The organism is Mesorhizobium sp. 2RAF21 (assembly GCF_052115345.1).
Classification (GTDB): domain Bacteria; phylum Pseudomonadota; class Alphaproteobacteria; order Rhizobiales; family Rhizobiaceae; genus Mesorhizobium; species Mesorhizobium terrae.
The window spans coordinates 53,088-102,156 of record NZ_JBFRGM010000019.1 but is presented as its reverse complement, the minus strand read 5'-3'; the positions used below and the strand labels follow the sequence as shown (position 1 = coordinate 102,156).

Below are 49,069 nucleotides of genomic sequence, written 5' to 3'. Positions count from 1 at the left end.
CGACCACTTTTGATCATGAAAGTTCGCTTCCGCGTTGCGCCCGCCGCCGCCAGCCGGCGGCTCATCCGAGCTATTCGGCTCGATGCTCTTCGTCGACGCCCAGGCCTCGATTAGTGTGCCGTCGACCGAGAAGTGATCGCAGGATAGAAGCTGGACGCTTCGATCAACATTTTGATTTAAGCGTTACGAGGCACTTCGGCATCCGAGCGCTGTTATGGCGCGCCGCACCGGGTGATGATGAGAACTACTTCTACGCAATAACCCTCTAACCCCCTCCTAAATGTAGTAACCGCTGGCTCCGGGCATAAAGACGTCGTGCGGATCGGTGCCCTAGCTCGGCGCAACTATGATTGCGCCTAGCCTCACTCTTGCGCATAATCTTGATTCTTGGGCCCATCCACGTCATTCTTGCGTCTAGATTCTACGCGCAGGAAGGGCCGCTTTGGCAAACCATGTCCCAGAGATAGCTCCGGCAGCAATCGAAGACGCCATGCGGCGCAGCCCCAATGGTCTGTTGGCGCCGGAGATTCTGCGCGCTCTGGAAACCCCCGTCCCGCCGCGCACTCTCCAATATCGCCTCAAACACCTCGTCACCCGGAATCGCCTAATCATGGACGGCGAAGGCCGGTGGGTGCGACACCGGATCCCCGATACGGCGATCGACGCGCCGTCGCGGGAAGACGCCGACGAACCTTTCATTCCGCTCTCTGAAGCAGGGACAGCGATCCGCGACTACGTCCGTCAGGCATTGGAGGCTCGCAAGCCGGTCAGCTACGATCGCAAATTCCCCGACCGCTCTCAGCGACGCCAAAAGAGGTTAAACCATCAAGTCAATAGGAGTTTCGCACACCGTGGGACAGGCCCGTGATTCGATGTCGGGCGCGAGTTAATGCGCTTGAGGTGTCCCGGCGGTTCTCGCGTCATGCTTTGGTAATCTTCGCATTCCTCCATTCGGCGGAGGTAGGGGTTAGGTAATGGAGGATGAGTTTGCCGCCGCGCTTGAGGCGTGCGCGACGATCGATGCGGTCAAAGCCTTGTTTAAGCGGCGCATCGCAGCCCACGGCTATACCGCCAGCGCATGCGGCGCTTTCCTCCCGGCCGACAAGGGCCCGGAGCCGCATTTCTTCTTCCAGGACTGGCCGCCGGACTGGCTCGAACTCTATGTCAACCGCAATTTCGTCGCCGCCGACTATGGGGTCGCCGAGGCGCGACGGCGCATCGCGCCATTCACCTGGCGGGAAGCGAAAGCCGAGCGCACCCTGTCGCGCGCCGAACAGGACATTTGGGATACGGTCGTCGAATGGGGCTGGACGGACGGGCTGTCGGTGCCGATCCACGGCCCGGGCGGTTATTTCGCGATCGTCACCATGGCTGGCAAGGAGCAACCCATGCCGCCCGCGCTGCGCGGCAAACTGCAACAGCTTGCTTTCCTGACGCATGAACGCTGCCGCGCTTTGACTGGTCTTGCGCCAGTGACCGATCCGCAGGCGACGCTCACCCATCGGGAGCTGGAATGCCTGCGCTGGGTGGCGGCCGGCAAAACGGATTTGCAGATCGCCCGCCTGCTCGGCGTATCGCAGACCACAGCGAGGACTCATATCGATCAGGCCCGCCGCAAGCTGGGCGCTAGGACGCGCTCGCAGGCGGTCGCGCGCCTGGTGCTAAGCGGACTGTCGTAATCCGCGAGGGAACGGGCGGGGATGTTTTTTGTCACTCCTCCTCGTGTTCGAGGAGAGACGCGGCGCTGAAAACCCGCGACTTTGAGCCGAGATTGTTTGCGAGTTTGATTTTTGGGAGCGTGCGTTGCGAAACATCGAGGAGGGCGAAGACTGTCCGGATCTAGTGGGAAAGCAGAGACGCTCGGGCCATGCGGGCGCCCGACGCCGTCCTGCTGGCAGCGTCGGCGCTCTGTTCGATGGCGGCGCTCGCTGACCCGCTGGCGGCTTCGGTCGCGAGAGCATGCCGCGCTCGCTTTGGCGCCTCGACGAGCCACGCCGGACAAGTCGGGCTCAGGATCGCTTTTTGAGGAGGGAGCACATTATGCGCATCGTTCTGAGGCAGGCGGAGAAGCCTGACTGGTCTCAGGATGCTAGCGGCTTTTCCTCGGCTTTCGAGGTCGGCGCATCGCTTGAACTCGCGGGCGTTGCGGACAAGTTCACCGTCGCCAAGTGGACGATCGTCGTCGACGCCGACGGTGATGCGCGACTCGAAGTAACCCTGAAGAGCACCCGCCGCTGGTTCACGTGGCTCGACGAGCGCGCCAGGACCAAGGATATTCTGTATCCGCTGGCGGGCTTCGCGATGTTCGCCGTCTTGATTTTGCCTTGCGCCGCACCGTTCTGGTTTTTCTCGCTAAACGCTGAATTGCGTATCGCATGGGGCGGCTATCTGATCGCCCATGCACTTTGGCCCATCATCATCGGCGTTATTCTGGCGGTGCAGATCGTCGCCGGCAGGGCCGAACGCCATGTCGGAAAAGCCCTTGGTTTTGGCATTAGCATGGCCGGCGTGCCGCTCGGCGTTGCCATCGCCCTTCTCTGGCGCTGGCTTTTCCTACCCGACACCGAGCCGGAATGGCCCGCCGGCTATGCGCGCCTGGCGCGTTCGTTCTGGGAGAGCACCGGCGCGATGTCCGCCGTCGCGCTGGCCTATGCGCCGCTTGCGACGGCCTTGATCAAATGGGATTGGGTGGCGGTGCTGACGTCCCTCTTGACCCGGAAGAAAGCCGCCTGATCCGTTCGCCTGTATGGCTGAGGCGCGCAGGCGACGCGCGAGGGGGCGAAACGTCGATCAACGCACGGATTTTTGCGCTCGCCTCCTCGTTTTCGAGGAGAGACATCCCTCTCGAAAATCGCGATTTTGATCCTCGTTTTATGGATTTGATTCCAGGGGGTGTAAATGTCGGCAAGGAGGGGGCGGGTAAACGGCCGTAAATGCCGATTGCTGAAGAACCGCCGACGACCGCGACCACATCATCATCCCTTAGTTACCGTAGTCGACTGCGCGTCTGTCGCCTTGGGTGACGTGCGTTGTTTCATGATCAAAGGGCGAGGCGATGGCTACCTGTTATTATTGTAATGGCTCCGCGCGCTGCGCCGGGTGCAGCGGATCCGGGGTTCAAGCCGACGGGCGTGTGTGCAACCTATGCGGCGGCAATGGCCGATGCCAGCATTGCACGAACGGCGTGATGCGCGCTGGAGAACGCGCGGTCGCCCCCAAGGGCGCAACCTGTGATCCTGCGCGGGCGGGCGCCATGCTGGCAGGCGCATCCTTGCTAGCGCTGAGCGCGCCACCATCCTCGGCGGATTGCTCTGGATGGCCGACAAGCTCCAAAGCGATGTGGGCAAACGGTCGCGGGCGCTCCGGCCCGCGAAGGGGAAGCAGGCGTTCTGGAATGATTGAGAGCGCGCCGCCTTTAAGTAGAGGTGATAATATTTTCAGGAGTATCGCCGCGCGCTTGGTGCATCGTCTAGAAAACGTACGGTTGTCTACGAGTTGGCGGAAACAGCCAAACTTCCAAAGCTCGATCCGGTATCTAGCGAGAACAACTGGTTGCACGATCACACGGGTAAGCCAAGGCTCATGTCACGTATCAAGTGTCGGTAGTGTCCCCCGAATTTTCCGCTCTTGGCAGTGGGGATCGCTTGCATTTGCCGAGAGCGAATCGCAGCTTTGGACGCTGAGGAAGCGCTCTGCCTCATATTTCAATACCAGGACGAATATGAAGGTTCCAGCAGATATTTCTTTCGAGACAATCCGACGGTTATTGGTCGCGACCATTGAGCGCGGGCGGCTGCTCTCGATCACCCTTCTGAACGGCATTTTTCGCTGTGCGCCGAGCACTTTGTTCCGTCGAGGCTTTTTGATCAGTACCGCACTATGCGGCGCGGCTTTGGGCGCGGACCCTGCGCGAGCAGCGAATTTTACGATCACGAACACAMACGACTCTGGCGCCGGATCGCTGCGTCAGGCGATCATCGACAGCAATGCAACGCCCGGCAGCAATACCATTGTGCTTCAGGCGGGTCTGATCGGGAATATTGCGCTCGCAAGCCCCCTGCCTGCGATCGTCGTTCCAGTCTCCATCAATCTGAAGAACAGCGCTCTCGACGGGATTGCGATTGGCGGAAATTTCGGTCTCAGTGTCGCAACGACAGGCGCCGTCACGCTCAGCAACGTTACAGGAGACTATCTCGGCAATACGACCGTTACGTCAGGGACAGTGAATTTCGGCGGGCTCGTTTCGGGCGATCCCTTGGTTGCGCCAAGGTCGTTGCTAGTGACCAATCCTGGCACCACCGTCAACATTGCGGCTGGAGGCGCGAGCGTCGCGAATCTGTCGGGTGCGGGTACTATCGTGAACCATGCTAATCCGTCCACGTCTTTTACTCTCTTTGGCGGCGATAGCGCGCCGCGAACGTTCGCCGGCACGATCTCAGGGTCGGGCAACTTTGTAATGCTCGGTGGAGGCCAAAATCTAACACTCAGCGGGGCGACGACGTATACGGGGGGTACCTTCTTATATGGGGCATCAGGGGGGCCCTCATTCACGCTCATGCTGCAGACGGGCGCCGCCAACGTGCTGTCGCCTAATTCGCGCTTTACACTGAATGGAGACACCACGTTGAAGCTCAACGGCTTCAACCAGACGATCGCCTCGCTCGACAGTTTCACGTCCTTCGCATTCCTCCCTGGGGCGCTTCCGACCATAGATCTCGGCGCAGGTACGCTCACGATCGGCGGCGATAACCAGAATGGCACTTATTTCGGTTCGATCATCGGGACCGGCGGACTGACCAAGACCGGGAGCGGGACTCTGACGCTACAAACCTCAGGGAGTGGTTTCAGTTCCACGATCAACTATAGTGGCGCGACGCTGGTTTCCGCCGGCGTGTTGCAGGCCGCGAATGCGAACGCCTTCTCGGCTAATTCTGCCCATACGGTGAATGGCGCTGCAACGCTCGATCTCAATAATTTCAACCAGGCCATCGGTTCGCTCGCTGGCGCCGGCAATGTCACGTTAGGCGCCGGCACTCTGACGACAGGAGCCGATAACACCTCGACCACGTTATCGGGTACCATCGGCGGCTCCGGCAGCATGACCAAGGTGGGGACGGGCGTTTTCCGTCTGACCGGGACCAATCTTTACACTGGCGCTACGACGATCAACGCTGGCACTCTCGTGGTCGATGGCTCCATCGCCACTTCGGCGCTGACCACGGTCAGTTCGGGCGGCATACTTGCCGGTAGCGGCACCGTCGGCTCGACCACGGTGAACGCCGGCGGTACGATCGCGCCGGGCAACTCGATTGGCACACTCAACGTCACCGGGAATGTCACATTCGCGCCTGGCTCGATTTACGAGGTTGAAGCCAACGCAGCAGGTCAAGCGGACAAGATCCTCGCCACGGGCACAGCAATGATCCAGGGCGGGACAGTCAAGGTGCTGGCCAGCGCCGGAAACTATGCGCCGGCGACCACCTACACCATCCTCACCGCCACTGGTGGGCGCAATGGCAACTTTGCCGGCGCCACCTCGAACTTCGCCTTCCTGACGCCGGTCCTCACTTACGATCCGAGCAATGTTTATCTGACGTTGAACCGCAACAGCACCGACTTCGCCACGATCGGCGGCACGCGCAATCAGCGTGCCGCGGGCGGTGGGGTAGAATCGCTGGGTTGGGGCCATCCGATCTATGCGGCCGTCCTGCAACTCGACGCGCCTACCGCCCGCCGCGCCTTCGATGCGGTTTCGGGCGAGATCTATGCCAGCGCCAAGACGGCGCTGATCGAGGACAGCCGCTTCGTGCGTGATGCCGCGACCGACCGCATCCGCTCGGCCTTCGCGGATGTTGCCGCATCCTCTCTACCGGTGATGGCCTATGGTCCCGGCGGCCCACAGGCTGTCGCCCCCACCGGCGACCGCCTGGCCGTCTGGGGCAAGGGCTTTGGCTCCTGGGGCCACACCAGCAGCGACGGCAATGCCGCACGCCTCGAGCGCTCGACCGGCGGTTTCCTGATCGGCGCCGACACACCGGTGTTCGAGACCTGGCGGCTCGGCCTCATCGCCGGCTATAGCCGCACCAGCTTCAATGTTCGGGACCGCCAGTCTTCCGGATCGAGCGACAACTATCACCTTGGCCTTTATGGCGGCACGCAATGGGGGGCTCTTGGTTTGCGCACCGGCCTTACCTACACATGGCACGATATCTCGACCAGCCGCTCCGCCATCTTCCCCGGCTTCGCGGATAGCCTGAAGGGCAAATACGATGCCGGCACCTTCCAGGCCTTCGGCGATCTCGGCTACCGCATCGACACGCCTGTCGCTTCGTTCGAACCCTTCGCTAATCTGGCTTATGTAAACCTCAACAACGGCGGCTTTGCCGAACAGGGCGGCGTGGCGGGGCTCCGCGCCAACGGCCAGACCATGGATACGACGTTCACCACGCTTGGCCTCAGGGCCTCGACTGGCTTTGCTCTCGCCGACATCAACCTGACCGCGCGCGGCTCGCTCGGCTGGCGGCACGCCTTCGGCGACACCACGCCTCTGTCAATGCAAGCCTTCTCCGCTGGCAACCCCTTCACGGTCGCCGGTGTGCCGATCGCAAGAGATGCCGCAATCATCGAGACTGGGCTTGATCTCAACCTTACACCCGCCGCGACCCTCGGCATATCCTACAGCGGCCAGTTCGCCCCCAGCGCCAGTGATCAATCGGTTCGCGCCAATCTCAGCGTGAGGTTCTGACCGATCATACAGCGAGGACGATTGCGGCCTTGAGGAACACAATCGATTGCGTCAAGAAACAGCGAAGTCGCCAGTTCACCAGCGCATCGTCCAATCCCGCCGCGATAGGTCGGGCTCAGGATCGCATTTTGAAGCGCGGCGACGCCATCCGCATCGTTCGCAGCGGGTGAGCATCGAGCGGCGCAGCATTTGTGAAGGCGCCTGCGCGCGATGCTTCGGCAGCGATCGCAACGTTCCGGTTCAAAGGAATAGGTTCAGCGATGGACGATGAATTCGCCGGCGCGCTTGCGGCCTGCGCGACGATCGATGCGGTCAAGGCGTTGTTCAAGCAGCGGATCGCTGTCCATGGCTATACTGCCAGCGCTTGCGGCGCCTTCCTGCCGACTGATATGGGACCGGAGACGCATTTCTTCTTCCAGGACTGGCCGCCTGACTGGATCGAGCTCTATGTTAGGCGCAATTTCCTCGCCGCCGATTACACCGTAGCCGAAGCCAGACGGCGCATCGCGCCCTTTACCTGGCTAGAGGCGAAGGCCGTGCGCACCTTGTCGCGCGCCGAACAGGATATTTGGGACACCGCTGGCGAATGGGGCTGGACGGACGGGCTGTCGGTTCCGATCCACGGACCGGGCGGCTATTTCGGGCTCGTCGCCATGGCGGGCAAGGAGCGACCCATGCCGCCCGCCCTGCGCGGCGAATTGCACCAGCTTGCCTTCCTCACGCATGAGCGATGCCGCGCCTTGACCAGACTAGCGCCGGTCATCAATCCGCGGGCTGCGCTCACCCATCGCGAATTGGAATGCATCCGATGGGTGGCGGCTGGAAAGACCGATTGGGAGATCGCCGATCTGCTCGGCGTGTCCCAGACCACGGTGAGGACCCATATCGATCAGGCCCGCCGTAAGTTCGGCGCCAGGACGCGCGCGCAGACCGTCGCTCGTCTGGTGCTGGAGGGACTTTCGTAACTTGTGACTGGAACAGCAACCGTCGCGGTGCTTCTTGCTGCATCTGGAAATGCGGTGATCAGGACATCCGTGTTCACGACTTTCAGGCTTTGCACTTCCTGCTCGATGTCTCTCGCCCGGCTCCCGCTGGCGCTCACGCCGGGCAGCGGGCTTAGGGCCAGCCCTCGGCGCACTTCGGAGTGGGCTTCCGCCCAGCTTCGGTCGCTGCGCTCCCTGCAGCCGGTTCCCCGCGAAGCCACCCCTCCGTTTGCACACCCGGTCTCGGCGACGGCCAGGGTTGCAGCGCAGCGCTGCGCTCCAACCCAAGCCCATAGGAGAAAGACCATGACCACCAACGCAAACACCGCTCCCGTCATCGACAATGGCGCGACGGTTTTCATCCCACTCAACAAGCTCAAGAAGCACCCGAAGAACGCCCGCAAGACCCCGCATAGCGAAGCGTCCATCGAGGCGAAGGCCGCGAGCATCGCCGCCAAGGGCATCCTGCAAAATCTGGTGGTGGAGCCCGAGCGTGACGCAGAGGGCGAGCCGACCGGCTTCTATCTCGTCACCATCGGTGAAGGCCGCAGGCTGGCGCAGTTGCTGCGCGTGAAGCGCAAGGAGATCAAGAAGACCGAACCAATCCGCTGCGTGATCGACACAGTAAACGATCCGGCCGAGATCAGCCTTGACGAAAACGTGTCGCGTGAAGACCTCTCGCCTGCGGATCAGTTCGAACGATTCCGCGAGCTTGCGGACAATCGCGGATGGGGCGCGGAGGAAATCGCCGCGCGCTTCGGCGTCACGGCGCATGTGGTGAAGCAGCGGCTTCGTCTCGGCGCGGTCAGCCCCAAGCTGATGCAGGTCTATCGCGACGGCGATTTGACCTTGGACCAGTTGATGGCCTTCGCGATTACCGAGGATCACGCACGGCAGGAGCAGGTTTACGAGAACCTGTCCCATAACCGCGAGCCGTGGATCATCCGCCGCGACCTCACCAAGACCAACGTCGCGGCAACGGATCGGCGCGCGATTTTTGTCGGTGCGCAAGCCTATGCCGAGGCAGGCGGCAACATCATCCGCGACCTGTTCACCGAGGATCGCGGCGGCTTCTACGAAGACGCCGCGCTGCTGGACCGGCTTGTCATCGACAAGCTGGAGCGGATCGCATCGCAGGTGCAGGAGGCGGAAGGCTGGAAGTGGGTTTCGGTCCATATCGATTATCCCCACGCTCACGGCCTGCGCCGCACCTATCCGCAGCCGGTGCAGCTTTCCGAGGATGACGCTGCCGCCTACGACGGCGCACAGAAGGAATATGATCGGCTGTCGTCGGAATATGAGAGCGCCGAAGAACTTCCTGACGATGTCGATCAGAAGTTCGGAGAGCTTGAGGCCGAGATCGAGCGCATCGACGCCCTGCGCCATGTCTATGACGCGCAAGAGATCGCGCGCAGCGGCGTCTTCGTCGTGCTCTCCCATGACGGAGAAACCCGCATCGAACGCGGCTTCATCCGTGCCGAGGACGAGAAGCCGGAGGAAGTCGACACCAGCGAAACCGTCAATGACGGCGTTCGCGTCAGCGGCGATGGCGAGATCATCGAGGACAGCGGACACGACGAGGGCGGGAACCTTGGTTCCGACCTTGAGCCGGAAGACGAGGAAGCGGAGGAAGACGGCAAGCCGCTCTCCGATCTGCTCATCCGCGACCTCACCGCTCACCGGACGCTTGGCCTTCGCCTCGCGCTTGGCGAGCAGCCGGACATGGCCCTGCTCGCCGTCACCCATGCGCTCGCCGCGCAGACCTTCTATCGCGGCGTGGACGCCACCTGCCTCGAAATCCGCCCGACCTCCGCGCATCTTGGCGGACACGCGGACGGCATCGAGGATACGGCAGCGGGCAAGGCGCTGGCGGATCGTCATGCGGCATGGGCGGCGGATATGCCGCGCGACGTGGCGGAGTTGTGGGGCTTCATTGCCTCGCTCGACCATGCCAGCGTCATGGCGCTGTTCGCGCATTGCGCCGCACTCACCGTCAACGCGGTGAAGCAGCCATGGGAGCGCAAGCCATGCGCCCATGAGACGGCGGACAGTCTGGCGACGGCGGTAGCCCTCGACATGACGGCGCATTGGACGCCCACGGTGCGGACCTATCTCGGTCGCGTCACCAAGGCGCATATCCTCGCCGCCGTGCGCGAAGCGGTCAGCAACGAGGCGGCGGACCGCATCGCCGCCATGAAGAAGCAGCCGATGGCGGAAGCTGCCGAGCAGCTCCTTGCCGCAACGGGCTGGCTTCCGCCGCTGATGCGGACCGTGCAGCCCGCATGGTTGACGGACGAGCAGCCGGACGCGCCGCGCGCTGACGCCGAGGACGCTCACGAAGCCAGCGAGCCCGAAGCCTTCGCCGTTGCGGCGGAGTGACGACCGGCCGGGATCGCGTCAGCGGTTCCGGCCTTCCTGCCTCTCGACTTCCAAAAAAAATGTGGTCGCGCGGGGATTGCCCCGCGCGACCGACCGATGACCGCCCGGCCATCGGCATCAGGAGGATGTTGCGATGATCACGCTTATGGTGATGGCGGTCGTGCTGATCGTCGGCCTCTGTGTTCTGGCCTACACGCTCGCCGTCTATGCGTTGCCCTTCCTGCTCACGGTGGAAGCGGCGCGTCTGGCCTACGCCTCCGGCTCCGGCCTGATCGGCGCGGGACTGGTCGGACTTGTGGCCGCTGTCGCCGCCTATGGGCTGCTGGTCGTGCTGTTCATCACGGTGCGCCCGCGGATCCTGCGCCTTGCGGTGGCGCTCGTCGTCGCCGCGCCTGTTGTAGCCCCCAAAAGCCCGGACATTTCTCACGGTGCTGCTTGGGCCGCGATGAACTCGCGGGGTGAACGATATCCGAGCGCCCGATGCGGGTGAAGCTCGTTGTAGTGGTCGAACCATTCCGGCAGGGCGAGCATGACGGTTTTGGCATCCGGGATGGGATTCACCGCGACGTAATCGCGCTTGAAGGTGCGCACGAAGGCTTCGGCCATGCCGTTGCTCTGCGGGCTCTGGACCGGGGTGGTGAGCGGTTCCAGACCGATCTCGCGGGCAAAGCGCCGGGTCGGACCTGCGATGAAGCAGGAGCCGTTATCGGTCAGCCATTCGATGGTCTGCGGCAAGCGGTTGACCTTGCCGAAGCGGTGCTCGACGGCGGTGACCATGAGGTCGCACACATCCTCGCCTTTGATGCCCTCGGTGGTGGCGATATGGCCCATGGCTTCCCGGTCGCAGCAATCGAGCGCGAAGGCGACGCGAACCTTTTCGCCGTTGTCGCAGCCGATCTCGAAGCCGTCGGAGCACCAGCGCAAATTGGAGCGCGCGACAGCGATGCGGCCGTCGTGACGGCGTTCGACCCCGCCAGCATGGCGTTCGAGCAGAAGGCCGTTGACCTTCATCACCCGGTAGACCCGCTTGCGGTTGGCGGGCGCACGGCCCTCGGCCAGGGCCTTGCGGCGCAACCTGGCCCAGATGCGGGCATAGCCGTAGCTCGGCATGTCGTCGATGACTGCCTCGATTTCGGCCAGCAGCGCCTCTTCCGGCAGGGGCGGACGGCCTCTGCGCTGGGGAGAGCGCCCGGCCGTCCGCTGCGCCAGCCGCGCGGCGAGATGCGAACGGGCCACGTCCAGCGTCGCGGCGACGGCGTTCATGGCAAACCGTCCTTGGGCAGCGACAGCGACCGCAATCTCCGTTTTTTTATATCCTCCGCCAGGTCCAGAGCGTCTTTTAGGATTTCCACCTCAAGGGTCTTCTTGCCCAGGAGCCGCTGTAATTCTCGGATTTGCTCCTGCTGCGCCCGGAAGGCGGAGGCCGGGACCACTTCCTCCTCGGCCGCCGTCGCGGTCAGCGCCCCTTGCTCGGCAAGCCGCCGCCACGTGAAAAGCTGGTTCGGCGACACGCCGCACCGGCGGGCGACAAGGCTGACCGTGACGCCCGCCTCGCGCGTCTGCGCGACGATCTCCAACTTCTCCGCAACCGACCACCGGCGGCGGCGCTCAGGCCCGGTCAGGACCTCAATCTTCGGATAAGAACCAGTCATAGCCACGACATTACTCCCAACCCTTATTTTAAGGGTGAGACCTGTCCGGGGAATTCGGGGGCCGTTTCAGCGCCCGCCGCCGTCGCTGGCTATGCGCTGGTCCACGGCATCACGCGCGAGGCCGTGCCGTCCGAGGTCTGGCGGCAAATCTTCTGCATCCTTGGCGGCGGCTTCGTTGGCGTGTCGGCGCTGGTGCGGCTTCTCGGAACTGTGCAATCGATCGATCAAAGCGCGTGAACTGCATGGCAACTGGCTCTATTGTCTTCGCGCTCCAACTATTTTCGAAATCCATAGAGAGATGCCGTGTTCAAGAGTGCGCTCAACCTGACTGATCCCGATCCCTATTTTGCCGGAACCGCAGGATTTGTAGGGAGCACGCTTCTGGACCTGCACAAGGACATGTGCGCGTTCGAGCTTCCGGAGGCCGTGCCCGAAAGCGTGCGACGGGCGCACAATGCGGTTCGACACGTCTATGTCTACGCCTATTTCTCCTATGATCTTCTGACCTTGGCAGCCAGCCAGACATTTCCCTGTTTGGAATTGGCCCTGCGAGAGCGCATCGGGCATCAATTTGCCGGCAGGGTCGATAAGAGCGGAAAGCCGCGTCCGGCGATGCTCGACGAACTGCTGCGGGTGGCCAAGGAACAGAACCTGATCCTTTCGAAGATCGAGCATCTGAGCCGAATGCGCAATATGTTTGCCCATGGCAGCGACACCGTTCTCAATCCACCGTTGTTTCTGATCCCGTTTGAGATCGTCACGAATATCATTCGAGAACTCTACACCCCTTGATAGCCGAGAACCTTCGACAGTCCCTTTGTCTCGGATGACGTCGCCCTTCGGGCCGCGTTCTTGGCTGCGCCGGAACCACGCCCATGGCGCGTTTCCGCCATTCGGCTTCGACCGCTAACGCAAAGAGGCGCTACGCCATTTCTCCGAAGCCCCGCAGGGGCGGCGCATCTCGCGTTTCGCCTTTGCATCACCGTGCAACGGGCTCATGCGTTGGGCCGTTTCCTCATCGTACTCGACAATGCGGGTTGAGCCGCATGGGAATGTCGGATCATTCAGCAGACAGCAGAAGCGCTCGGCATCAGGCGGGTGGCTCCCTTCCAGATTCGCCAATCATGGCGCCGCCGGCGGCGAGCGAAGATCGGAAGGGCGCGCGCGGTCTCGCCTCGGCAGAGATCGTCTCCTTGCATTGGCATCGAGGATCAGGGTGACGATGACGCGTCTCGATTCAGCCGCGCCGTGTCTGGGGCATGCACCGGCGTCGCCGTTGCCGTGTTCTTCCCGATTTTCCTGTCAGCCGCCCCTAAAGGCGTCCTCGATTGGTTTGGGTCTGACCGAGGACCGGCGACGCTGAAGCATCGCCTCGATCGTCTTCCCGCAACGGCCGTCACCAGCTTTTTTCCGCCGCGCGTGAGCGCGCTTTGCATCGCCAGGCAAAAAAGCCGTCTCCGGCCGTCTTCCACTTCGTTCCGCCCTCCGGGTGCAGGGCCGATCGTCCCCGGTCGCACGACCCGCATCGAGGACGCGATAGGCGCGGCCCGATCGAAAAAGGAACACGACAATGGCGACCATCGGCACCTTCACGAAGAACGACAACGGCACAGCCGGCTTCACCGGTTCGGTCAAGACCCTGACCCTCAACGTCAAGGCCAAGTTCGTCCCCACCGAGGGCGAGAGCGAGCGCGGCCCCGACTTCCGCATCATCGCCGGCAACAGCGTCGAGTTCGGCGCAGCCTGGAAGAAGACTGCCCGCGAGACGCAGCGCGAATATCTCTCGGTCAAGCTGGACGATCCGAGCTTCCCGGCGCCGATCTACGCCAGCCTGGTCGAGACCGAGGACGGCGAAGGCCACAGCCTCATCTGGTCCCGCCGCAGCGGCGACTGAGGCCGGAACCCCAAGAAGCCCCGCTCACCCGAGCGGGGCTTCGTCATGCTCATGGCCGCACGCCTTTCAGGAAATACCGTGATCAGGATGTCCGTGTTCACGGCTTTCAGGCTTGCACATCCTGATCGATGTCTCTCGCCCGGCTCCCGCTGGCGCTCACGCCAGGCCGCGTGCTTAGGGCCAGCCCTCGGCGCACTTCGGAGTGAGCTTCCGCCCAGCTTCGGTCGCTGCGCTCCAACCCAAGCCCATAGGAGAAAGACCATGTATCACCAGCTTGCAACCCGTTTCGGCCGCAACGCGCACCAGATCAGCGGGCGCGAGCCGCTCGATAACGAGGCGCTTTACCGCCACGTCCCATCGATCTTCGCGCGCGAGGCGCATGACAGCCGTTCGGAACGCTATATCTATGTTCCCACCATCGACATCGTGGAGGGATTGCGCCGCGAAGGATGGTTTCCGTTCTTCGCCGTCCAGTCCGTGCCACGCGACGGGAGCCGGCACGGCCACGCCAAGCACATGCTGCGCCTGCGCCGCGATGACGGCATCGGCAAGCCAGAAGCCGCCGAAGTCATCATCGTCAACAGCCATGACGGGACCAGCGCCTATCAGATGTTCGCGGGCATACTAAGATTCGTCTGCGCCAACAGCATGATTGCGGGCGAGCGGTTCGAGGAAGTCCGCGTGCCGCACAAGGGCAATATCCAGCATGACATCATCGAAGGCGTTTACACCGTCGCCGAGGATTTCCCGCGCCTGATCGACGCCAGCGAGACGATGAAGGAAACGCGCCTGTCGCAGGACGAGCAACGCGTCTTTGCTGAGGCGAGCCTTGTTGCCCGTTATGGCGAGGATGAAAGCCCCGTCCGTCCAGACCAGATCATCGCGCCGCGCCGCCGCGAGGATGTCGGGCAAAGCCTCTGGACCACCTTCAACGTCATTCAGGAAAACGTCATTCGTGGTGGATTGCATGGCCGCAAGCGCAACGCCGAGGGGCGCATCCGCCGCAGTCAGACCCGCGCCATCAATGGCATCGACCAGAATGTCAGCCTCAACCGCGCGCTGTGGACGCTGGCTGAGGGAATGCAGCGCTTGAAGACAGCATGAATGCAAAGCCGTAGAGCCGGGTCTCCGGCTCTACGGTTCCGCGTCTTTCAGGATGTCCGTGTCCGGCATTTTTGTGCCGATCCGGCTTTGCGGATCGGCGCGCGGCCGTGCCCGGAACACGGCCGCCGCTCGCCGGGCTTCGCCCGGCTCGCAAAAACATGCAGACAATGTTAAGAAGAAAATAACCAATATTGATCGCCACGCACGATCAACATATCCGCCTATGGCGGCTACAAACACGCTCCCTTGTCGATGAAACTCTCTGTCCGGGTGTTGGCTTGCATGACCCGGTGAATGAGAGGTTACGCTATGCTCAGCATCGATTGGCGCTCGCCGGCAGCGTATCAGCATGCCGAAGGCATTCCCGCCGCCGGCTTCGCCTGGGAATATCTCCGCCGCGATGATGATTATCATCGCGACTTCCAGAAGATTGAGCGTCTCAGGAAACCGGCCGCGCGTTCGCTGGCGGCATTTTCGAAACGCTGGGGGTTACGATTTCCCGTGTGATCCCGACACGCCGTCAGATCAGCAGTCACTGTTCTGGATACCAAGCCTGCAGCCACAAGCCGTTAGTCTCACTATAGTGCCGCAGGCGATCGACGCGGACGCCGTCACGCCGATCGCTCTGACGCAGCTCGACGGCCTTGATCTGCGCCAGTCCGATGACGGCTGGCACGGCGTCTGGCAGGCCGATGGTGTCACGCATCAGTTCTGGCTCGTCCATGCGCCTTCCGAGGTGGCGACGTTCTACGCCGTCATCTTGCCGTTGGACGCGCTTCTCGAACTGCGCGTGCATGCTGCACGACGGTTCTGGCGCGCGCTCAATGGCCGTGCGCCAGGCCCGGACTTCCGGGCGATGCCGGCGCAGCTTCGGCGGTTCCATATCCTCTCGCTGCGGGCGCTCGACGCGCGGCAGCGCGGCGAGAGCTACCGCACCATTGCCAAAGTTCTCCTCGGCTTTCGCGGCACGAAGGAGGATTGGGAAAACGACCCGCGCAAGAACCAGGCCCGCCGCCTTGTGGCCCACGGACTGAGCATGATGAAGGGCGGCTATCGCCTGCTGTTGCACTATCCGATCAAGCTGCGTCGCCGGTAGGCAAACGCCGCCAAATAGCGCGCGCCGCAAGGGGTGCCGCCAGCACCTTGGTGCAAATGCGGCACGCTCCGCGCCGCCGATCCTTCGCCATGGTTCGCCATCGCGCGCTGTCGCCACCGACAGCCGCACGCATGACGAACCAGAGGTGATCTTATGGCCGACCAGAAGGCGGACCTGCCGCCGCGCCTGTTGCGCACGCCCGATGCCGCGCGCTTTCTTGGAATCTCGCTCCGCACGCTGGAGAAGCATCGCACATACGGGACCGGTCCGGTCTATCGCAAGATCGGCGGCCGCGTCGTCTATGCGATCGAAGACCTGCAAGCCTGGTCCGCGATCGGCGCTCGCAAATCGACGCGCGACACGGATGTCGGCCGCGTGTTTCCGGCGCGTCGCCTGACGCCGACCGAGCGGGGCGAACGCTGAATGCCGCGCGACGATGACCATCGCCGCGAGCGTCAGCGCAAAGCCAGCGAGCGGACCAACCTCGATCCTTTCGTGGTGATCGGCGGCGACGCATCGCCCCGCGACCAGCGCGACCTGATGGAGCGGCCGTTCTTTTCGCTGGCGAAGACGCCGCGCACCCGACCGATCTTCTACCAGGCCGCCGATGTCGAGGTGCGGGTGTTCGGCATGCCCGAGCATGGCATGGCCACCATCTGGGACGCCGACGTTCTGATCTGGGCCGCTTCGCAGCTCGTCGAGGCCGCGAACCGCGGGCTCGCGACCTCGCGCTTCTTTCGCTTCACACCCTACCAGCTCCTGCGCGGTATCGGCCGCCCGACCGGCAACCGGCAATATCTGTTGCTGAAGGCCGCGCTGGCGCGCCTGCAATCGACCGTCATCGCCACAACCATCCGCAACGGCGCGCATTGGCGCCGCCGGCAATTCTCCTGGATCAACGAATGGGAGGAGATGACGACGCAGGCCGGCCGCGTTGAGGGCATGGAATTCGTGCTGCCCGAATGGTTCTACAATGGCGTCGTCGACCGCTCGCTGGTGCTTGCCATCGACCCGGCCTATTTCCGGCTGACCGGCGGCATCGAACGCTGGCTGTATCGCGTCGCGCGCAAGCATGCCGGCCGCCAGCACGACGGCTGGCTGTTCGAGATTGCGCATCTTCACGCCAAGTCCGGCAGTCTCGCGCGTGTCTCCGATTTCGCGCTCGACCTGCGCCGCATCGCGGCGCGTCAGCCATTGCCCGGCTACCGGCTTCAGATCGAACGGGATGACCACCGCGAACTGCTGCGCATCTGGCCCGACAAACAATCCACAGTGCCTGTTGAAAACCATGTGAATGGTATCGGTACATCAGGCGCACGCACTATCGGTACATCAGGCGCAAATCGCGCGGCGCACTCTATAGAAGAATCTAACAGAGAATTTAACTCTTCTTCTTTGACGCACGCGCACGCGATCCATGGTGCCGGTGCCACCCGCCGAGGTGCGCCATGATCGTCGCGCTCCTCAACCAAAAAGGCGGTGTCGGCAAGACGACGCTCGCGCTGCATCTCGCCGGTGCATGGGCCAGCAGAGGACACCGTGTCACCCTGATCGACGCCGATCCGCAAGGCTCGGCGCTCGACTGGTCGCAGCAGCGGAGCCGCGAGGGCCTGCCGCGCCTGTTCGGCGTCGTCGCCCTGGCGCGCGACACGCTGCATCGCGAAGCCCCCGAGCTGGCGCGTGACGCCGATCATGTCGTCATCGACGGTCCGCCGCGCATCGCCGGCCTCATGCGCTCGGCGCTGCTCGCCGTCGACCTGGTGCTGATCCCAGTGCAGCCGTCGCCGCTCGACGGCTGGGCCTCGGCCGAGATGCTGGCGCTTCTCAGCGAAGCGCGCATCTACCGGCCGCAGCTCGCAGCCCGTTTCGTGCTCAACCGCTGCGGCGCGCGCACCATCATCGCCCGCGAGACGGCCGAGACGCTGGCCGATCACGATCCCCCCGTGCTCGCCAGCACCATCGGCCAGCGTGTCGTCTTCGCCGACGCTGCGCAGTCCGGCCGGCTCGCTTCCGAGATCGATGATGACAGTCCGGCCGCACGCGAGATCGCCGCGCTTGCCGCCGAGATCGATCGGCTCCGAATCGCGAGGACCGCGCCATGACCGGGCGCGCCGGCAAGCGCGGCTTCGCCTCCCGCCCGGGCGACGCCGAGAGCTGGATCAAGGCTCCCGACGCGCAGTCCCTGCGCGCGGACGCCACTGCCACCTTCACCGCGCGGCTGACGATCGACATCACGCCGGAGCTGCGCGGCCGCATCAAGGTCGCGGCCTTCCGGCGCGGTGAGACCGTCACCGACATGCTGCGCGCGCTGCTCGCGCGCGAATTCCCACCCACCGAGGGAGAGACCTCATGACCGGCAATGCGGCCCGCCGCATGCGCGGCCGTCCGCTGCCGGACGGTTCCGCGCCCTCCACCACCTTGGTCGAGCTGACCTGGAGCCAAAAGAAAATCGAGAACTGGATCAGGTTCGGCCGCAAGAGCTACGAACAGATTCTCGACCGTCGCCGCATCATCGTCGGCTTCGCGCCCGACAGCATCTTCGCCTTCGTCCGCTGGGCCTCCAACGATTTCGGCACGATCATCTCGCGCATCGACATCGTGCGCGCGGTCGGCCGCGGCGAGCCGTTCCAGACGCTGCCTTTCGTGCGGCCCGGCGGCGACATCCTGCTGCGCCTTGATGGCTGGCCCAGGGTTGAGCGCGTGCTGCAGGCGATCGACGCGGTGGAGGCGCTCGGCCTCGATCCGGCGGACGTTGCGCCGGAGCATTGGCGGCATGTCCACAACCGGCTGAGCGTCGGAGAGGCGCCGCGCACCTACACGCCCGGGCAGCATGCGGCCTGGCTTCGCCGCCGCAGGATCGTGCCATGACGCGCGCCGGCCTCATCATCGCGACGGCTCTCGCGACCATGGGCGTCGGTTATCCCGGCCTCACGCCGATGCCGATCAAACTGATCTGGAACGCGTCGGCGAGCGCGCCGATCGGCTTCTACACGATCGACTTCGACGGCCCGTTCGAGGTGACCGATCTCGTTGCCGTCGACGCTCCCGAACCGCTCGCGACCTTCCTCGCCGATCGCGGCTATCTGCCGAAAGGCGTGCCGCTGATGAAGCGCGTGCTGGCGGTGTCCGGACAAACGGTTTGCCGGACCAACCTCACCATCACCGTCGATCGCGTCGAGGTCGGAACGGCGCTCGAACGCGATCGCGCCGGCCGCGATCTGCCGGTCTGGCAGGGCTGCCGTCGCATCCCGACCGGCGAGATCTTCCTCATGAACTGGCAGGTCCGCGACAGCCTCGACGGTCGCTATTTCGGCCCGACCTCCACGGACCATATCATCGGTCGCGCGGTCCCGCTGTGGACCGACGAGGACGGCGACGGCCACTTCATGTGGCGCGCGCCGACACACTGACTTCGCTTTCCCACCCCCAACCGCAGGAGGCTTACCATGCCGCAGATTGGTCAATTCACCGCCGAAAAATCGGGCTTCGTCGGGCGCGTCCATACGCTCACGCTCTACCGCGACCTCACCATCGTTCCGGCCGAACCTTCGGAGGCCGAGAACGCGCCCGACTACCGCGTCCATCACGGCGCAGAAGACGGACCGGAGATCGGCGCGGGCTGGAAACGCACCGGCGAGAAGGCAGGCAGCTATGTCTCGCTGCTCATCGACGATCCCACTTTGCCGCAGCCGATCCGCGCCAATCTGTTCCGCAATGGCGACGATGAATCCTCATGGTCGCTGCACTGGAACCGCCCGGCTAAGCGCGCCGAGCGGGACTGAAGACGATGCGCCATCCCGTCAGGATCGCATTCAAAGCCGCCATCCCTTGGTTCGCGGAAAAGCCCTCTCATCCCTTCGTCCCGCTCGACGATCAGACGGCCGGCGCGCGCAGCGAAGGTCAAGGGCGGCCAACGGCCGGCGCTTGTCGCGCACCCTTGACCGCAGCGAGCACGCTGGCAGGCTGGGCTCGAAGCGGAGACAGCGCGGTCTCGCGCTATGCCGTTCTCCTGCTCGCCGGCGTTCTGGCCGTCGGCGCCTTGCCGGGCGCTGCGCCGGCCCAGGCGCGGCCGATCGAGCGTCCGGCGACGGCCGATGCCTATGCCGCTCCGATCGCGGAAGCGGCGCAGCGCTTCCGCATTCCGGCGGCCTGGATCAGGGCTGTCCTGCGCGCCGAGAGCGCGGGCGATGTGCGCGCGATCTCCTCGGCCGGCGCGATGGGCTTGATGCAGATCATGCCCGACACCTGGGCGAGGCTGCGCCTCCGTTATCGCCTCGGCAATGACCCCTATGACCCGCGCGACAACATTCTCGCGGGCGCCGCCTATCTGCGCGAGATGTTCGACCGCTACGGCGATGTCAGCGCGATGCTCGCCGCCTACAATGCCGGTCCCGGCCGCTACGACGGCCATCGCACGACCGGCCGGCCATTGCCTGCCGAGACCCGCGCCTATGTCGCCCAGCTTGCGCCGCTGATCGGCGGCGGCGAAGTCACCGCTCCGGTGGTCGTCGCTGCTGCCGACCCGCAGTCCTGGAGCCGTGCGCCGCTGTTCGTGGCGCGACCGGAGCGCACGCCGAGCGCTGATCCTGTGCCGCCCGGCGAGCACGTCGCCAAGATCTCGGCTGCACCATCGGTGCGCGACGTCTCTGCGATCACGCCGCAACCCGGCGGCCTTTTCGTTTCCCGCGTCAGCCCCGGAGAACCGCGATGAGGACCAAGGTCCAGTGGCTGAACGTGGTCGTTCCATTGTGCAGGTCGGCAGTGTGGGGTCAGGACCGAAGATCGGCAGGAGGGGCAGAACGGGCAGAGAGGCGGGAGGGCAAGATTAAAGCGGACGGCACCCCATGGGGCCGATCTGCCGGGCAAGCCCTTGTCTGCACACTGTTGGGGGTGGCACCCTCGAATGGAGGGCATGGTGCCGCCATCCGGCGGAACGCCAGCCTTTGCAAGGCTCTCGGCGGCACTCTAGCCGGAAATCCCACTCATCGGCAGGATCCGCGCCGATGAGCGACGACGAGAACCACTTCCGCCCACGGCCAGGCCGCATTCGATCGGATGCGCGCGGCGGCGCCAAGACCAAGAGCTTCTTCACCAAGGTCAAGAAGATCGCCCGCCAGCATGGCGGATCGCCATCGCGCGGGGCGCGTGCCGCTGCCACGGGCCGCGCCGCCAAGGATGGATCACGATCGGCATTGGCGAGCGGCCGGGGCGTGAAGCGCGGCCGCGGCGCGGCCTTCGTGCGCGCCCGCAACCTCTCGGATGGCTGGAGCCATCGCCAGCCCGGCAGCCGCCGCGTCATCGTCAAATCGCGCTCCGTCCGCGCCGCCGGCAAGAACGGCCGCGCGGCCGCCCATCTGCGCTACATTCAGCGCGACGGAACCTCGCGCGACGGCGAGCGCGGCCAGCTCTACTCGGCGACCGCGGATCGCGCCGACGGCGATGCCTTCCTCGATCGCGGCAAGGATGACCGCCACCAGTTCCGCTTGATCGTCTCGCCCGAGGATGCGGCCGACCTTGCGGACCTGACCGGCTACACGCGCGACCTGATGAGCCAGGTCGAAGCCGACCTCGGCACGAAGCTCGATTGGATCGCGGTCAATCACCTCAACACCGGCCATCCCCATGTCCATGTTATCGTCAACGGCCGCGACGAGCTGGGCGAGGATCTGGTCATCAACGGCGACTATATCGCCCACGGCGTCCGCGAACGCGCCAGCGCGCTCGTGACGCTCGAACTCGGTCCCGTCACCGAGATCGAGCAGCAGAGCAAGCTCTCCGCCGAAATCGGTCAGGACCGCTTCACCCGCATCGACCGCGCCATGATCGCAGAGGCGCGCCACGGCCTGGTCGATCTTCGTCCCGAGCCCGGCGATCCGCGCGGCATCGCCAGCCGGGCGCTTCGTCTGGCCCGGCTTGGCAAGCTGGAAAAGATGGGGCTTGCCACCGAGCATGCGCCGGGCGTCTGGGAGTTGAGTGACCGACTTGAGCCCACCCTGCGCGAGCTGGGCGAGCGCGGAGACATCATCCGCACCATGCAGAAGGTGCTTCGGGCGGAGGGACAGGAGCGCGATCCGGCCAGCTTCCAGATTCATGACGGCGCGGCAGGCGCGCCGATTGTCGGCCGCGTCATCGACAAGCATCTCGCCGACGAACTGGGCGAGAACATCACCCTGGTTGTCGACGGGATCGATGGCCGCGCGCACCATGTCTCCGGCTTCGATGCGGGTCGCGTCGAGGATGCGCGTATCGGCAGCATCGTTGAGATCGGTCCGGCCGATATGGCGGCCCGGCCTTCGGATCGCGCCATTGCCGTTATGACCAAGGACGGCGTCTATCAGCCGAGCCGCCATCTGGAGCAGGCCCGGTTCGACGGCCGCGTGCCCGGTGGCGACTACGAAGGCTTCGTCGATGCCCATGTCCGCCGGCTGGAGGCGTTGCGCCGCGCCGGCATCGTCGAGCGCATCGACGCCGACCGCTGGCGCATCCCCGAGGATTTCGAGAGCCGGGCAGCCGCCCATGACGCCGGCCGCAGTGTCCGCGTCAATATCCGCGTCCTCTCGGCCTTCGATCTGGAAAGCCAGATCGGGGCGGACGGCGCCACCTGGCTCGACCGCCGGCTGATCGCAGGCGAGGCGTCCGATCTGGCGCCGGCTGGCTTCGGACAGGCCGTCGCCCAGGCGATGGACCGCCGCCGCGAACATCTGATCGACCAGGGTGATGCCACCCGCCAGCCGACCGGCCGGGTGTTCTATCGCCGCAATCTGCTTGCCACGCTGCGCGAGCGTGAGGTCGCGCGCGCCGGCGCCGAGCTGGCGGTGTCAAAGCCCATGCCGTTCCGCGCCTCCGGAGACGGCGAGACCGTGAGCGGCACATTCACCGGCACCGTCCAGCTCGCGAGCGGCAGATTTGCCATCGTCGAGAAGAGCCATGAGTTCACCCTAGTCCCCTGGCGGCCGGTCATCGAGCGCCAGCGCGGCCGCGAGGTTATCGGCGTGGTCCAGGGCGGATCGGTATCCTGGCAGCTCGGGAAACAGCGGGAACTCGGGCTATGACCGCCATAATGCCCGACAATGTCATGACAAAGGAGGCCGAACATGCTATATAGTCGATCAGGAGGCGTCACCATGGCCAATGCAACCCGATCCGAGAAACTCGACCTGCGGCTGACGCCGGAGGCCAAGCGCGTGCTGAACGCCGCGGCCCAAGCCGAGCGACGGTCGGTCAGCGAGTTCGTGCTGGAAAGCGCGCTCATCCGTGCCCAAGAGACCTTGCCGGACCGCCAGCATTTCGGGCTGGACGCGGAGCGCTGGCAAGCCTTCCTCGCCGCGCTCGATGCACCGCCCCGTCCGTTGCCGAGGCTGAAGCGGCTCCTGAACGAGCCCGGCCTGTTCGAGCATCCCGGCGAATAGCCCCGTGGCGCTCCGTATCGAGAAGCTGCGGCGCGAGCATCGCGTCGAGGGGTTCGATTGCGGCAAGTAGCCGCTCAACCGCTTCCTGATCCGCTTCGCCCTGCAAAGCCAGCTTTCCAACAGCGCGCAGACCTATCTCGCCCTCTCGGACGATGAGGTGGTCGGCTATTACACCCTGACCTATGGCGACGTGGCCTATGACGATGCGCCCGGGCGGTTGAAGAAGGGCGTCGCCCGTCATCCGGTTCCCCTGATGATCCTCGCACGCCTCGCGGTGGCCAGCGCCTGGTCAGGCAAGGGGATCGGCTCCGGCCTGCTCAAGGATGCGCTCGGCCGCACGCTCGCCGCCGCCGAAATCGCGGGCCTGCGCGCTTTTGCCGTCCATGCCAAGGATGAGGAGGCGCGAGCCTTCTACGAACATTTCGATTTCATCGCGTCGCCCAGCGATCCGATGCACCTGTTTGTGCTCCTCAAGGACGTTCGCGCCCTGATCGGCCGCTAGCGGAGGGGTTGGGATTTTCGCCCGCCGGTTCGTTTGGGGGCCTCTGCGGTCGATTCGATCTCTTTCAGGATTTCGGCAGCCGAAACGCCCAGCGCCGCAGCAATATCGACGAACTCGATGACATCAATCCGTCGCTCATCGTTCTCATATTTGGCGACAAAGGATTGCGGCCTGCCGAGCGCTGCGGCAATTTCGGCCTGGGTCATACCTTTCGCCTTGCGTGCTTCGACGAGCAGGGACAGGAGACGCTGCTGTCGGGATGTGCGCAAGGACTTCTGCATTCGGAACGGCGCTCCATTGATGAAGGGAGGCCATTTCGGTAATCCTGATATGGGATTATCCCAGTTCAGGATTTTTGGTGCTGTTGGCCCTGAAGGGAGGGCGTTCGATGCGCGTCAGACCCAAGCTTGATCCCGATGTCGATGACGAGGCCCCGAGCGGCCCCGAGATCACGACTTATGACGAAGAGCATTATGTGACCTATCTGCGTTTGCTGGATGCGCAGACGGACGGAGCGGACTGGTCCGAGGTGGCGCGGATCGTGCTGCACCGCGATCCGGTCGCCGAGGAAGACCGCACAAGGGCCTGCTGGGAAAGCCATCTCGCCCGCGCGCAATGGATGACCAAGCAGGGCTACCGCCGCATTCTCCAGCAGGCCGTCGCGGAGGCGACGCAAGAGGCTCAGGGCAAGACACGGCACTAAGCGAACCATCCGATTTCTACGCCATGGTATCCGGCGGCACGCCGATATGTCTTTTCTGTTGAGTCTCGCGAAAACGCCTATTCTCTGATCGGCTCCATCTCTTTTGCCGATTGGAGCCTGTATGCGTGGAGGCCGAATACTCTGGGGTCAGATCGCCGTTGTCCTGACCGTTGTGCTGTTGACGACATGGGCGGCGACGCAATGGACCGCATGGCGGCTCGGCTTTCAGGCGCAGCTTGGCGCCCCATGGTTCAAACTGGCGGGCTGGCCGGTCTATTCTCCACCGGCTTTTTTCTGGTGGTGGTTTTCGTTCGACGCCTATGCGCCATCCATCTTCCTGGAGGGAGCGGCGATCGCCGTATCCGGCAGCTTCATCGCCATCGCCGTCGCCATCTTCATGTCGCTCATCCGGGCGCGCGAGGCGCGCAATGTGGCGACCTACGGCTCCGCCCGCTGGGCCGACGACCGGGAAATCCGCGCCGTCGGCCTGCTTGGTCCCGATGGCGTCGTGCTCGGCCGGCACATCCAGGATTATCTGCGCCATGACGGCCCCGAACATGTGCTGTGCTTCGCCCCGACGCGGAGTGGCAAGGGTGTCGGGCTCGTTGTGCCGACGCTGCTTACCTGGCCGGGAAGCTGCATCGTCCACGACATCAAGGGCGAGAACTGGACCCTGACCGCCGGCTTCCGCGCCAAGCATGGCCGCGTGCTGCTGTTCGATCCGACCAATGCACAATCGTCCGCCTACAATCCGTTGCTGGAAGTCCGGCGCGGCGAATGGGAGGTGCGCGACGTCCAGAACATCGCCGACATCCTGGTCGATCCCGAAGGCAGCCTCGACAAGCGCAACCATTGGGAGAAGACAAGCCACAGCCTGCTGGTCGGCGCGATCCTGCACGTCCTCTATGCCGAGCCCGACAAGACGCTGGCGGGCGTCGCCAACTTCCTCTCCGATCCGCGCCGGCCAGTCGAAGCGACGCTGCGCGCGATGATGTCGGCGCCGCATCTGGGCGAAGCGGGCGTCCATCCCGTCGTTGCTTCCGCCGCGCGCGAGCTGCTCAACAAATCAGAGAACGAGCGATCCGGCGTGCTGTCGACCGCCATGAGCTTCCTTGGCCTCTATCGCGATCCGGTCGTGGCGAAGGTGACGGCGCGCTGCGACTGGCGCATCGCCGATCTGGTCGGGGACCGGCGGCCGGTCACCCTCTACCTCGTCGTGCCGCCGTCCGACATCAACCGCACCAAGCCCCTGATCCGCCTGATCCTCAACCAGATCGGCCGGCGGCTCACCGAGGAATTGAAGGCGTCGAACAAACGCCATCGCCTGCTGCTCATGCTCGACGAGTTTCCCGCGCTCGGCCGATTGGACTTTTTTGAGTCCGCCTTGGCCTTCATGGCCGGCTACGGTCTCAAGAGTTTCCTGATCGCGCAGAGCCTCAACCAGATCGAGCGCGCCTATGGGTCGAACAATTCGATCCTCGACAATTGCCATGTGCGCGTCGCCTTCGCCGCCAATGACGAGCGCACCGCCAAGCGTGTGTCGGATTCGCTCGGCACCGCGACGGAGCTGCGCGATTCCACTAACTATGCCGGCCATCGGCTGGCGCCGTGGCTCGGGCACCTCATGGTGTCGCGCCAGGAGACGGCGCGGCCGCTCCTGACGCCCGGCGAGATCATGCAGCTTCCGCCCAGCGACGAGATCGTCATGGTGGCGGGCACGCCGCCGATCCGGGCGAAGAAGGCGCGCTATTTCGAGGATGCGCGCTTCAAGGAGCGCATCCTGCCGCCGCCCGATCTTATCGCGCCGCGAGCCGCAGCGACGATGACGGATGAATGGTCGGCGCGTGTGATCGCGCCATCGGCCGCAGCGGCGGCAACCACAACAAGCGACGGCGCCGATGGCGATCCGGCCAATGCCGGCATCCGCCGCGAGCCGGAATTGCCCGAGCATGAAGAGATCGTCCCGGCCGCGCGGCCGCCCGAGCAGGAGTTTGATCTTTTGGACGATGAGCCCGACGTGGACGCCGCCAAGGCGCGAGCGCTGCGCCAGCGTATTCGCATCGTCGCCCGGCAGGCGACGATGGACCCGGCCGACGGCATCGAATTGTAGGAGATGCCGGTGCAGGCCAAGACCCGCATGAACGTCTATTTCGACCCCGGCCTACTGAAGCAGGTCGAGGCGCTGGCGCTCCGGCGCAATGTCTCCAAATCCGCGGTGATCGAAGCAGCCGTCGCGTCCTTCCTCTCGGCCGACGCCTCCGAACGGCTCGAGGCCGTGTTCGCACGCCGCATGGACAAGCTCGGCCGCCAGATCGATGGGCTCGACGAGGATATCGCCATCCTGGGCGAGACCGTCTCGCTGTTCATCCGCTTTTGGCTCACTATCACGCCGCCATTGCCCGAAAGCGCGCAAGCCTCGGCGCGCGCGAAAGGAACGGAACGCTTCGAAGGCTTCATGCAATCGCTCGGTCGGCGATTGGCGACCGGCGACAGGTTCCTGAAAGAGCTTTCGCGCGATGTCGACTCGCTGCGCGACGGCGCAGACCATGCGCTCTTCAAGACAAACGGCGATCCAGGCTGAATATTCAACTCCGCCGATTGCCGCCTTTTCTTCGCCATGGCCGCACGCATCGAGATACTTGTTGAACCGACCCGATTTCCGGCTCTTTTAATCATCCCCGTCAGGGGACTGCATGCCGCGTCCCCGCCAGCACGGGGACAAGATGACGACCACGCACCAGCAATCCGAGGCGATCCAGCGGGGCGCGCGCATGCTGCGCACGGCGTTCGGACCTGCCATCGCTGGCTTCCTGGAAGACCCGTCCATTGTCGAAGTGATGCTGAATCCCGACGGGCGGCTCTGGATCGACCGTCTCTCCAGCGGGCTTGAGGATACCGGCCGTAAGCTGCCGGCAGCCGACGGCGAGCGCATCGTCCGCCTGGTCGCCCATCACGTCGGTGCCGAAGTCCATGCCGGCGCGCCGCGTGTCTCCGCCGAACTCCCCGAGACCGGGGAAAGGTTCGAGGGTCTTCTTCCGCCTGTGGTCGCGGCTCCAGCCTTCGCGATCCGCAAGCCCGCCGTCGCAGTGTTCACCCTCGACGACTATGTCGCAGCGGGCATCATGTCGACAGCGCAGGCCGAGACGTTACGCGAAGGCGTCGCTGCGCGCGCGAACATTCTGGTCGCCGGCGGTACGTCCACCGGCAAGACCACGCTGACCAACGCATTGCTCGCAGAGGTCGCGAAGACCGACGATCGCGTCGTCATCATCGAAGATACGCGCGAACTGCAATGCGCCGCGCCGAACCTCGTGGCGATGCGCACGAAAGACGGCGTCGCCTCTCTCTCCGATCTCGTTCGCTCTTCGCTGCGTCTTCGCCCCGATCGTATTCCGATCGGCGAGGTGCGCGGCGCCGAAGCCCTGGAACTGCTCAAGGCCTGGGGCACCGGCCATCCCGGCGGCGTCGGCACGATCCATGCCGGCAGCGCGATCGGTGCGCTGCGCCGAATGGAACAGCTCATCCAGGAGGCCGTCGTCACCGTCCCGCGCGCGCTGATCGCCGAGACGATCGACATCGTTGCCGTCCTCTCCGGCCGCGGCTCGGCGCGCCGGCTCTCCGAGCTCGCACGCGTCAAGGGCCTCGGCCTCGATGGCGATTACCGCGTCGCGCCGGCCGTCATCGAGGGCACCGGCGGCCCGACCTCGCTCACCCCAAGCCCTGAAGGAGAACGCCTGTGATCCAACGCCTGCGCTCAATGTGCCGGACTCAAGTCCGCCGCCGTCTCGCCATGACCGTGTCCGTCGCCACGCTGTCTGTGATGATGGCCGCGCCCGCCCATGCCTCCGGCTCGTCAATGCCGTGGGAGCAGCCGCTGCAACAGATCCTGCAGTCGATCGAAGGCCCGGTCGCCAAGATCATCGCGGTGATCATCATTATCGTCACCGGCCTGACGCTCGCCTTCGGCGACACATCAGGCGGCTTCCGCCGGCTGATCCAGATCGTCTTCGGCCTGTCGATCGCCTTCGCGGCGTCGAGCTTCTTCCTGTCGTTCTTCTCGTTCGGCGGCGGAGCGCTCGTCTGATGACGGGCGGTGTCGAACAGGGCGGCGATGTCCCAGGCTACACGGCTCCCGTTCACCGGGCGCTGACCGAGCCGATCCTGCTCGGCGGCGCGCCGCGCGCCATCGCCATCATGAACGGGACGCTCGCTGGCGCCGTTGGCCTCGGCCTTCGCCTCTGGTTGGTCGGCATCGCCATCTGGGCGATCGGCCATGTCGCGGCGGTGTGGGCCGCGAAGCGCGATCCGCTCTTCGTCGACGTGGTGCGCCGCCATCTGCGCGTCCCCGCGCACCTCTCGGTCTGACGGGGAGCGCGCCGATGATGAACCTCGCCGAATATCGTAACCGCAACAGCCGGCTCGCTGACTTCCTGCCCTGGGTCGCGCTGGTTGGCGCCGGCATCGTCCTCAACAAGGACGGCAGCTTTCAGCGCACCGCGCGGTTTCGCGGCCCCGACCTCGACAGCGCCGTCCCGGCCGAGCTGGTCGCCGTCGCCGGCCGCCTCAACAACGCCTTCCGTCGCCTCGGCTCCGGCTGGGCGATCTTCGTCGAAGCCCAACGCCACCCTTCGAACCTCTATCCCGACAGCCGCTTTCCCGACGCTGCCTCCGCGCTGGTCGATGCCGAGCGCAGGGCGGATTTCGAGGAGGCCGGCGCGCATTTCGAGTCGAGCTATTTCCTGACCTTCACCTATCTGCCGCCGGCGGAAGACGCCGCGCGCGCCGAATCCTGGCTCTATGAGGGACGGGAGAAGTCGGGCCTCGACCCCAACGAGGTGATCACCGGCTTTGCCGATCGCACCGATCGCATTCTGCGCTTGGTCGAAGCCTTCATGCCGGAATGCCGCTGGCTCGATGACGCGGAGACGCTCACCTATCTCCACGGCTGCGTCTCGACCAAACGGCACCGTGTCCGCGTGCCCGAGACGCCGATCTATCTCGACGCGCTTCTCGCCGACCAGCCGCTGACCGGCGGGCTCGAACCGCGCCTTGGCGCCTCGCATCTGCGCATCCTCACCGTCACAGGCTTTCCAACGGCGACGACGCCAGGCCTGCTCGACGAGCTGAACCGTCTCGCATTTCCGTATCGCTGGTCGACGCGCGCGATCCTGCTCGACAAGACCGACGCGACCAAGCTGCTGACCAAGATCCGGCGGCAATGGTTCGCCAAGCGCAAGTCGATCGCCGCGATCCTCAAGGAGGTGATGACCAACGAGGCATCCGTCCTCGTGGACACCGATGCCGCGAACAAGGCGGCTGATGCCGATCTCGCGCTCCAGGAACTCGGCGCTGACTATGCCGGCATGGCCTATATCACCGCGACGGTGACGGTGTGTGATGACGATCCGCGCATAGCCGACGAGAAGTTGCGGCTAGTCGAGAAGGTCATCCAGGGCCGCGACTTCACCGCGATGGCCGAGACCATCAACGCGGTGGACGCCTGGCTCGGATCACTGCCCGGCCACGTCTATGCGAACGTCCGCCAACCTCCGATCTCCACGCTCAATCTCGCCCACATGATCCCGCTGTCTGCGGTGTGGGCGGGCGAGGTGCGGGACGAGCATTTTGCAGCGCCCCCACTGCTCTTCGGCAAGACCGAAGGCTCGACCCCGTTCCGGCTTTCGCTTCATGTCGGCGACGTCGGCCACACGCTGATCGTCGGCCCGACCGGCGCAGGCAAGTCCGTGCTGCTGGCGCTGATGGCGCTCCAGTTCCGACGCTATGCCCGCGCCCAGGTCTTCGCCTTCGACTTCGGCGGCTCGATCCGGGCGGCGGCGCTCGGCATGGGCGGCGACTGGCACGATCTTGGTGGCGATCTCAGCGATGGCGCCGTCGACAGCGTCAGCCTTCAACCGCTCGCCCGCATTCACGACGTGCCCGAGCGCGCCTGGGCGGGTGACTGGATCGTGTCGATCCTGACTCGCGAGGGTGTCGCGATCACGCCCGAGGCGAAGGAGCACATCTGGACGGCGCTGACCTCGTTGGCGTCGGCGCCCATAGAGGAACGTACCATCACCGGCCTGGTCGTGCTGCTCCAGTCGAATGATCTCAAGCAGGCGCTCCGGCCCTATTGCGTCGGCGGTCCCTACGGCCGGTTGCTCGACGCCGAGCGCGAGCATCTCGGATCGGCCTTTGTTCAGGCGTTCGAGACCGAAGGGTTGATCGGCACCGACGCGGCGCCCGCGGTCCTTTCCTATCTCTTCCATCGCATCGAAGACCGGCTCGACGGCTCGCCGACCCTCCTCATCATCGATGAGGGCTGGCTGGCGCTGGACGATGACGGCTTCGCCGGCCAGCTCCGTGAGTGGCTGAAGACGCTGCGCAAGAAAAACGCCAGCGTCATCTTCGCCACGCAAAGCCTGTCGGACATCGACGGCTCGGCGATCGCGCCCGCCATCATCGAGAGCTGCCAGACCCGGCTTCTGCTGCCGAATGAGCGCGCGATCGAGCCGCAGATCACCGCGATCTACCGGCGCTTCGGCCTCAATGACCGCCAGATCGAGATCATCGCGCGGGCAATGCCGAAGCGCGACTATTACTGCCAGTCCCGTCGCGGCAATCGGCTGTTCGAACTCGGCTTGTCCGATGTGGCGCTCGCGCTCTGCGCCGCGTCGTCGAAGACCGACCAGGCGGCCATCGCCCGCATCGTCGCCGAACATGGACGCGACGGCTTCCTCGCCGCCTGGCTCGATCACCGTGAGGTCGGCTGGGCGGCTGACCTCATCCCCACGCTCATCAACAAGGAGACGTCCCAATGAAACTGCGCAATTCCCGCGCAGCGCGGTTCGCTGCCGCGCTGCTGATCGCTCCCGTCGCGCTCACGCCGATGCTGGCGACGCCAGCTCACGCGATCATCGTGTTCGATCCCTCGAACTATGCACAAAATGTGCTGACGGCAGCGCGATCGCTCCAGCAGATCACCAACCAGATCACCTCACTTCAGAACGAAGCGCAGATGCTGATCAACCAGGCGCGCAACCTTGCGAGCCTGCCGTACTCATCGCTCCAACAGCTTCAGCAGTCGGTTCAGCGGACGCAACAGCTCCTCCAGCAGGCCCAGAACATCGCCTATGACGTCCAGCAGATCGACCGGGCGTTCCAGCAGAAATACGGCAACGTCTCGATGTCGGCGACGGATCAGCAGCTCATCACCGATGCTCGCTCGCGCTGGCAGAACACGGTCGGCGGCCTGCAGGATGCCATGCGCGTGCAGGCCGGCGTCGTCGGCAACATCGACACCAACCGCGCCCAGATGTCGGCGCTGGTCGGCCAGAGCCAGGGCGCAACCGGCGCGCTTCAGGCGACGCAGGCCGGCAACCAGCTTCTCGCGCTTCAGGCCCAGCAGCTCGCCGATCTCACTGCCGTCGTCGCGGCCAACGGTCGGGCACAGGCATTGCAGTCGGCCGAGCAGGCCACCGCTGCCGAACAGGGTCGCGAGCAACGCCGACGCTTCCTGACGCCGGGCTCAGGCTACCAGCCCGGCAATGCGCGCATGTTCCCGAGCAGCGGCAACTGAGGCTGGCGTGATGGACGGCAAGACCCTCGCGCGCGTCGGCGCCATCGTCTTCGTCGCGGTCGCCATCACGGCGACCGCGATCGAGATGAACCGCAAGGACGTTTCGCCGGACGCCCTCGCGACGCAGGGCCGTCCCGTCGCCGCACAAGATCCTCTCGCCGCCGAATTGCTTCGCTGTTCCGAGATCGGCGAGGCTGGCACGAGCGATCCCGGCTGCCTGAAAGCATGGGCCGAGAACCGTCGCCGCTTCCTCGGGCAACCAGCCCAGACATCCTTACCGACACCGGTTGCGCCGACGACGTTGTTTCGGAGTGCGCCGGCGGATCTGGCTGATCCCGCCCGGCCGGAGATCCGCTGACATGGGCGGCACCGGCGTCATCGACCATTTCCTCGAGGTCTTCACACGCTACATCGACGGCGGATTCGGGCTGCTCGGCGGCGAGGTGGGCTTCATCGCCACCACGCTCATCGTCATCGACGTGACGCTCGCCGCGCTCTTCTGGTCGTGGGGCGCCGACGACGACATCATGGCGCGCCTCGTCAAGAAGACCCTCTTCGTCGGCGTCTTCGCCTACCTGATCTCCAACTGGAACAATCTCGCCCGTATCATCTTCGAGAGCTTCGCGGGTCTCGGCCTGAAAGCGTCGGGCACCGGCTTTGCCGTCAGCGATCTCATGCGCCCGGGCAAGGTGGCACAGACCGGCCTCGATGCCGGCCGCCCGCTGCTCGACTCCATCTCCAACCTGATGGGCTACTGGTCGTTCTTCGAGAACTTCATCCAGATCGCCTGCATGTTTTTCGCATGGGCGCTGGTGCTGCTGGCGTTCTTCATCCTCGCGATCCAGCTCTTTGTCACCCTGATCGAGTTCAAGCTGACGACGCTGGCCGGCTTCGTCCTCATTCCCTTCGGCCTGTTCGGCAAATCCGCCTTCATGGCCGAGCGCGTGCTGGGCAACGTCATCTCCTCCGGCATCAAGGTGCTGGTGCTCGCTGTCATCATCGGCATCGGATCGACGCTCTTTTCCGAATTTACCTCCGGGTTCGGAGGCAACACGCCATCAATCGACGACGCCATGGCGATCGTGCTCGCCGCGCTTTCGCTGCTCGGTCTCGGCATTTTCGGCCCCGGCATCGCCAACGGCCTGATTTCGGGTGGTCCGCAGCTCGGCGCCGGCGCGGCCATTGGCACTGGTCTTGCCGCCGGCGGCATGGTCGCCGCAGGTGCGGCCGCCGCCGGCGCAGTCGCCTCGGGTGGCGCTGCGCTAGCTGGCGGTGCTGCCGCCGCGGCTCGTGGAGGCGCAGCCCTCGCGGGCGGCGCCTCCACCGCCTACAGCCTCGGCGCGGCCGGACAATCGGGCGCATCGGGCGTCGCCTCTGGCCTGGGCAATGTTGCGAGCACCGGCGCGAGGGCGGCCGTCTCACCGTTGAAGCGCGCGGCCGGCCGCGCCGCCGACAGCCTGAAGCAGAGCTATCAGGCCGGTGGCCAGGCCGCGACGGAGATCGCCACGGGCGCACCCGGGGCAACGACGGCAACCGCTGCAGAGACCGCATCTCCGGGAGCCGCATCTTCCACCAGCGACGGCCCGCCAGCCTGGGCGAAGCGCATGAAACGCTCCCAGCAAATGTCCCACGGCGCCTCCGCGGCCGCCCACGCCGTGCGCAGCGGCGACAGCCATGGCGGCGGCTCCTCCGTCAACCTCTCCGAAAGCGACTGACAATGTTCAAACGACCATCCACCCACTACGGCAAATCCCCTCAGCCCGAGACGCCTTATCAGCGCGCCGCGCAGGTCTGGGACGACCGGATCGGCTCAGCCCGCGTCCAGGCTCGCAACTGGCGCTACATGGCCTTCGGCTCATTGGTACTCGCGGCCGGTCTTTCGGCGGCGCTGGTCTGGCAGTCCGCCAATGGCTCGATTGTGCCCTGGGTGGTGCAGGTCGATCGGCTCGGCCAGGCGCAGGCCGTCGCGCCGGCGACCGCCGACTATCAGCCGAACGATCCGCAGATCGCCTTCTATCTCGCGCGCTTCATCGAGCAGGTCCGCTCGATCCCGTCCGACGCCATCATCGTGCGGCAGAACTGGCTGCGCGCCTACGACTTCACGACCCAGGGCGGCGCGCTGGCGCTCAATGACTATGCGCGCGCCAACGACCCCTTCACCAAGGTCGGCAAGCAGCAAATCGCGATCGAGGTATCGTCGGTCATCCGCGCCTCGCCGTCGAGCTTCCGCATCGCTTGGATCGAGCGCCGCTATCAGGACGGCTCGCTGGCTTCCACCGAGCGCTGGTCCGCCATCCTCACCGTCGTTGTGCAGCCCCCGCGCGATGCCGACACGCTGCGGAAGAATCCCCTCGGAATCTACATCAACGCCATCAACTGGTCGAAGGAGCTTGGACAATGACACCAGCACTCCGCAAAGCCGCCCCCTGGAGTGCGGGGCGTCCGGCTTTCCTCAGCCGCGCCATGCCGGGTTTCCGTAAATCCGGCTTGCCGCTTCTCCTACTTTGCACATCGGCGCTCGCCGGCTGCGCCACCCATACGCCACCGCCCGAAATTTCCTATGACGATGCCGCGCCCGCCGTCATCGCCGCCGATCCGCCGAAACCCGTGCAGGTCGTAGAGTTGCCGAAACCGCTCCCGCTGCCCGGTCAGTTGAAGCCAGTCGGCAAGGACGGGAAGCCCGAGCCGGAGCCGGTCGATCCCGCCGCGCGCGTCAATCAGGCCAACGCCGCCGCACGCGTCCAACCCGTCCGCAACGGCTTCATCAACTCGATGCAGGTCTATCCCTTCGTCGATGGCGCGCTCTATCAGGTCTATGCCTCGCCGGGGCAGATCACCGACATCGCGCTTCAGCCCGGCGAGCAGCTCGTCGGCTCCGGTCCCGTCGCCGCCGGCGACACCGTGCGCTGGATCATCGGCGACACCGAGAGCGGCGTGGGCACCGCCAAGCAGATCCATATCCTCGTGAAGCCAACCCGCGCCGAGCTGATGACCAATCTCGTCATCAACACCGACAGGCGCACCTATCACATGGAGCTGCGCGCGACGCCCGCGACCTACATGGCGTCGGTGTCCTGGCAATATCCACAGGACCAGCTCATCGCGCTGCGCCGCCAGAACCAGCAGGCGGAGGCCGCGCAGCCGGTGTCGGGCGGCATTGATCTCGCCCGTGTCAATTTCCGCTACGAAGTGACAGGCGATCGTGCGCCATGGCGACCGCTACGCGCCTTCGATGACGGTCGCCAAGTGTTCATCGAATTTCCGCGCGGCATCGGTCAGGGCGAGATGCCACCGCTGTTCGTTGTCGGGCCGGAGGGCGACACATCCGAACTGGTGAACTACCGGGTACGCGGAAACTACATGATCGTCGACCGGCTGTTCGCCGCCGCCGAGCTGCGGTTCGGTGCGGGCAAAGACCAGAAGCGCGTCCGCATCTCCCGCACCGACGGGAGGCCGGCATCGTGAGCGACGAACGCGATCCCGAAAAGGAAGAAGGTCGGGCGCCGGGTTCGACGCCCCAGCCTCAGCCGGCCGACGATGATGACACCCGGCCGCTCACCGGCGAGCCGGCTGTGACGATGCGCCTGCGCGCCGAGCCGCCGCGTGTGACCCGCCTGTCCCGCAAGGTGCTGGCCGGTCTCGGTCTCGCTGCCAGCCTCGGTGTTGGCGGCGCGCTGATCTATGCGCTTCAGACCCGTCACCAGGGCCAGGGACAGGAACTGTATTCGACCGACAATCGCTCGACCCCGGACGGGCTCGCTGGCTTGCCGAAGGATTATTCCGGCGTCCCAAAGCTCGGCCCGCCGCTCCCCGGCGATCTCGGCCGCCCGATCCTGAATGCGCAGAATGGCGCTACAGTCCCGCCGATCAGCGCGCCAGCATCAGGCCCGGTGGGACCGACCCCCGAGGAGCAGCGCCGGGCGCAGGAGCTGGAGGCGGCGCGGACCGCACGGTTGTTCGCCTCGACCGAGACTCGGCCCGCCAGTGCTGGGGCCTTGGCACAGCCCACCGCGACCGCCACGCCGCCGGCCGATCTCGCCAGCCTCGGCCTCGCGCCGCAGCCAGCGACGCCATCCGCGCAGGATCGCCAGCTCGCCTTCCTCAACCAGGCGCCCGACAAGCGCACTGTCGCGCCGGATCGGGTGGCCGCGCCGGCGTCGAAGAACGTCCTGCAGGCCGGCGCCGTCATCGCCGCCGCGCTCATCACCGGCATCCGCTCCGATCTTCCCGGCCAGATCACCGCGCAGGTGACGGAAAACGTCTATGACAGTCCGACGGGCAAGATATTGCTTGTGCCCCAGGGCACGCGCGTCATCGGTCAATATGACAGCGGCGTCGGCTTCGGTCAGCGGCGCATACTCCTCGTCTGGAACCGGCTGATCTTCCCCAATGGCCGCTCCATCGTTCTGGAGCGTCAGCCTGGCGCCGACGGCGAGGGATACGCCGGCCTCGAGGATGGTGTCGATTATCATTGGGGCGAACTGTTCAAGGCCGCCGCGCTCTCCACCATCTTGAGCGTCGGCGCGCAGGCCGGTTCATCGGGCCAGGAGAGCGACATCGTTCGCGCTCTACGACGCGGGGCTTCGGACAGCATCAACCAGACGGGTCAGCAGATCGTTCAGCGCCAGCTCAACATCGCGCCGACCCTGACCATCCGGCCGGGCTTCCCGGTCCGCGTCATCGTCACGCGCGATCTCGTTCTCGAATCCTACGGAGGCTGACATGGCAAAATTGAAGCTTGGGCCGATCGTGGATGAGAAACCTGTAAAGGCGGCGGTGGAACTGCCTGCTTCTCTTCATCGGGATCTCACGGCCTATGCGGAAGCACTCGCCCGTGAGACTGGCCAGCCTGTCACAGACCCCATGAAGCTGATCGTGCCGATGCTGGAGCGATTCATCACGTCCGACCGGGGATTTGCAAAGGCGCGCCGCGCTTCGCGCTAGATCGTGGCCCGACTCCGGGCGAGATCCAGTAGGCCGCGAAGCGCTTTGCTGGAATTGTGCGGCGACCAAATGGCGCTGAACCTTAGCGGCTCCGGTTCGTCGCGCAGCGGCAAGAAAGTGACGCCAGGAAAGGCGGCTTGCGCTGTTGCTTCGCTGCAAAGGGTTATTCCGTAATCGCCCGCCACCATCGAGAGGAGCAAGCAGCGGTCGACGTTGCAGCGTTGCACGCGCGGTTGCAGGCCACGTTCTTCAAAGCGGCGCAAGACATGATCATGCACCTGTGGTCCGGTTCCGTTGTAGCGCACCAGAAATAAATCATCCTTCAGGTCGCACCAATGCAGCGCGTCGCCGCTGGCGCGGAGATCGCGTGTCGACACCGCGATGAACAGGGGTTCCGTCCAAAGCGCCCGGCAGTGGCAATCCGGGACGTCGGTGATCGCAGCGACGAATGCAACGTCCAGGCTGCCTTCGCGCACCCGCAGGATCGCGTCCTTGGCACGTCCGTCGAATAGCTCCAGTTCAACGCCCGGCCACTGCTGACGGTAACAATGGAGAAGATCGGCCAGGAATCCGGCGGCGATCGTCGTCGGCACGGCGAGCCGCACGCGGCCGAGTTCGCCGGTGCCAATCATCCCGGCTGTCTTCACCGCATAGGCAAGCTGGTCTATTCCATCGGCGACCTGCGCCAGAAAGAAGCGTCCAGCTTCGGTCGGCTGGACGCCACGATGCCGTCGCTCGAACAGACGGACGCCGAGCGTCTCTTCCAATGCACGGATGCGCTCGCTCACCGACGACTGGCTGACGCCGAGCGCGGTGGCCGCATGCCGGAAGTTCAAATGCTCGCCGACGGCGACAGCCTGGATCAACGAGGCGAGCGGGATGCGTGTGCCCAGAAGGCGGCACTGCCGGCAGTGCAGGGCGTCGGCTTCCTCCGACCACTTGCAGGGGCGACGCCTCACCATCGTGCTCCCAATGCGGCAGTGCGGTCACAATGGCGTCGGCATCGTTGGCGCCGCGGGCAAGGTTCGGTCCGTCCCAGCGCCCGTCGAGCAGGCAGGGCAGCACCAGCCGTCGCGTCGCCAGCGGCGGACATCCGACGATGCCGGCGGCCGTGGACGGCCTGCGCTGCGTCATCAGCACCTCTTGTCGGACTCACACCGGCGGCTACGGTCACCGAGCAACGGATAAAATCGATGGCGTGATCTCCGTCAGAACCGGTAGCGCAGGCTGGCGCCGAGCTAACGAGCAAGGCAAGCGCGCGGTGCAGGGACGGTTCGATGAGACGGTCCTGCAGTCTGGAACGATCGGTTGCGATCATGGAAGACCGATATTGTCTTCACTGTTCTCAGTCCGCTCTTTAGCGATCGGCCGCTCCAGTCTTTGTTCAGCCCCGTCTTCACCAGCATGCACGCTCCAAAGAATCAAATCCGCGAAAATCACAAACGAAAATCGCGAGTTTAGGACTGCATGTCTCTCCTCGAAAACGAGGAGAGATGACAAAAATCTTGCACGTTAATTGCAGTTTGGCGCGACAATGGCCTTGAAACTCAACGCAGCATTCTTCAGAAACTCGATGAGTTCCGTGTCTGGCGTAGAAATGGGTTGTTCTTTGGATTCTTGCTTCGCGCGATATTGCCATGATGAACCGATCGCGCGTCCGTCGTCATAAAGGCCGTCCCCAGCATCCCGTTCCCGGCACGCTGCCTGACGATCTCTATGACTATTACAGTGATGCGCCGGCGGCGCATCGCGACTCGCCGACCAGAAACACGACCAGAACCTGGCGCGTCGACGACGACTGGCCCGAGCGTGTGCCGGTCACAGAGGTCGAGGTTGACATCTTCGAGCGCTACTTCGGCGATGTGCTCGACCGACTGTTCGGCCCCATCGAGAACACGTCCCCGAACGCGGACTTGCCACCATTAACATCTGATGTTAACGATAGGTCGTGAGCGAGGATCACGACCCGACCCTCGACACGCTCTTCGAGCCGCCTTCGGGCAGGCGGTGGATGTGGTGTTGAAGGAGCGAGACATTTTATGAAGACGCTGCAGGTCGGAATCGCCGACTATGAAGAAATAAAGGCTCGCACCATGCGGATCGCACGCGGCGACGAAAAGCCCGCGCCGGACGATCCGAAGGTGTGGTTCACCTCCACCGAATCCTTCGCGCAAATTCTCTCCAGCGGAAACCGCGAGTTGCTGCGCGTTATCGACGAACAATCGCCCGGATCGCTGGAGGATCTGTCAAGAATTACTGGGCGAGCCAAGTCCAGTCTGTCTCGAACACTCAAAACGATGGCGAACTATGGCCTTGTCCGAATGGACCCCGGCGAAGGTCAGAAAGTTGTGCCCACGGTGCTGTATGACCGCGTGACCCTGGAGTTGCCGTTGATCGAGCGCCGCAAAATGAAGGGAGGCAGGCGATGAATATGCACAGTCCCGATGTCGCCCAGCGCGCCGCCCTCTACCTGCGCGTCTCCACCACGCGGCAGGCCGAACACGACGTATCGATCCCCGATCAGCGCAAACAGGGCGAAGCCTATTGCGCATCGCGCGGCTATCGGCTCATCGAAACCTTCGTGGAAGCCGGCGCCTCCGCCACCAACGACCGCCGCCCCGAATTCCAGCGTATGATCGAAGCGGGCACATCGAAGCCCGCACCCTTCGATGTCGTCGTGGTGCATTCCTTCAGCCGTTTCTTCCGCGACCACTTCGAGCTTGAGTTCTACGTCCGCAAGCTGGCGAAGAATGGCGTCAAGCTCGTCTCCATCACGCAGGAGATGGGCGACGATCCCATGCACGTCATGATGCGCCAGATCATGGCGCTGTTCGACGAGTATCAGTCCAAGGAGAACGCCAAGCACGTCCTGCGCGCCATGAACGAGAATGCGCGGCAAGGCTTCTGGAATGGCGCGCTGCCGCCGATCGGCTATCGCATCATCGCAGCCGAGCAGCGCGGATCGAAGACCAAGAAGAAACTGGAGATCGACCCGCTGCACGCCGATACAGTGCGGCTGATCTATCGGCTGTTCCTCGAAGGCGATGGCAATTCCGGTCCGTTGGGCGTCAAAGCCATCACCTGCCATCTCAACGAGCGGCGCATCTTCACCCGCGACGGTGGACGCTGGGGCCTCGCACAAATCCACTCGATCCTGACCCGCACGACCTATATCGGTGAGCACCGATTCAACACCCGCTCGCATAAGAACCGCGAGAAAAAGCCCGAGAGCGAGGTCGCAGTCATGGCGGTGCCGCCGCTGATCGACCGCGAGACCTTCGATGCGGTTCAGGCGAAGCTGAAATCCCGCAACCCCATGCTGGTGCCGGCTCGCGTCACGAGCGGTCCCACCCTCCTTACCGGTATCTGCTTCTGCGCCAAATGCGAGGGCGCAATGACGCTGCGCACCGGCAAGGGCAGCGCGGGCGGCATGTATCGCTACTACACCTGCTCAACCAAGGCGCGTCAGGGCAAGACTGGCTGCGAGGGACGATCGATCCCGATGGACAAACTTGACGATCTGATCGCGAGCCACCTGGAAGAACGGCTGCTCCAGCCGGAACGTCTGGAAACTATCCTCTTCAGCCTCCTCGACCGCCGACAGGAACGCGCCGAGCGCCGCCGTGAACACCTCGCTGAACTCAACCGGCGAATCACCGAGACCGACCAGCGGCTCAACCGGCTCTATGACGCCATCGAATCCGGCGTAGCCGCTCTGGACGATTCAGCGCTGAAAGAGCGCATCGCCGGCCTCAAGGCGCTTCGGGATCAGGCCACGGCCGACGCCGAACGCATTCAGGCAACGCTCGACAGCGCAGGCAATCAGGCGATCACCCCGGACATGATCGAGACCTTCTCCAGCGCCGCCCGCGCCGGGCTGCGCCTCGAAGGCGGCGGTTATCGGCGGGATCATCTGCGCGCCTTCGCGCAGCGCGTTGAGGTCGCAGACACCGAGGTTCGCATCACGGGATCGAAGTCGGAGCTGCTGAGAACCCTCGTTGCCGCTTCGAGCGTAAAATCGGCGGCTTTTGGCGTTCGCAGTTCTGTACTGAAATGGCGCGCCCGAAGAGATTCGAACTCCTGACCCCCAGATTCGTAGTCTGGTTTGAAGTTTTGGCCCATACTGCAGTCGAACACGGAGGCGACCATCGCGTTACGCAGCACGGTTCGCCAGCACTGCGTGAAGTGCCTCGGGCTTAAGGTGCGTGTACCGTTTCAGCATTTTCCAGTCCTTGTGTCCGGTTACCAGAGCTACCTGTTCAATTGTGAATCCGGCCTCGAAAAGGCGGCTCGTGCCTTCGTGTCGTAAATCATGAAAATGAAGATCGTGGATATCCAGGTCAGCGCATCCTCGACGGAAGGCGGTGCCGACTGACCGATGATTGAACGGGAAAATCCGATCGTCGTCATTGCTGCGCCGTGCCCGTTGCTCCTCGACAATGGCCCACGCATCGTATCCGGTTGCCGCGAATAGCGGTATGCGCTGATTGTTGCCTTTCTTGTTGCGTGGGTCTTTCCGGTCACGGATGAGAAGCATCCGCGTGCGAGTATTCATATCGGACCAGCGCGCCTTGCAGATTTCCTCCTGGCGCATCGCGGTTGCGACGGCGAAACGTATGATCTGGCTAACCGGTGCCAATTGACGAGGGTTTGCATCGAAGTGAGCAATGAGCCTGTCGAGTTCATCCTGGGTCGGTCGCCTGTCGCGCTGGTGGCCTTTCCCAACGAGGCCAAGCCTCTTTAGGGCGATACGCGCGAGATCAACCGGTTCGACCTTGACGGGCAGTCCGTGCACCGCAGCGGCATGAGACAGGATAAGTTTTACAAAGCCGATGTCGATACCGAGCGTCATTGGCCCGGCGCCTTGGGTGGCCCGGTCGCGACCAAAACGAATGAGTCGTTCGCGATCGAGAGCCGCGATGTTGCACTTCCCCAGATGTCTTTGGAGCATATCGAGGGTTGCGGCCTTGGAGCGGCGAGGGGACTTGCCTACATCGCACATGTCGTTGATATGAAGGTCGATGAGTTCGCCGAAAGTTTTCAGGCGCGCGATACGGGACTTGGTCGGCGTCTCACCGCGATCGACTTGGCGCTCGGCTTCGGTCGCCCAGCGCCGTGCGTCGTCTCGGCGCAGGAAGGTCTCGCTGACGTAGCGACCTTTGCGACGGACTTGGACACGCCAGGAACCGGACGAGAGCTTTGTGTAGGTGGCCATTTTTTCGTGTGCGCTCCGTGTGCACTGAGAGATCGAAACGTGGCGAAAAGGGTCGTATTCTGGCGTAAATTCGTCTGCACTCAGCAGGTTCTAATGATCTGATGTTAAAGAAAAAATGCTGAAAAATCAATATTATAGAGTAGCCGTGGCGCCCATGATGGATTGGACGGACCGGCATTGCCGCTTCTTCCATCGCCAGCTGACGCGTCATGCGCTGCTCTACACCGAAATGGTGGTGGCGGATGCGGCCATCCATGGCCAGCGTGAGCGGCTGCTGGGCTTCGATGCGGTCGAGCATCCGGTGGCCTTGCAACTCGGCGGTTCGGACCCGCGAAAGCTCGCCGAGGCGGCACGCATCGGCGAAGGTTTTGGCTATGGCGAGATCAACCTCAATGTCGGCTGTCCTTCGGACCGGGTGCAGTCCGGCACGTTCGGTGCCTGCCTGATGCAGACGCCGGCGCTGGTCGCCAACTGCGTGGCGGCGATGAAAGCGGCGGTGGCGATACCGGTGACGGTGAAATGCCGCATCGGCGTCGACGACCAGGACCCGGAGGTCGCGCTCGACGCGCTGGCCGACGGCGTGTTCGCGGCCGGCGCCGACGCCTTGTGGGTGCATGCGCGCAAGGCCTGGCTGCAGGGGCTCAGCCCGAAGGAAAACCGCGACATCCCGCCGCTCGACTATGACCGCGTCTACCGCCTGAAGGCACGGCTGCCGCAGCGTTTCATCGGCATTAATGGCGGTGTTCCGTCGATCGACGAGGCGGTGCGCCATCTCGGCCATGTCGACGGCGTCATGCTCGGCCGCGCCGCCTATCATACGCCCGGCATACTGGCCGGCGCCGACGCCGCGCTCTACGGGACTGTGCCGGAGCCGGTCGATTTCGCGGCGCTGATCGAGACGATGGCCGCCTATGCCGCGCGCCACATCGAACAGGGCGGTCGGCTCGGCCATGTCACCCGCCACATGATCGGTCTGTTCCACGGCCTGCCCGGCGCGCGCCGCTGGCGGCAGATCCTGTCCACCGATGCGACAAAACCCGGCGCGGGCGGGGAAGTGTTGCGCGCGGCGTTCGCGGCGATCGATTTCGCGGGCGCCGAGGAAGCTGCCTGACGCCGACAGCGCGTGTCGAGTAGGCTAGGCCGTGAATTTATAAACGCGAGATGACCGGTGTCGGGTGGAAAGCGGTCAGGCTGTTTACATGCTATTGGCTGAACTAACAGACGCATCCTTACAGCGTTCCCGCGCCGACTTCGTCACCGATGTCGTCATTCAATGAGTTGTAAGCGAAGATCCCGATTTTTCCATGCCACGGACTAGCCCATCTCATAGCCAACACAGCATTGAGATGAGTGTTAAAACGACGGAATTCGTCCGGAAACTCCGCCTATGCGACACTCCACTGTGACATGGTTCTTCGAACGTCGATCAAGAAATTCGGATTTATTTCACAAATTCAATTGGATAGGTCCGTTTTCGAAAAACAGAAGACGGGGCCATGTATTTAATTTATTAATAGCGCTGTGTGACAAGGAGGAGCTTCGTGGTCGATCCGGTCGAGAACTTCATAAGATATCAGGGCCCCTGTCTCACCAGCGCCGTCTCCGACCATCTGGTGCAGAACCTCGGCCTCACCCCGGCGGCGGCCCGCAAACGTGTTTCTCGCGCTTCCGGTGAAGTGAAGCGGCTAGCCTACATCACCTTTCCCCGCAAAGCGCGGTACGTTTACCTAGAGAAGCAATTCGGCTCGCCTGAATACTGGAGCAATCTGGTCGATGCGCTGCAGGACACGAACTCGGCTTATGGCTACGCCATTGCCGCGATCAGGCTTAGGGGCGGGGTCATTCCCGAGTCCCAGTTTCCAATTGCGAGCGGATCGCCACTTAAGCAGGCGAAGCACCTGTCGCCGGAAACGGTGCTCCAACGCCTCATTCAGGCAGGACTATTGGAACGACGGGATGTTCCCGGCCTCGGGGCCTGCATATCCCTGGTGCAGTCCGAACACCATTTCGACTTTATGGCCGCTGAAATGCGCGCCCGCCTGATAACCGAAGAGTTCCTGCTATATGCTGTTCGCGATTGGGCGCGGAAACTAGGCTTCGTCAGCTACGACAAGGTTGCCATGCGCGGGCCGGACAGTGCGCCAACGGTTGGTACATTCGCATGGGACCTCACTGCGCCATCTTATTTGAGCTTCATGGTGAAACCGGGCAAGGATGGGAAGATGAAGCCCGGATTTATAGCCTGCGACGTCTATCTTGGCGGGGAGGTTGACGTTCAGGGCATTCGCCCGTTCATCAACAAATGCCTGACGCTTCGGCGCCTTCGGAACGTCGGGCCATGCATGCAGATATTCGTTGCACATAAATACTCCGAAGAGGCGTTTGCCCTGCTTAAGCAGAACGGCATCGTTCCCGCCACGCCCGGAAATATGTTTGGGGATGAGATTGCCGAAGGGCTTGCCCAACTTTCCTCGGTGTTGACCAAGGCGGCGTTCACGGCCCTGAACCCTGAGGGGCTAGACCTGCTTTTCAAAAGGCTGGGCAAAATAGAAGGTGCGTCCGTCCAACTCCGGGGAACCCTGTTCGAATATCTAGCTGCTGAAATCGCCAGGAAGACGATCTCGCACCAGGTCAAAATGAACCAGATATTCAAATCGCCAGAAGGGAAAAAAGCAGAAGCCGATGTGGTTGCCCTCGTGGATGATAAGTCCGTCACATTCATCGAATGCAAGGGCTACAATCCCTACGCAGACGTGCCGAACAAGGAATTCACGCACTGGCTCCAACACAATGTCCCGGTCATCTACGCTGCTGTAAAGGCGCACCCCGAGTGGAAGAACCTCAAGGTCCAATTTGAATTCTGGTCCACTGCGTCGCTGTCAGATGACGCGTCCGCGATGTTCGACACTGCAAAGAAGACGATCAAAGCGTCGCGTTACACGATCGAACTGCGCCTCGGAAAGCAAATACACCAGCTCTGTAAAGACACCGGGAACGATGGTCTCGTGACCTCGTTCCGCAAGCACTTCATGAAATATCCACCCGTCGAGCAACAAGGTGTTGTCGTTCACGTCCAGCCTCAGGGATGGATGGTCGGCGCCTAGCGGACGCGTCAAACACTAGGATATTGTCGTTCCGCCGGATTCCGGCTCGTCCATCCGGCCTCGATCCTCGCGCCGCATTCCTTTATTTCGCCGATGCGAACCCTGTGGGTGCCTGCCTCCCACTCGGCGCAAATCCCCGATCAACATTTCCGCCAGACCTGGCTTTAGGTGCTCCACTGTCCGCCCTTACTTTTCGCTCGGGTAACAGCAGCTTTTGGGGCTTGCAGCCTCATTGTCAAAGTCCGAACGGCGGTCGGCAGCCGTCGCATCGCAACCCGATACGACAAGCTGGCAGAAAATTACCTTGCGGCTCTCAAACGCGTCGCAATCCACATCTGGCTACGACGTAACGGGTCTACGTCCCAGGGTGCTTAGTCGCGCAGGATCATGCGGTTGCCGCGCATGTCGAAGCCCGACAGCGAGCCGATGAAGTTCATGCCGAGCAGGCTCTGTTCCAGCGCGCCGGGGGACGCGACCAGAACCGGCATGTCGCGTCGCACGATGCTGCCCAAAGCCAGTTCGTTGGTGCGCACGGCCGCGGCACTGGCGGTGCCGTTGGCGGTCGAAACACGCACCGTGTAATTCAATCCTTCCGGGTTGATGCCGGCGGCGCGCGCGTCCTCGGCGGTCAGCACCGTGGTGGTGGCGCCGGTGTCGACGATGGTGTTCACCGGTTTGCCGTTGACCAGGATGCGCGCCTGGAAATGGCCGCCGTCGCCCTTGTCCAGCGTCACCGTGGCGCGGCCGTCTTCCACGCCCAGCGCCAGCGGGCTGCCGGGGATCAGGCCGGCGGTGACGCGGCTGGCGATATCCTGCAATTCGTAGCGGTACTGGTAGCCGGCAACGAGCACCAGCGCGATGATCGCCCAGGCGCCGAGATTGCGCCCCGTGGTGCCGAGCGACCCGCCTGATTGCAGCAGGCCGGCACCGATGACGGCGACGAGGATGCCCAGCCAAACCAGCCGGCCGAAATCATAGTTGCCGACGCCGAAGGTGGTGCCGGCGGTGTCGTTGTAGATCAGCAGGCCGGCCGCGGCCGCGATGACGACGAGGATCAGGATGAGCCCGCGGTTCATGCCGTCAAAGCGCCTCACCACGCTCGCGCGCCATGCGGGTGCGCCGGGTTTCGCGCCGCGGCCGCCGCTCGACCGTCTCCAGACGGGCCGGCAGTTCCGCCATGACGGCGCGGCGCTTGTCCGGCGTCATATCGAGCCAGGCCGAGATTTCGTCGCGCGTGCGCCCGCAGCCGAAGCAATAGCCGGTCTTCATGTCGATCGAGCAGACAAGGATGCAGGGCGATTCGATGGCCGTCATGGGATTATCCTAGGGGCACGCTCCCACATGGTGCAACGAATGTGGCAATGCAAGTCTCTCGCTTTACGCCAAACCGGGTCGTTTTCATGGCCGCGCGGTTGTGCCGGGCGGGCGGGGCGGCTATTGCCGGCCGGCCCAAGCAGGAACTTGCCATGACCAGCGCATTGCCCTTCGACGATTTCCGCGAGCTGATCGCCAACCTGCCGCCGGCCGACGCGGCGGCTGGCGAGCGTGTGCGCGCCCTGTTCGCCAAGGCGGACAAGCCGGCGGGTTCGCTCGGCCGCATCGAGGATGTCGCGGCCTGGCTGGCCGCCTGGAGCGGCAAGGCGCCGCCGGCGGTCAACCGGCCGCTGGTCGCGGTCTTCGCCGGCAATCACGGCATCATGCGCCGGGGTGTGTCGCCACGCCCGGTGGCGGCAACGGCGAATGCCGTGGAACTGTGCGCCGCCGGCGGTGCGGCGGTGAACCAGGCCTGCATCGCCTATGATCTCGGCCTCAAGGTGTTCGACCTCGCGCTGCATATTCCGACCGGCGACATCACCGAAGAAGCGGCGCTGGACGAGCGCGGCTGCGCCGCCACCATGGCCTTCGGCATGGAAGCGACGGCCGGCGGCACCGATCTGCTTTGTCTCGGCGACATCGGCGTCGGCAATTCGACCGTGGCCGCCGCCCTTCTGGCCGCAGTGCTGGGTGGCAATGGTGCGGACTGGGTCGGACCGGGATCCGGCGCGGATGCCGCCATGCAGGCGCGAAAAGTGGCCGCCGTGGATGCGGCTTTGGCTTTTCACGGCTCGAACCTCAAGGACCCGTTGGAGGCTTTGCGGCGTGTCGGCGGGCGCGAGTTCGCGGCGCTGGCCGGCGCCATCCTGGCGGCGCGCGTCCAAAAGGTGCCCGTGCTGCTCGACGGCTTAGCCGCCATCGCTGCGGCGGCGGTTCTGCACGCGGCCAATCCGGCAGCGCTCGACCATTGCCTGCTTGCCGGTCTTTCGCCGGAACCAGCGCACAAGAAGGCGGCAGAACGGCTGGGGCTGAAGCCGCTTCTCGACCTCGGTGTCGGTCACGGCGAAGGTTACGGCGCGGCGCTGGCAGCCGGCCTGGTCAAGGCGGCGGCGTTGACCAGTTCCGGCATGGCGGCGGCGATCCGCAACTGAGCAAAGGCCGGCGCGCCACTTGGGACGCGGCTGGCCAGAACTCGCTACGACGGATTTCAGACCGCCTCGATCCTCGACAGGCATTCGATGGCGAGTTTCGTGCGGTCGCCGATGTGGCGTGCCTCGCGGACCTCGAGGTAAAGCGCGAATGGCACCTCGACACCGCCTTTCCCGGCAAAGCCGATCAGCCAGCCGGCGGTTGCCTTGTCGAGACCGTTCCTGTCATCGACGCCGACCAGGCCGCTCTTGACCCGGATCGCGCCTTCGCCTGCCTTGGTGACGGTCATCACATCGACCGCCAGATCCTGGCTGCGCCTGGAAACCGGTAGGGCGCGGCGTTGCAGGCGCTCCAGGAAGGCAATTTGCTCTACCGGGCTGACGCGCAGTTGTCCGCTCAACCAGAACCGGTCGATGCCGCCGCCGATGTCGCGATTGCCGTAGTCGAGAAGGTCCATATAGGCCTGCATGCGCTCAGTGCCGATGCGCCGCGCGATCTGCTGGTAGGCGGGCACTGCGGAGGCGGCGATGGCCGAACGCAGGGTCTGGTCCTTGTTCCAGTCGGGAAAGCTGCGCTCGACGCCGTCCCATGCGAGGATGTCCTTGTCGGGGTCGGATACGACGCCGGTCTCGAATGCGATGATCGAATGGGCGACCTTGAAGCTGGAGGCCGGCAGGCGGGGTTCGCGGATCAGATGCAGGTCGCTGCCCACCAGCCGGTCGCCCTGCAGGGCAACGAAAGCGCCGACGGTTCCGGCCTTGCCAAAAATTTCATTGAGGTCTGGGCGGATCTCCACCGCGGCCAGCGGCTGCTTTTCCACCGGCAGTCGACCCTCCTTGCCGTGGGCGGCGCGGGCATCTCGGGAGAAGTTGTTCATCTTGACGGCAGCGTAGATGGGAGCCGCGAGCAAACCGGCGGCGAGTAGCCGCCGGCGCGACAAAAATCGGGTCATTCGTGGTTTCCTTGCGGGTTGGTCGTGAAGAGACGAACGGCGCGCCCATGCGCGCCGGAGGGGACCTGTCTGCGTCTCTTGAAAGGAATTATGGGCGCGTGACCGCGCACGCACAAACGATCAATTCTGAGCTTTGACCCTAGAAAAATTATTGGCTCAGCGGCGCCGTCCGGCGGCGGCGATCTTGGTCGGCAGCGCCGGCAGCTTTTCCATCACCCGGGTGGGCGGGAAGATGGCGATCGCCTCGGTGCCTTCGCGCAGCTTGGAGTGTAGCTCAAACTCGCCGCCATGCATGGCCATCAGGCCCTGCACGATGGGCAGGCCGAGGCCGGTGCCCTGCTCGGCGCT

General features: G+C 64.3%; 52 protein-coding genes and 1 pseudogene (1 of these 53 running past the window's edge). 44 read left to right on the top strand and 9 right to left on the bottom strand.

Going from position 1 to position 49,069, the window contains the following annotated elements:
* Positions 1-153: pseudogene (locus AB4136_RS26275) on the bottom strand (IS5/IS1182 family transposase); the annotation flags it as partial.
* 289 nt (positions 154-442) lie between these two features.
* Here AB4136_RS26275 and AB4136_RS26270 point away from each other — a divergent pair.
* From AB4136_RS26270 to AB4136_RS26235, 8 genes are all read left to right on the top strand, one after another.
* Positions 443-868, top strand: coding sequence for a hypothetical protein (locus tag AB4136_RS26270; RefSeq protein ID WP_137900811.1), 426 nt, complete (start codon positions 443-445; stop codon positions 866-868).
* 106 nt (positions 869-974) lie between these two features.
* Positions 975-1,679 (top strand): LuxR family transcriptional regulator, encoded by a 705-nt coding sequence (locus AB4136_RS26265; protein WP_024925049.1) that lies wholly within the window; start codon positions 975-977, stop codon positions 1,677-1,679.
* Between the two features lie 361 nt (positions 1,680-2,040).
* Positions 2,041-2,733, top strand: a complete 693-nt coding sequence (locus AB4136_RS26260; protein WP_024925050.1) for a hypothetical protein — start codon at positions 2,041-2,043, stop codon at positions 2,731-2,733.
* Positions 2,734-3,267: 534 nt separating this feature from the next.
* Positions 3,268-3,402: a conjugal transfer protein TraD gene (locus tag AB4136_RS26255; RefSeq protein WP_081766922.1), complete on the top strand. Its 135-nt coding sequence runs from the start codon at positions 3,268-3,270 to the stop codon at positions 3,400-3,402.
* Between the two features lie 319 nt (positions 3,403-3,721).
* Positions 3,722-6,745 carry an autotransporter outer membrane beta-barrel domain-containing protein gene (locus tag AB4136_RS26250; RefSeq protein WP_441931762.1) on the top strand — a complete coding sequence of 1,008 codons (3,024 nt, stop codon included), beginning with the start codon at positions 3,722-3,724 and terminating at the stop codon, positions 6,743-6,745.
* 260 nt (positions 6,746-7,005) lie between these two features.
* A complete protein-coding gene (locus tag AB4136_RS26245) occupies positions 7,006-7,710 on the top strand; it encodes a LuxR family transcriptional regulator (RefSeq protein WP_024925052.1) in 705 nt (234 codons plus the stop codon).
* Between the two features lie 324 nt (positions 7,711-8,034).
* Positions 8,035-10,107 carry a ParB/RepB/Spo0J family partition protein gene (locus tag AB4136_RS26240; protein ID WP_024925053.1) on the top strand — a complete coding sequence of 691 codons (2,073 nt, stop codon included), beginning with the start codon at positions 8,035-8,037 and terminating at the stop codon, positions 10,105-10,107.
* A gap of 133 nt (positions 10,108-10,240) precedes the next feature.
* Positions 10,241-10,597, top strand: coding sequence for a hypothetical protein (locus AB4136_RS26235; RefSeq protein WP_441931760.1), 357 nt, complete (start codon positions 10,241-10,243; stop codon positions 10,595-10,597).
* Here AB4136_RS26235 and AB4136_RS26230 read toward each other — a convergent pair.
* Positions 10,531-11,759, bottom strand: a protein-coding gene (locus AB4136_RS26230) for an IS3 family transposase (protein ID WP_137900809.1) whose coding sequence is annotated in 2 segments (ribosomal slippage) — positions 10,531-11,429 and positions 11,429-11,759 — 1,230 coding nt in all. Because the reading frame shifts where the segments join, the coding sequence is not laid out codon by codon here. The two genes, AB4136_RS26235 and AB4136_RS26230, sit on opposite strands and share 67 nt — an antisense overlap.
* 303 nt (positions 11,760-12,062) lie before the next feature.
* Here AB4136_RS26230 and AB4136_RS26225 point away from each other — a divergent pair.
* The 16 genes from AB4136_RS26225 to AB4136_RS26150 all read left to right on the top strand — a co-directional run bounded on the left by AB4136_RS26225 (position 12,063) and on the right by AB4136_RS26150 (position 23,764).
* On the top strand, positions 12,063-12,551 hold the full coding sequence (locus AB4136_RS26225) for a hypothetical protein (RefSeq protein ID WP_024925055.1): 489 nt from the start codon (positions 12,063-12,065) through the stop codon (positions 12,549-12,551).
* A 778-nt stretch (positions 12,552-13,329) separates the two neighbouring features.
* Positions 13,330-13,653 (top strand): DUF736 domain-containing protein, encoded by a 324-nt coding sequence (locus AB4136_RS26220; protein WP_024925056.1) that lies wholly within the window; start codon positions 13,330-13,332, stop codon positions 13,651-13,653.
* A 261-nt stretch (positions 13,654-13,914) separates the two neighbouring features.
* Positions 13,915-14,757, top strand: coding sequence for a DUF932 domain-containing protein (locus AB4136_RS26215; protein WP_024925057.1), 843 nt, complete (start codon positions 13,915-13,917; stop codon positions 14,755-14,757).
* A gap of 309 nt (positions 14,758-15,066) precedes the next feature.
* Positions 15,067-15,264, top strand: coding sequence for a transcriptional regulator domain-containing protein (locus AB4136_RS26210; protein WP_024925058.1), 198 nt, complete (start codon positions 15,067-15,069; stop codon positions 15,262-15,264).
* Complete coding sequence (locus AB4136_RS26205) at positions 15,188-15,853, top strand: DUF2285 domain-containing protein (protein WP_425349437.1); 666 nt, start codon at positions 15,188-15,190, stop codon at positions 15,851-15,853. The genes AB4136_RS26210 and AB4136_RS26205 overlap by 77 nt, the downstream gene beginning before the upstream one ends.
* Before the next feature lie 153 nt (positions 15,854-16,006).
* The gene (locus tag AB4136_RS26200) at positions 16,007-16,276 is read left to right on the top strand and encodes a helix-turn-helix transcriptional regulator (protein ID WP_024925060.1); all 270 of its coding nucleotides are present in this window, start codon (positions 16,007-16,009) and stop codon (positions 16,274-16,276) included.
* Positions 16,277-17,305 carry a replication initiator protein A gene (locus tag AB4136_RS26195; RefSeq protein WP_137900808.1) on the top strand — a complete coding sequence of 343 codons (1,029 nt, stop codon included), beginning with the start codon at positions 16,277-16,279 and terminating at the stop codon, positions 17,303-17,305. It abuts the gene before it with no gap.
* Positions 17,302-17,955: a ParA family partition ATPase gene (gene parA, locus AB4136_RS26190; protein ID WP_024925062.1), complete on the top strand. Its 654-nt coding sequence runs from the start codon at positions 17,302-17,304 to the stop codon at positions 17,953-17,955. Before AB4136_RS26195 ends, parA begins: the two co-directional genes overlap by 4 nt.
* Positions 17,952-18,206, top strand: a complete 255-nt coding sequence (locus tag AB4136_RS26185; RefSeq protein WP_024925063.1) for a hypothetical protein — start codon at positions 17,952-17,954, stop codon at positions 18,204-18,206. Before parA ends, AB4136_RS26185 begins: the two co-directional genes overlap by 4 nt.
* Positions 18,203-18,721, top strand: a complete 519-nt coding sequence (locus tag AB4136_RS26180) for a DUF2840 domain-containing protein (RefSeq protein ID WP_024925064.1) — start codon at positions 18,203-18,205, stop codon at positions 18,719-18,721. Before AB4136_RS26185 ends, AB4136_RS26180 begins: the two co-directional genes overlap by 4 nt.
* On the top strand, positions 18,718-19,263 hold the full coding sequence (locus AB4136_RS26175; protein ID WP_024925065.1) for a S26 family signal peptidase: 546 nt from the start codon (positions 18,718-18,720) through the stop codon (positions 19,261-19,263). Before AB4136_RS26180 ends, AB4136_RS26175 begins: the two co-directional genes overlap by 4 nt.
* 36 nt (positions 19,264-19,299) lie before the next feature.
* Complete coding sequence (locus tag AB4136_RS26170) at positions 19,300-19,635, top strand: DUF736 domain-containing protein (protein ID WP_024925066.1); 336 nt, start codon at positions 19,300-19,302, stop codon at positions 19,633-19,635.
* Positions 19,636-19,640: 5 nt separating this feature from the next.
* Complete coding sequence (locus tag AB4136_RS26165) at positions 19,641-20,564, top strand: lytic transglycosylase domain-containing protein (protein ID WP_024925067.1); 924 nt, start codon at positions 19,641-19,643, stop codon at positions 20,562-20,564.
* Between the two features lie 133 nt (positions 20,565-20,697).
* Positions 20,698-22,905, top strand: coding sequence for a relaxase/mobilization nuclease domain-containing protein (locus AB4136_RS26160; protein WP_377817870.1), 2,208 nt, complete (start codon positions 20,698-20,700; stop codon positions 22,903-22,905).
* Positions 22,906-22,977: 72 nt separating this feature from the next.
* On the top strand, positions 22,978-23,262 hold the full coding sequence (locus AB4136_RS26155; protein WP_024925069.1) for a type II toxin-antitoxin system TacA family antitoxin: 285 nt from the start codon (positions 22,978-22,980) through the stop codon (positions 23,260-23,262).
* Between the two features lie 85 nt (positions 23,263-23,347).
* A complete protein-coding gene (locus AB4136_RS26150) occupies positions 23,348-23,764 on the top strand; it encodes a GNAT family N-acetyltransferase (RefSeq protein WP_377817875.1) in 417 nt (138 codons plus the stop codon).
* Here the strand turns inward: AB4136_RS26150 and AB4136_RS26145 are convergent.
* The gene (locus AB4136_RS26145; RefSeq protein ID WP_024925071.1) at positions 23,761-24,045 is read right to left on the bottom strand and encodes a helix-turn-helix domain-containing protein; all 285 of its coding nucleotides are present in this window, start codon (positions 24,043-24,045) and stop codon (positions 23,761-23,763) included. The genes AB4136_RS26150 and AB4136_RS26145 overlap by 4 nt on opposite strands.
* Before the next feature lie 107 nt (positions 24,046-24,152).
* On the opposite strand from AB4136_RS26145, the gene AB4136_RS26140 reads away from it, so the two are divergent.
* The 14 genes from AB4136_RS26140 to AB4136_RS26075 all read left to right on the top strand — a co-directional run bounded on the left by AB4136_RS26140 (position 24,153) and on the right by AB4136_RS26075 (position 36,987).
* The gene (locus tag AB4136_RS26140; protein ID WP_024925072.1) at positions 24,153-24,467 is read left to right on the top strand and encodes a DNA -binding domain-containing protein; all 315 of its coding nucleotides are present in this window, start codon (positions 24,153-24,155) and stop codon (positions 24,465-24,467) included.
* Between the two features lie 121 nt (positions 24,468-24,588).
* Positions 24,589-26,577 (top strand): conjugal transfer protein TraG, encoded by a 1,989-nt coding sequence (locus AB4136_RS26135; RefSeq protein ID WP_024925073.1) that lies wholly within the window; start codon positions 24,589-24,591, stop codon positions 26,575-26,577.
* 9 nt (positions 26,578-26,586) lie between these two features.
* Positions 26,587-27,048 carry a CopG family transcriptional regulator gene (locus tag AB4136_RS26130; RefSeq protein ID WP_024925074.1) on the top strand — a complete coding sequence of 154 codons (462 nt, stop codon included), beginning with the start codon at positions 26,587-26,589 and terminating at the stop codon, positions 27,046-27,048.
* A gap of 142 nt (positions 27,049-27,190) precedes the next feature.
* Positions 27,191-28,207 (top strand): P-type conjugative transfer ATPase TrbB, encoded by a 1,017-nt coding sequence (gene trbB / locus AB4136_RS26125; RefSeq protein WP_024925075.1) that lies wholly within the window; start codon positions 27,191-27,193, stop codon positions 28,205-28,207.
* 50 nt (positions 28,208-28,257) lie between these two features.
* Positions 28,258-28,551: a TrbC/VirB2 family protein gene (locus AB4136_RS26120; protein ID WP_377799202.1), complete on the top strand. Its 294-nt coding sequence runs from the start codon at positions 28,258-28,260 to the stop codon at positions 28,549-28,551.
* Positions 28,551-28,832, top strand: a complete 282-nt coding sequence (locus tag AB4136_RS26115; protein ID WP_024925077.1) for a VirB3 family type IV secretion system protein — start codon at positions 28,551-28,553, stop codon at positions 28,830-28,832. Before AB4136_RS26120 ends, AB4136_RS26115 begins: the two co-directional genes overlap by 1 nt.
* A 14-nt stretch (positions 28,833-28,846) precedes the next feature.
* On the top strand, positions 28,847-31,285 hold the full coding sequence (trbE, locus tag AB4136_RS26110; RefSeq protein WP_024925078.1) for a conjugal transfer protein TrbE: 2,439 nt from the start codon (positions 28,847-28,849) through the stop codon (positions 31,283-31,285).
* Positions 31,282-32,043 (top strand): P-type conjugative transfer protein TrbJ, encoded by a 762-nt coding sequence (gene trbJ, locus AB4136_RS26105; RefSeq protein WP_024925079.1) that lies wholly within the window; start codon positions 31,282-31,284, stop codon positions 32,041-32,043. Before trbE ends, trbJ begins: the two co-directional genes overlap by 4 nt.
* 10 nt (positions 32,044-32,053) lie before the next feature.
* On the top strand, positions 32,054-32,401 hold the full coding sequence (gene trbK-alt / locus AB4136_RS26100; RefSeq protein WP_024925080.1) for a putative entry exclusion protein TrbK-alt: 348 nt from the start codon (positions 32,054-32,056) through the stop codon (positions 32,399-32,401).
* Between the two features lies 1 nt (position 32,402).
* Positions 32,403-33,758 carry a P-type conjugative transfer protein TrbL gene (trbL, locus tag AB4136_RS26095; protein WP_024925081.1) on the top strand — a complete coding sequence of 452 codons (1,356 nt, stop codon included), beginning with the start codon at positions 32,403-32,405 and terminating at the stop codon, positions 33,756-33,758.
* Positions 33,759-33,760: 2 nt separating this feature from the next.
* Complete coding sequence (trbF, locus tag AB4136_RS26090) at positions 33,761-34,444, top strand: conjugal transfer protein TrbF (protein ID WP_024925082.1); 684 nt, start codon at positions 33,761-33,763, stop codon at positions 34,442-34,444.
* Positions 34,441-35,508 carry a P-type conjugative transfer protein TrbG gene (gene trbG, locus AB4136_RS26085; RefSeq protein ID WP_024925083.1) on the top strand — a complete coding sequence of 356 codons (1,068 nt, stop codon included), beginning with the start codon at positions 34,441-34,443 and terminating at the stop codon, positions 35,506-35,508. Before trbF ends, trbG begins: the two co-directional genes overlap by 4 nt.
* Positions 35,505-36,764 (top strand): TrbI/VirB10 family protein, encoded by a 1,260-nt coding sequence (locus AB4136_RS26080; protein ID WP_137900807.1) that lies wholly within the window; start codon positions 35,505-35,507, stop codon positions 36,762-36,764. Before trbG ends, AB4136_RS26080 begins: the two co-directional genes overlap by 4 nt.
* A 1-nt stretch (position 36,765) precedes the next feature.
* Complete coding sequence (locus AB4136_RS26075) at positions 36,766-36,987, top strand: DUF2274 domain-containing protein (protein WP_024925085.1); 222 nt, start codon at positions 36,766-36,768, stop codon at positions 36,985-36,987.
* On the opposite strand, the gene AB4136_RS26070 is transcribed toward AB4136_RS26075, so the two are convergent.
* Positions 36,984-37,949, bottom strand: coding sequence for a LysR family transcriptional regulator (locus AB4136_RS26070; RefSeq protein WP_024925086.1), 966 nt, complete (start codon positions 37,947-37,949; stop codon positions 36,984-36,986). The two genes, AB4136_RS26075 and AB4136_RS26070, sit on opposite strands and share 4 nt — an antisense overlap.
* A gap of 675 nt (positions 37,950-38,624) precedes the next feature.
* Here AB4136_RS26070 and AB4136_RS26065 point away from each other — a divergent pair.
* The 3 genes from AB4136_RS26065 to AB4136_RS26055 all read left to right on the top strand — a co-directional run bounded on the left by AB4136_RS26065 (position 38,625) and on the right by AB4136_RS26055 (position 41,071).
* Positions 38,625-38,939 (top strand): hypothetical protein, encoded by a 315-nt coding sequence (locus AB4136_RS26065; RefSeq protein ID WP_051504830.1) that lies wholly within the window; start codon positions 38,625-38,627, stop codon positions 38,937-38,939.
* A gap of 87 nt (positions 38,940-39,026) precedes the next feature.
* Positions 39,027-39,416 (top strand): HVO_A0114 family putative DNA-binding protein, encoded by a 390-nt coding sequence (locus tag AB4136_RS26060; RefSeq protein ID WP_024925088.1) that lies wholly within the window; start codon positions 39,027-39,029, stop codon positions 39,414-39,416.
* Entirely contained in the window at positions 39,413-41,071 is a 1,659-nt protein-coding gene (locus tag AB4136_RS26055; protein WP_024925089.1) for a recombinase family protein, read from the top strand. The genes AB4136_RS26060 and AB4136_RS26055 overlap by 4 nt, the downstream gene beginning before the upstream one ends.
* Positions 41,072-41,140: 69 nt before the next feature.
* On the opposite strand, the gene AB4136_RS26050 is transcribed toward AB4136_RS26055, so the two are convergent.
* On the bottom strand, positions 41,141-42,202 hold the full coding sequence (locus AB4136_RS26050) for a site-specific integrase (protein WP_137900806.1): 1,062 nt from the start codon (positions 42,200-42,202) through the stop codon (positions 41,141-41,143).
* A 115-nt stretch (positions 42,203-42,317) separates the two neighbouring features.
* Between AB4136_RS26050 and dusA the strand changes: the two genes are divergently transcribed.
* Both dusA and AB4136_RS26040 read left to right on the top strand, forming a co-directional pair.
* Entirely contained in the window at positions 42,318-43,313 is a 996-nt protein-coding gene (gene dusA / locus AB4136_RS26045) for a tRNA dihydrouridine(20/20a) synthase DusA (protein ID WP_137900805.1), read from the top strand.
* A gap of 430 nt (positions 43,314-43,743) precedes the next feature.
* Entirely contained in the window at positions 43,744-45,306 is a 1,563-nt protein-coding gene (locus tag AB4136_RS26040; RefSeq protein WP_024925092.1) for a hypothetical protein, read from the top strand.
* A 371-nt stretch (positions 45,307-45,677) separates the two neighbouring features.
* Here AB4136_RS26040 and AB4136_RS26035 read toward each other — a convergent pair whose 3' ends face one another.
* Both AB4136_RS26035 and AB4136_RS26030 read right to left on the bottom strand, forming a co-directional pair.
* On the bottom strand, positions 45,678-46,382 hold the full coding sequence (locus AB4136_RS26035; protein WP_024925093.1) for a TIGR02281 family clan AA aspartic protease: 705 nt from the start codon (positions 46,380-46,382) through the stop codon (positions 45,678-45,680).
* Positions 46,383-46,386: 4 nt separating this feature from the next.
* Positions 46,387-46,620: a DUF1289 domain-containing protein gene (locus tag AB4136_RS26030; RefSeq protein ID WP_024925094.1), complete on the bottom strand. Its 234-nt coding sequence runs from the start codon at positions 46,618-46,620 to the stop codon at positions 46,387-46,389.
* 152 nt (positions 46,621-46,772) lie between these two features.
* On the opposite strand from AB4136_RS26030, the gene AB4136_RS26025 reads away from it, so the two are divergent.
* Positions 46,773-47,771 (top strand): nicotinate-nucleotide--dimethylbenzimidazole phosphoribosyltransferase, encoded by a 999-nt coding sequence (locus tag AB4136_RS26025; RefSeq protein WP_024925095.1) that lies wholly within the window; start codon positions 46,773-46,775, stop codon positions 47,769-47,771.
* A 56-nt stretch (positions 47,772-47,827) separates the two neighbouring features.
* Here AB4136_RS26025 and AB4136_RS26020 read toward each other — a convergent pair whose 3' ends face one another.
* Together AB4136_RS26020 and AB4136_RS26015 are read right to left on the bottom strand one after the other, a co-directional pair.
* Positions 47,828-48,721, bottom strand: a complete 894-nt coding sequence (locus AB4136_RS26020; RefSeq protein ID WP_024925096.1) for a penicillin-binding transpeptidase domain-containing protein — start codon at positions 48,719-48,721, stop codon at positions 47,828-47,830.
* Between the two features lie 156 nt (positions 48,722-48,877).
* Positions 48,878-49,069: the 3' portion of a sensor histidine kinase gene (locus AB4136_RS26015; protein WP_024925097.1), read on the bottom strand. 1,332 nt of this gene lie beyond the right edge of the window; only the last 192 of its 1,524 coding nucleotides appear in the window; its start codon lies off the right edge, out of view; its stop codon occupies positions 48,878-48,880.

Bases quoted from the DNA above. Each gene is read 5' to 3' on its own strand.
- AB4136_RS26165 (WP_024925067.1), top strand. From the start codon at position 19,641: ATGCGCCATCCCGTCAGGATCGCATTCAAAGCCGCCATCCCTTGGTTC.
- AB4136_RS26185 (WP_024925063.1), top strand. From the start codon at position 17,952: ATGACCGGGCGCGCCGGCAAGCGCGGCTTCGCCTCCCGCCCGGGCGAC.
- AB4136_RS26135 (WP_024925073.1), top strand. From the start codon at position 24,589: ATGCGTGGAGGCCGAATACTCTGGGGTCAGATCGCCGTTGTCCTGACC.
- AB4136_RS26065 (WP_051504830.1), top strand. From the start codon at position 38,625: ATGATGAACCGATCGCGCGTCCGTCGTCATAAAGGCCGTCCCCAGCAT.
- parA (WP_024925062.1), top strand. From the start codon at position 17,302: ATGATCGTCGCGCTCCTCAACCAAAAAGGCGGTGTCGGCAAGACGACG.
- AB4136_RS26145 (WP_024925071.1), bottom strand. From the start codon at position 24,045: ATGCAGAAGTCCTTGCGCACATCCCGACAGCAGCGTCTCCTGTCCCTG.
- trbB (WP_024925075.1), top strand. From the start codon at position 27,191: ATGACGACCACGCACCAGCAATCCGAGGCGATCCAGCGGGGCGCGCGC.
- AB4136_RS26115 (WP_024925077.1), top strand. From the start codon at position 28,551: ATGACGGGCGGTGTCGAACAGGGCGGCGATGTCCCAGGCTACACGGCT.
- AB4136_RS26155 (WP_024925069.1), top strand. From the start codon at position 22,978: ATGGCCAATGCAACCCGATCCGAGAAACTCGACCTGCGGCTGACGCCG.
- trbJ (WP_024925079.1), top strand. From the start codon at position 31,282: ATGAAACTGCGCAATTCCCGCGCAGCGCGGTTCGCTGCCGCGCTGCTG.
- AB4136_RS26140 (WP_024925072.1), top strand. From the start codon at position 24,153: ATGCGCGTCAGACCCAAGCTTGATCCCGATGTCGATGACGAGGCCCCG.
- AB4136_RS26215 (WP_024925057.1), top strand. From the start codon at position 13,915: ATGTATCACCAGCTTGCAACCCGTTTCGGCCGCAACGCGCACCAGATC.
- AB4136_RS26060 (WP_024925088.1), top strand. From the start codon at position 39,027: ATGAAGACGCTGCAGGTCGGAATCGCCGACTATGAAGAAATAAAGGCT.
- AB4136_RS26235 (WP_441931760.1), top strand. From the start codon at position 10,241: ATGATCACGCTTATGGTGATGGCGGTCGTGCTGATCGTCGGCCTCTGT.
- AB4136_RS26210 (WP_024925058.1), top strand. From the start codon at position 15,067: ATGCTCAGCATCGATTGGCGCTCGCCGGCAGCGTATCAGCATGCCGAA.
- trbG (WP_024925083.1), top strand. From the start codon at position 34,441: ATGACACCAGCACTCCGCAAAGCCGCCCCCTGGAGTGCGGGGCGTCCG.
- dusA (WP_137900805.1), top strand. From the start codon at position 42,318: ATGCTGAAAAATCAATATTATAGAGTAGCCGTGGCGCCCATGATGGAT.
- AB4136_RS26200 (WP_024925060.1), top strand. From the start codon at position 16,007: ATGGCCGACCAGAAGGCGGACCTGCCGCCGCGCCTGTTGCGCACGCCC.
- AB4136_RS26120 (WP_377799202.1), top strand. From the start codon at position 28,258: ATGACCGTGTCCGTCGCCACGCTGTCTGTGATGATGGCCGCGCCCGCC.
- AB4136_RS26055 (WP_024925089.1), top strand. From the start codon at position 39,413: ATGAATATGCACAGTCCCGATGTCGCCCAGCGCGCCGCCCTCTACCTG.
- AB4136_RS26075 (WP_024925085.1), top strand. From the start codon at position 36,766: ATGGCAAAATTGAAGCTTGGGCCGATCGTGGATGAGAAACCTGTAAAG.
- AB4136_RS26180 (WP_024925064.1), top strand. From the start codon at position 18,203: ATGACCGGCAATGCGGCCCGCCGCATGCGCGGCCGTCCGCTGCCGGAC.
- AB4136_RS26160 (WP_377817870.1), top strand. From the start codon at position 20,698: ATGGGGCCGATCTGCCGGGCAAGCCCTTGTCTGCACACTGTTGGGGGT.
- AB4136_RS26195 (WP_137900808.1), top strand. From the start codon at position 16,277: ATGCCGCGCGACGATGACCATCGCCGCGAGCGTCAGCGCAAAGCCAGC.
- AB4136_RS26260 (WP_024925050.1), top strand. From the start codon at position 2,041: ATGCGCATCGTTCTGAGGCAGGCGGAGAAGCCTGACTGGTCTCAGGAT.
- AB4136_RS26170 (WP_024925066.1), top strand. From the start codon at position 19,300: ATGCCGCAGATTGGTCAATTCACCGCCGAAAAATCGGGCTTCGTCGGG.
- trbK-alt (WP_024925080.1), top strand. From the start codon at position 32,054: ATGGACGGCAAGACCCTCGCGCGCGTCGGCGCCATCGTCTTCGTCGCG.
- AB4136_RS26240 (WP_024925053.1), top strand. From the start codon at position 8,035: ATGACCACCAACGCAAACACCGCTCCCGTCATCGACAATGGCGCGACG.
- AB4136_RS26265 (WP_024925049.1), top strand. From the start codon at position 975: ATGGAGGATGAGTTTGCCGCCGCGCTTGAGGCGTGCGCGACGATCGAT.
- AB4136_RS26175 (WP_024925065.1), top strand. From the start codon at position 18,718: ATGACGCGCGCCGGCCTCATCATCGCGACGGCTCTCGCGACCATGGGC.
- AB4136_RS26025 (WP_024925095.1), top strand. From the start codon at position 46,773: ATGACCAGCGCATTGCCCTTCGACGATTTCCGCGAGCTGATCGCCAAC.
- AB4136_RS26220 (WP_024925056.1), top strand. From the start codon at position 13,330: ATGGCGACCATCGGCACCTTCACGAAGAACGACAACGGCACAGCCGGC.
- AB4136_RS26035 (WP_024925093.1), bottom strand. From the start codon at position 46,382: ATGAACCGCGGGCTCATCCTGATCCTCGTCGTCATCGCGGCCGCGGCC.
- AB4136_RS26030 (WP_024925094.1), bottom strand. From the start codon at position 46,620: ATGACGGCCATCGAATCGCCCTGCATCCTTGTCTGCTCGATCGACATG.
- trbL (WP_024925081.1), top strand. From the start codon at position 32,403: ATGGGCGGCACCGGCGTCATCGACCATTTCCTCGAGGTCTTCACACGC.
- AB4136_RS26070 (WP_024925086.1), bottom strand. From the start codon at position 37,949: ATGGTGAGGCGTCGCCCCTGCAAGTGGTCGGAGGAAGCCGACGCCCTG.
- AB4136_RS26050 (WP_137900806.1), bottom strand. From the start codon at position 42,202: ATGGCCACCTACACAAAGCTCTCGTCCGGTTCCTGGCGTGTCCAAGTC.
- AB4136_RS26245 (WP_024925052.1), top strand. From the start codon at position 7,006: ATGGACGATGAATTCGCCGGCGCGCTTGCGGCCTGCGCGACGATCGAT.
- trbF (WP_024925082.1), top strand. From the start codon at position 33,761: ATGTTCAAACGACCATCCACCCACTACGGCAAATCCCCTCAGCCCGAG.
- AB4136_RS26020 (WP_024925096.1), bottom strand. From the start codon at position 48,721: ATGACCCGATTTTTGTCGCGCCGGCGGCTACTCGCCGCCGGTTTGCTC.
- trbE (WP_024925078.1), top strand. From the start codon at position 28,847: ATGATGAACCTCGCCGAATATCGTAACCGCAACAGCCGGCTCGCTGAC.